General features: G+C 37.9%; 59 protein-coding genes and 5 pseudogenes (2 of these 64 only partly in view). 11 read left to right on the top strand and 53 right to left on the bottom strand.

Features of this window, described 5'->3' with window-relative positions:
• The 8 genes and pseudogenes from HNQ85_RS04010 to HNQ85_RS03975 all read right to left on the bottom strand — a co-directional run.
• On the bottom strand, window positions 1-498 hold the 5' portion of the coding sequence (locus HNQ85_RS04010) for an NAD(P)H oxidoreductase (protein WP_181536395.1). The gene continues 111 nt to the left of window position 1, outside the view; the window shows 498 of its 609 coding nt (coding positions 1-498); its start codon is at window positions 496-498; its stop codon lies off the left edge, out of view.
• 245 nt (window positions 499-743) lie between these two features.
• Window positions 744-1,628, bottom strand: coding sequence for a sulfite exporter TauE/SafE family protein (locus tag HNQ85_RS04005; protein ID WP_181536393.1), 885 nt, complete (start codon window positions 1,626-1,628; stop codon window positions 744-746).
• A gap of 521 nt (window positions 1,629-2,149) precedes the next feature.
• Window positions 2,150-2,350: a cold-shock protein gene (locus tag HNQ85_RS04000; protein WP_181536391.1), complete on the bottom strand. Its 201-nt coding sequence runs from the start codon at window positions 2,348-2,350 to the stop codon at window positions 2,150-2,152.
• 210 nt (window positions 2,351-2,560) lie between these two features.
• Window positions 2,561-3,286 carry an ABC transporter permease gene (locus HNQ85_RS03995; RefSeq protein ID WP_181536389.1) on the bottom strand — a complete coding sequence of 242 codons (726 nt, stop codon included), beginning with the start codon at window positions 3,284-3,286 and terminating at the stop codon, window positions 2,561-2,563.
• A gap of 179 nt (window positions 3,287-3,465) precedes the next feature.
• Window positions 3,466-3,981 carry a YjdJ family protein gene (locus HNQ85_RS03990; RefSeq protein ID WP_220129078.1) on the bottom strand — a complete coding sequence of 172 codons (516 nt, stop codon included), beginning with the start codon at window positions 3,979-3,981 and terminating at the stop codon, window positions 3,466-3,468.
• Between the two features lie 321 nt (window positions 3,982-4,302).
• Window positions 4,303-4,809 (bottom strand): GNAT family N-acetyltransferase, encoded by a 507-nt coding sequence (locus tag HNQ85_RS03985; RefSeq protein ID WP_181536387.1) that lies wholly within the window; start codon window positions 4,807-4,809, stop codon window positions 4,303-4,305.
• Between the two features lie 531 nt (window positions 4,810-5,340).
• On the bottom strand, window positions 5,341-5,502 hold the full coding sequence (locus HNQ85_RS03980; protein WP_181536385.1) for a hypothetical protein: 162 nt from the start codon (window positions 5,500-5,502) through the stop codon (window positions 5,341-5,343).
• A gap of 213 nt (window positions 5,503-5,715) precedes the next feature.
• Window positions 5,716-6,219: pseudogene (locus HNQ85_RS03975) on the bottom strand (DUF1572 family protein).
• 189 nt (window positions 6,220-6,408) lie between these two features.
• Here HNQ85_RS03975 and HNQ85_RS03970 point away from each other — a divergent pair.
• The gene (locus HNQ85_RS03970; RefSeq protein WP_181536383.1) at window positions 6,409-6,501 is read left to right on the top strand and encodes a YjcZ family sporulation protein; all 93 of its coding nucleotides are present in this window, start codon (window positions 6,409-6,411) and stop codon (window positions 6,499-6,501) included.
• A 106-nt stretch (window positions 6,502-6,607) separates the two neighbouring features.
• Here HNQ85_RS03970 and HNQ85_RS03965 read toward each other — a convergent pair whose 3' ends face one another.
• From HNQ85_RS03965 to HNQ85_RS03955, 3 genes are all read right to left on the bottom strand, one after another.
• Complete coding sequence (locus tag HNQ85_RS03965; protein ID WP_181536381.1) at window positions 6,608-7,159, bottom strand: hypothetical protein; 552 nt, start codon at window positions 7,157-7,159, stop codon at window positions 6,608-6,610.
• A 163-nt stretch (window positions 7,160-7,322) separates the two neighbouring features.
• Window positions 7,323-7,532, bottom strand: coding sequence for a hypothetical protein (locus tag HNQ85_RS03960; RefSeq protein ID WP_181536379.1), 210 nt, complete (start codon window positions 7,530-7,532; stop codon window positions 7,323-7,325).
• Between the two features lie 38 nt (window positions 7,533-7,570).
• The gene (locus HNQ85_RS03955) at window positions 7,571-7,759 is read right to left on the bottom strand and encodes a hypothetical protein (protein WP_181536377.1); all 189 of its coding nucleotides are present in this window, start codon (window positions 7,757-7,759) and stop codon (window positions 7,571-7,573) included.
• Between the two features lie 77 nt (window positions 7,760-7,836).
• Here HNQ85_RS03955 and HNQ85_RS03950 point away from each other — a divergent pair.
• Window positions 7,837-8,071: pseudogene (locus tag HNQ85_RS03950) on the top strand (tyrosine-type recombinase/integrase); the annotation flags it as partial.
• 12 nt (window positions 8,072-8,083) lie between these two features.
• Here HNQ85_RS03950 and HNQ85_RS03945 read toward each other — a convergent pair.
• The 13 genes from HNQ85_RS03945 to HNQ85_RS03885 form a co-directional block, all read right to left on the bottom strand.
• The gene (locus HNQ85_RS03945; protein WP_409994111.1) at window positions 8,084-8,521 is read right to left on the bottom strand and encodes a GNAT family N-acetyltransferase; all 438 of its coding nucleotides are present in this window, start codon (window positions 8,519-8,521) and stop codon (window positions 8,084-8,086) included.
• A gap of 95 nt (window positions 8,522-8,616) precedes the next feature.
• Window positions 8,617-8,946, bottom strand: coding sequence for a hypothetical protein (locus HNQ85_RS03940; protein WP_220129077.1), 330 nt, complete (start codon window positions 8,944-8,946; stop codon window positions 8,617-8,619).
• A 131-nt stretch (window positions 8,947-9,077) separates the two neighbouring features.
• Window positions 9,078-9,941, bottom strand: coding sequence for an MBL fold metallo-hydrolase (locus tag HNQ85_RS03935; protein ID WP_343046477.1), 864 nt, complete (start codon window positions 9,939-9,941; stop codon window positions 9,078-9,080).
• 121 nt (window positions 9,942-10,062) lie between these two features.
• Window positions 10,063-10,320 carry a YiaA/YiaB family inner membrane protein gene (locus HNQ85_RS03930; RefSeq protein WP_181536369.1) on the bottom strand — a complete coding sequence of 86 codons (258 nt, stop codon included), beginning with the start codon at window positions 10,318-10,320 and terminating at the stop codon, window positions 10,063-10,065.
• A 784-nt stretch (window positions 10,321-11,104) separates the two neighbouring features.
• Window positions 11,105-11,479 (bottom strand): metallophosphoesterase family protein, encoded by a 375-nt coding sequence (locus HNQ85_RS03925; protein WP_181536367.1) that lies wholly within the window; start codon window positions 11,477-11,479, stop codon window positions 11,105-11,107.
• Window positions 11,472-12,305 carry a pirin family protein gene (locus HNQ85_RS03920; RefSeq protein WP_181536365.1) on the bottom strand — a complete coding sequence of 278 codons (834 nt, stop codon included), beginning with the start codon at window positions 12,303-12,305 and terminating at the stop codon, window positions 11,472-11,474. Before HNQ85_RS03920 ends, HNQ85_RS03925 begins: the two co-directional genes overlap by 8 nt.
• Window positions 12,306-12,415: 110 nt before the next feature.
• A complete protein-coding gene (locus tag HNQ85_RS03915) occupies window positions 12,416-13,036 on the bottom strand; it encodes an NUDIX hydrolase (RefSeq protein ID WP_181536362.1) in 621 nt (206 codons plus the stop codon).
• 268 nt (window positions 13,037-13,304) lie between these two features.
• Window positions 13,305-15,092: an ABC transporter ATP-binding protein gene (locus HNQ85_RS03910; protein ID WP_181536360.1), complete on the bottom strand. Its 1,788-nt coding sequence runs from the start codon at window positions 15,090-15,092 to the stop codon at window positions 13,305-13,307.
• On the bottom strand, window positions 15,086-16,816 hold the full coding sequence (locus HNQ85_RS03905; RefSeq protein ID WP_181536358.1) for an ABC transporter ATP-binding protein: 1,731 nt from the start codon (window positions 16,814-16,816) through the stop codon (window positions 15,086-15,088). Before HNQ85_RS03905 ends, HNQ85_RS03910 begins: the two co-directional genes overlap by 7 nt.
• Window positions 16,817-16,964: 148 nt before the next feature.
• The gene (locus HNQ85_RS03900; protein ID WP_181536356.1) at window positions 16,965-17,918 is read right to left on the bottom strand and encodes an MBL fold metallo-hydrolase; all 954 of its coding nucleotides are present in this window, start codon (window positions 17,916-17,918) and stop codon (window positions 16,965-16,967) included.
• Between the two features lie 537 nt (window positions 17,919-18,455).
• Complete coding sequence (locus HNQ85_RS03895; protein WP_181536354.1) at window positions 18,456-19,436, bottom strand: ABC transporter permease; 981 nt, start codon at window positions 19,434-19,436, stop codon at window positions 18,456-18,458.
• Window positions 19,429-20,346 (bottom strand): ABC transporter ATP-binding protein, encoded by a 918-nt coding sequence (locus HNQ85_RS03890; protein WP_181536352.1) that lies wholly within the window; start codon window positions 20,344-20,346, stop codon window positions 19,429-19,431. The genes HNQ85_RS03895 and HNQ85_RS03890 overlap by 8 nt, the downstream gene beginning before the upstream one ends.
• Window positions 20,339-21,142, bottom strand: coding sequence for a GDSL-type esterase/lipase family protein (locus HNQ85_RS03885; protein ID WP_181536350.1), 804 nt, complete (start codon window positions 21,140-21,142; stop codon window positions 20,339-20,341). Before HNQ85_RS03885 ends, HNQ85_RS03890 begins: the two co-directional genes overlap by 8 nt.
• A 393-nt stretch (window positions 21,143-21,535) precedes the next feature.
• Here HNQ85_RS03885 and HNQ85_RS03880 point away from each other — a divergent pair, with 393 nt between their 5' ends.
• Window positions 21,536-22,558 (top strand): DUF2332 domain-containing protein, encoded by a 1,023-nt coding sequence (locus HNQ85_RS03880; protein WP_181536347.1) that lies wholly within the window; start codon window positions 21,536-21,538, stop codon window positions 22,556-22,558.
• Between the two features lie 58 nt (window positions 22,559-22,616).
• Here the strand turns inward: HNQ85_RS03880 and glnA are convergent, their stop codons facing one another.
• The 3 genes and pseudogenes from glnA to HNQ85_RS03865 form a co-directional block, all read right to left on the bottom strand.
• Window positions 22,617-23,981 carry a type I glutamate--ammonia ligase gene (gene glnA, locus HNQ85_RS03875; protein ID WP_181536345.1) on the bottom strand — a complete coding sequence of 455 codons (1,365 nt, stop codon included), beginning with the start codon at window positions 23,979-23,981 and terminating at the stop codon, window positions 22,617-22,619.
• Window positions 23,982-24,357: 376 nt separating this feature from the next.
• Window positions 24,358-24,806: pseudogene (locus HNQ85_RS03870) on the bottom strand (arsinothricin resistance N-acetyltransferase ArsN1 family A).
• A 141-nt stretch (window positions 24,807-24,947) separates the two neighbouring features.
• Window positions 24,948-25,433: an 8-oxo-dGTP diphosphatase gene (locus tag HNQ85_RS03865; protein ID WP_181536343.1), complete on the bottom strand. Its 486-nt coding sequence runs from the start codon at window positions 25,431-25,433 to the stop codon at window positions 24,948-24,950.
• Window positions 25,434-25,928: 495 nt separating this feature from the next.
• Here HNQ85_RS03865 and HNQ85_RS17770 point away from each other — a divergent pair, with 495 nt between their 5' ends.
• A complete protein-coding gene (locus HNQ85_RS17770) occupies window positions 25,929-26,057 on the top strand; it encodes a hypothetical protein (protein ID WP_281363418.1) in 129 nt (42 codons plus the stop codon).
• A 90-nt stretch (window positions 26,058-26,147) separates the two neighbouring features.
• On the opposite strand, the gene fumC is transcribed toward HNQ85_RS17770, so the two are convergent.
• A complete protein-coding gene (gene fumC, locus HNQ85_RS03860; RefSeq protein WP_181536341.1) occupies window positions 26,148-27,548 on the bottom strand; it encodes a class II fumarate hydratase in 1,401 nt (466 codons plus the stop codon).
• Between the two features lie 319 nt (window positions 27,549-27,867).
• Between fumC and HNQ85_RS03855 the strand changes: the two genes are divergently transcribed.
• Complete coding sequence (locus HNQ85_RS03855) at window positions 27,868-28,629, top strand: hypothetical protein (protein WP_181536339.1); 762 nt, start codon at window positions 27,868-27,870, stop codon at window positions 28,627-28,629.
• A gap of 299 nt (window positions 28,630-28,928) precedes the next feature.
• Here HNQ85_RS03855 and HNQ85_RS03850 read toward each other — a convergent pair whose 3' ends face one another.
• The 12 genes from HNQ85_RS03850 to HNQ85_RS03795 all read right to left on the bottom strand — a co-directional run bounded on the left by HNQ85_RS03850 (window position 28,929) and on the right by HNQ85_RS03795 (window position 43,206).
• Window positions 28,929-29,129: a cold-shock protein gene (locus HNQ85_RS03850; protein ID WP_181536337.1), complete on the bottom strand. Its 201-nt coding sequence runs from the start codon at window positions 29,127-29,129 to the stop codon at window positions 28,929-28,931.
• 294 nt (window positions 29,130-29,423) lie between these two features.
• A complete protein-coding gene (locus HNQ85_RS03845; protein ID WP_181536334.1) occupies window positions 29,424-30,014 on the bottom strand; it encodes a YitT family protein in 591 nt (196 codons plus the stop codon).
• Between the two features lie 311 nt (window positions 30,015-30,325).
• Window positions 30,326-31,444: a CapA family protein gene (locus tag HNQ85_RS03840; RefSeq protein ID WP_181536332.1), complete on the bottom strand. Its 1,119-nt coding sequence runs from the start codon at window positions 31,442-31,444 to the stop codon at window positions 30,326-30,328.
• 195 nt (window positions 31,445-31,639) lie between these two features.
• Complete coding sequence (locus HNQ85_RS03835) at window positions 31,640-33,754, bottom strand: heavy metal translocating P-type ATPase (protein WP_181536330.1); 2,115 nt, start codon at window positions 33,752-33,754, stop codon at window positions 31,640-31,642.
• A 2-nt stretch (window positions 33,755-33,756) separates the two neighbouring features.
• Window positions 33,757-34,137, bottom strand: coding sequence for an ArsR/SmtB family transcription factor (locus HNQ85_RS03830; protein ID WP_181536328.1), 381 nt, complete (start codon window positions 34,135-34,137; stop codon window positions 33,757-33,759).
• A gap of 498 nt (window positions 34,138-34,635) precedes the next feature.
• The gene (locus HNQ85_RS03825) at window positions 34,636-35,562 is read right to left on the bottom strand and encodes a spore coat protein CotH (RefSeq protein WP_181536326.1); all 927 of its coding nucleotides are present in this window, start codon (window positions 35,560-35,562) and stop codon (window positions 34,636-34,638) included.
• A gap of 283 nt (window positions 35,563-35,845) precedes the next feature.
• Window positions 35,846-37,816, bottom strand: coding sequence for a DUF6449 domain-containing protein (locus tag HNQ85_RS03820; RefSeq protein WP_181536324.1), 1,971 nt, complete (start codon window positions 37,814-37,816; stop codon window positions 35,846-35,848).
• On the bottom strand, window positions 37,791-38,690 hold the full coding sequence (locus HNQ85_RS03815; RefSeq protein WP_181536322.1) for an ABC transporter ATP-binding protein: 900 nt from the start codon (window positions 38,688-38,690) through the stop codon (window positions 37,791-37,793). Before HNQ85_RS03815 ends, HNQ85_RS03820 begins: the two co-directional genes overlap by 26 nt.
• Window positions 38,674-39,072: a GntR family transcriptional regulator gene (locus tag HNQ85_RS03810; RefSeq protein WP_181536320.1), complete on the bottom strand. Its 399-nt coding sequence runs from the start codon at window positions 39,070-39,072 to the stop codon at window positions 38,674-38,676. Before HNQ85_RS03810 ends, HNQ85_RS03815 begins: the two co-directional genes overlap by 17 nt.
• Window positions 39,073-39,305: 233 nt before the next feature.
• Entirely contained in the window at window positions 39,306-40,247 is a 942-nt protein-coding gene (locus tag HNQ85_RS03805; protein ID WP_246326764.1) for a DMT family transporter, read from the bottom strand.
• A gap of 151 nt (window positions 40,248-40,398) precedes the next feature.
• A complete protein-coding gene (locus tag HNQ85_RS03800; RefSeq protein ID WP_181536318.1) occupies window positions 40,399-41,289 on the bottom strand; it encodes a DMT family transporter in 891 nt (296 codons plus the stop codon).
• 348 nt (window positions 41,290-41,637) lie between these two features.
• Window positions 41,638-43,206: an IS200/IS605 family accessory protein TnpB-related protein gene (locus HNQ85_RS03795; protein ID WP_181536316.1), complete on the bottom strand. Its 1,569-nt coding sequence runs from the start codon at window positions 43,204-43,206 to the stop codon at window positions 41,638-41,640.
• Window positions 43,207-43,592: 386 nt separating this feature from the next.
• On the opposite strand from HNQ85_RS03795, the gene HNQ85_RS03790 reads away from it, so the two are divergent.
• The 4 genes from HNQ85_RS03790 (at window position 43,593) to HNQ85_RS03775 (ending at window position 48,702) form a co-directional block, all read left to right on the top strand.
• Complete coding sequence (locus HNQ85_RS03790) at window positions 43,593-44,678, top strand: endospore germination permease (protein WP_181536314.1); 1,086 nt, start codon at window positions 43,593-43,595, stop codon at window positions 44,676-44,678.
• Between the two features lie 2 nt (window positions 44,679-44,680).
• Window positions 44,681-46,207: a spore germination protein gene (locus HNQ85_RS03785; RefSeq protein ID WP_181536312.1), complete on the top strand. Its 1,527-nt coding sequence runs from the start codon at window positions 44,681-44,683 to the stop codon at window positions 46,205-46,207.
• Window positions 46,204-47,343, top strand: a complete 1,140-nt coding sequence (locus tag HNQ85_RS03780; RefSeq protein ID WP_181536310.1) for a Ger(x)C family spore germination protein — start codon at window positions 46,204-46,206, stop codon at window positions 47,341-47,343. The genes HNQ85_RS03785 and HNQ85_RS03780 overlap by 4 nt, the downstream gene beginning before the upstream one ends.
• 159 nt (window positions 47,344-47,502) lie before the next feature.
• A complete protein-coding gene (locus HNQ85_RS03775; RefSeq protein WP_181536308.1) occupies window positions 47,503-48,702 on the top strand; it encodes an MFS transporter in 1,200 nt (399 codons plus the stop codon).
• Between the two features lie 42 nt (window positions 48,703-48,744).
• Here HNQ85_RS03775 and HNQ85_RS03770 read toward each other — a convergent pair whose 3' ends face one another.
• The 6 genes and pseudogenes from HNQ85_RS03770 to HNQ85_RS03750 form a co-directional block, all read right to left on the bottom strand.
• Window positions 48,745-48,963 carry a hypothetical protein gene (locus tag HNQ85_RS03770; RefSeq protein ID WP_181536306.1) on the bottom strand — a complete coding sequence of 73 codons (219 nt, stop codon included), beginning with the start codon at window positions 48,961-48,963 and terminating at the stop codon, window positions 48,745-48,747.
• Window positions 48,964-48,980: 17 nt separating this feature from the next.
• Entirely contained in the window at window positions 48,981-49,241 is a 261-nt protein-coding gene (locus HNQ85_RS03765; RefSeq protein WP_181536304.1) for a DUF3931 domain-containing protein, read from the bottom strand.
• A 174-nt stretch (window positions 49,242-49,415) separates the two neighbouring features.
• Window positions 49,416-50,339 (bottom strand): glutaminase A, encoded by a 924-nt coding sequence (gene glsA, locus HNQ85_RS03760; RefSeq protein WP_181536302.1) that lies wholly within the window; start codon window positions 50,337-50,339, stop codon window positions 49,416-49,418.
• 201 nt (window positions 50,340-50,540) lie between these two features.
• The gene (locus HNQ85_RS03755; RefSeq protein WP_220129076.1) at window positions 50,541-50,768 is read right to left on the bottom strand and encodes a hypothetical protein; all 228 of its coding nucleotides are present in this window, start codon (window positions 50,766-50,768) and stop codon (window positions 50,541-50,543) included.
• Window positions 50,769-51,137: 369 nt separating this feature from the next.
• Window positions 51,138-51,254, bottom strand: a pseudogene (locus HNQ85_RS17510) (glutaminase A); the annotation flags it as partial.
• A gap of 74 nt (window positions 51,255-51,328) precedes the next feature.
• Complete coding sequence (locus HNQ85_RS03750; RefSeq protein ID WP_181536298.1) at window positions 51,329-51,541, bottom strand: DUF6501 family protein; 213 nt, start codon at window positions 51,539-51,541, stop codon at window positions 51,329-51,331.
• A 158-nt stretch (window positions 51,542-51,699) separates the two neighbouring features.
• On the opposite strand from HNQ85_RS03750, the gene HNQ85_RS03745 reads away from it, so the two are divergent.
• Window positions 51,700-52,086, top strand: a complete 387-nt coding sequence (locus HNQ85_RS03745; RefSeq protein ID WP_181536296.1) for a kinase-associated lipoprotein B — start codon at window positions 51,700-51,702, stop codon at window positions 52,084-52,086.
• A 351-nt stretch (window positions 52,087-52,437) separates the two neighbouring features.
• Here the strand turns inward: HNQ85_RS03745 and HNQ85_RS03740 are convergent, their stop codons facing one another.
• The 4 genes and pseudogenes from HNQ85_RS03740 to HNQ85_RS03725 form a co-directional block, all read right to left on the bottom strand.
• Entirely contained in the window at window positions 52,438-52,797 is a 360-nt protein-coding gene (locus tag HNQ85_RS03740; RefSeq protein WP_181536294.1) for a DUF1033 family protein, read from the bottom strand.
• Between the two features lie 295 nt (window positions 52,798-53,092).
• A complete protein-coding gene (locus tag HNQ85_RS03735) occupies window positions 53,093-53,293 on the bottom strand; it encodes an NETI motif-containing protein (protein WP_181536292.1) in 201 nt (66 codons plus the stop codon).
• 450 nt (window positions 53,294-53,743) lie between these two features.
• Window positions 53,744-54,301: pseudogene (locus HNQ85_RS03730) on the bottom strand (Ger(x)C family spore germination protein); the annotation flags it as partial.
• Window positions 54,298-55,923 carry a spore germination protein gene (locus tag HNQ85_RS03725; RefSeq protein WP_181536290.1) on the bottom strand — a complete coding sequence of 542 codons (1,626 nt, stop codon included), beginning with the start codon at window positions 55,921-55,923 and terminating at the stop codon, window positions 54,298-54,300. The pseudogene HNQ85_RS03730 and the gene HNQ85_RS03725, both read right to left, overlap by 4 nt.
• Before the next feature lie 128 nt (window positions 55,924-56,051).
• Here HNQ85_RS03725 and HNQ85_RS03720 point away from each other — a divergent pair, with 128 nt between their 5' ends.
• The gene (locus HNQ85_RS03720; RefSeq protein ID WP_181536288.1) at window positions 56,052-56,276 is read left to right on the top strand and encodes a hypothetical protein; all 225 of its coding nucleotides are present in this window, start codon (window positions 56,052-56,054) and stop codon (window positions 56,274-56,276) included.
• An 86-nt stretch (window positions 56,277-56,362) separates the two neighbouring features.
• Here the strand turns inward: HNQ85_RS03720 and HNQ85_RS03715 are convergent, their stop codons facing one another.
• From HNQ85_RS03715 to HNQ85_RS03705, 3 genes are all read right to left on the bottom strand, one after another.
• Complete coding sequence (locus HNQ85_RS03715; RefSeq protein WP_181536285.1) at window positions 56,363-56,872, bottom strand: RHS repeat-associated core domain-containing protein; 510 nt, start codon at window positions 56,870-56,872, stop codon at window positions 56,363-56,365.
• Between the two features lie 168 nt (window positions 56,873-57,040).
• Window positions 57,041-57,247 carry an ankyrin repeat domain-containing protein gene (locus HNQ85_RS17995; protein ID WP_409994115.1) on the bottom strand — a complete coding sequence of 69 codons (207 nt, stop codon included), beginning with the start codon at window positions 57,245-57,247 and terminating at the stop codon, window positions 57,041-57,043.
• 69 nt (window positions 57,248-57,316) lie between these two features.
• On the bottom strand, window positions 57,317-57,671 hold the final stretch of the coding sequence (locus HNQ85_RS03705; RefSeq protein WP_181536281.1) for an IS110 family RNA-guided transposase. It continues 878 nt past the right edge of the window; 355 of the gene's 1,233 nt are visible here — the last part of the coding sequence; its start codon lies beyond the right edge, outside the window; it ends in the stop codon at window positions 57,317-57,319.

Below are 57,671 nucleotides of genomic sequence, written 5' to 3'. Positions count from 1 at the left end.
CGTATTATACAGAAATGCCACTTCAGATTGTGGAATACCTGTATAGCCCGCTAAACCAACGTTTAAATAATGGGAAATCATCGTATCGAAATTTCTTTTTTTCAAACTTGCTTCTGTCTCCCCGACAAGCGGAATCCACAATACCTTTTTATGTGGAAGACGCGCTCCCCCATAAGCAAAACCATAATTCCATACCCGGTCTATATATCCTTTTGTAATGGCTGGTAACGAATACCACCATAATGGAAAGATGAACGCTAATCCATTGTTTCTTTTTAACCTTTCCATTTCTGCATGAACACGTAGAGAATATGTTTTATTCGGGTCGTCCCAATCAGGTTCATCTTGTTCGTAAAGAAGCGGATTAAATTCCTCACCGTACAAATCCAAAATTTCCACTTCATGTCCAGCATCTTTTAGCCCTTGAACAAAGCGTTCGGTAATCGCAAAAGTAAGGGATTCTCTTCTAGGATGTGAGACAATCGTTAGTACTTTCATATAACCAACTCCTAAGCAGATTTTAAACAACTTTTTACCTTGAAATTTACCATTATCTTCATTCACAATCAAACAATAAGATTCTTGTTTATGTTGCGTATCAAAGGTTTTAAATATTCTTCCTTCCTCTTGCTTTAACTTCAAACATGTTTTTTAGGTTTTGCTTTCATCAATAGAAAAGCCGCTCATCATAACGAGCGGCTTTTCTATTGATTCAAACCCCAAAATCATGCGGACTCTTATTCTTATGAAGCTAAATCATTTTGTAATTGCGTTTTTCGGTGATTTCGAATCGCCCACCATAAAGAGACTCCCCATCCGAATAGGATCGCTACATACACGGATGTATGCAAATCTTCGGAAATTCCCCAGGAATGTAACAATGTGCGTACATTTGTTAAAATAATGAGTCCCCCTACGAGAACGCCAAGTAAATGAGATGGCATGATTTTAACGAGCCATGCGGCAATCGGTGCAGCTATTAGTCCTCCTAGCATCAGCGTTCCGACCCAAAACCAATTAACCTCTTCCCAACCTAACGAAATAAAGAATCCAAGTGTCGCAGAAACAGCAACAGCGAACTCAGAAGTATCCACTGTACCAATCACCTTACGTGTTTCAATTCCTCTTTTTGTAAGAAGAATCGGAGTGGCGATAGGTCCCCATCCTCCTCCACCTGTAGAATCAAGGAAACCGGCAATCAGACCTAATGGAATCAGTTGAATGTTCGATAGTTTTTTACTATTTGCCTGTTCTTGTGGTGAACGAAGAAAGAGAAACCGATAGATAATATAAAAACCGAGTGACAATAGAAAAAGTGAGACATATGGCTTAATAAGGTCGCCGGGAAGATTGCTTAAAAAACAAGCCCCGACAAACGCCCCGATGGAACCAGGAAGGATGAGTCTTAACACCATCTGACGATCAACGTTACCAAATTTTAAATGAGAAACACCAGAAGCAGCTGTTGTCACGACTTCCGCTAAATGCACGGAGGCCGAAGCTACCGCTGGAGCAATACCAAAGGTGAGCAACAACGTGGTGGAAGTCACCCCATAAGCCATCCCAAGCGAACCATCAATCAGTTGAGCAATAAATCCAATCATCACAAAAACAATAAGTTTTTTCATATTTTTCTAGAACCTCCAACATCGTTTCATTTTTTAACAAGAATTAAAAGGATCTCACTTCTAAATGTCCAAAACTTTTTACCAATCGAAAACGAAAGCTTAGCGTGTTAAGCCACACGAAAGCCCTCACTTTTCAAAAGCGATATAGTTCACGCTTCCCCCTTTCATCAAAAAGGGCACTAAACCGCTACGTTTACGTGTAACGATTTTAGTGCCTTCAGTTTGTCTGATCAGCATCTAGATATTCGAATTTTTTAATAATTTTATTAATTTCTACATTAATATCAACTAATCCTATTTGTCAAGTGGGTTTTAAAAATAAAAAAGCAACCCACTAGCTATGATTTGAAAAAAGTATTGAAAAACTTAAAACAATGAAGTTCCTTCCTCTTTTCTATCCTTGCAATTCCTAGACCGTGACCGTGTAATTTCAGTTTTTCAATACTTCCTGTTCAACAGAAAAAGTGATGCCGCTTTGGAGGCATCACTTTTTCTGTTCAATAATCACTCTGTTTTAGGTTTTAGCTTATTCGTACGTTGATTGCTTGAGGTCCGCGGGTGCCCTCGACGATATCTAAAGTCACTGTTTGGCCCTCTTCTAACGTTTTAAACCCTTCCCCTTGTATCGCCGAAAAATGTACAAATACATCATTGCCGCCATCAACTTCAATAAATCCAAATCCTTTTTCTGCATTAAACCATTTTACTTTACCAGTATTCATGTTGGTTCCTCCTGAAACTAAAAAAGATTTACCATTGTTCCATTACTTCATTACAAAAATAAAAAGCCGCACCCTCATGAACTGAAGGCCTTATAAGATCGCCTACAGTTCAAATGAGGTACGACTTATAGCAGATCCACGATATAACGAAATAAATGGTATTTAAATTATTATAACCCCTACAAACCTAAAAGTCAAGAATGAATATGATTAAATTGATAGTTTGTTTGGATAAGCTTGCTTAATAAAATCCGATTTATAAAAGGTTCGATAGTTCAATATACAAACAATCATCGATGATATTGACGCGACGACAAGGAGTGTAAAAACAATAAATATTTGATATTTGACAGCTGCTACGGGTTCTGCACCAGCTAATATCATTCCCGTCATTGTACCAGGAATTTGAACAAGTCCCATTGTTTTTAATGTATCAATAGTTGGAATCATGGCGATTTTGATCGCATTTCTTTTTATTTCTTTTTCATCCTTGTTTTCTTCTTTTTTCATCGACTCTAATACCACGCCAGAAGCGACCATTGCCGTTCCTGAAAACATCCCCGCAACTGGTATAATGTACTGAGCTTGAAACGGGATAACATGAAACATGAGCCACAAGCATATTGAGGAGCTTACAGACACCGTTATCCCTAAAAACACGAACCAAAATGTTCGTTTGAACTCTATTCCTCTTTTAGAGACGCTCATAGAAGCTGTTATGATCATGATAAACACATAACCTAAAATGACGTACCACCGCTCAAAAGAAAAAATATATGAAATAAAATAACCTAACAATAATAACTGGACAAACCCTCTTAATGACGACCAAAGGATGTCTTTTTCTAATTGTAATGTTTGTTTATACGAAACGAAAATGGGCACAAAAATGAACAACAATATGGCCAAGAGTGCAGTATTATGAATTTCCTGCAAATGAAACACCCTTCCTATTTGGGACTTTATTTATCTAAAGGAAAAATCCAGCATTGACTAGAAACCTATCTCTTTACATTTTAAATCGAAAACATTCCATGCATCACTTGTTTTCATCACGATGAACGACTATAAATTAACTTTTCTATCATGATCTTATCGAATTTCCTTAGTAAATCCTACACTTCTTTCTTTGTATTACGATTGAATCCTTGAAAATAAATGATTACAGCAGTTACAGTACATAAAATACCACTCACTATCCAAATATAGAAAAATACTTGTCCCCCTGTTATGGGAGAATGAATAAAAAAATAACTAAGTAAAAATAATACTCCCGCTAAAATAGATAGAAAATAAGCAAATCGTTTATAGTGTTGGTTTAGGAAATAGTATCCAATAAGCACCAATAAGTATAAACTGCTTATTACCATGATAACAGGAAAAGTGGGCTGGAATTTAGCTGCGTATACAAAGTAGTCAAGTTGTGAAATATCGCTATTACTATGTACTTCACCATGCAGCATATGAGAAAATGATGTTGAATACTTCCATTCCCAAGGATGATCTAATATCGCACTACCTTCATACCAAGCAACTGCAGTAGAAAATAAAAGTAAAATAATGGTTAGTCCAAATTGAATGATAAACGAGAAAATAACAATCCCTCCCTCTATAAAGTTAAAATCTGTCAAATTGAATATAGGAATACTATTAAAATTTGAAAAAACATACTTTGAGATGAGAGAAACAGCTTTTCAAATCAAATCGCTTTTCTCCATACGTCTAAACCTTGAAGTTAAGCATAAATGAGGAAAATCCTTGTTCTTGAAACCATGTACTGGCGCGTAGGATGTAAAACCTCATTGAGTCCACAAATACAGCGGAAGTAACGAAATCGAGCGAGCATTTCAACTAACTGACGTAAAGAATCGATGGAAAAATAGGTTTTAAAAAATATTTTAACAACCATCTTTCATCGTTGGTTTGGCTTCCTTAATAAATACGGTTTTGATTCATCTAGAAAGTGAGTAATGTAAAATAAGTTGCATGCCTATTTTACCAAGTCTCCTGAGCCCTTTATCTTCAAATCCTGATTTTTTATATAATTGTCTCGCAGCAACGTTCTTTTCATTGACTGCTAGAACAATCTCATTGATATTCGGGAAATGTTTCATGATAAATTCAGGAAGAAGATGAAGCGCTTTTTTTGCGTACCCCTTTCCTTGATGAATATAATTGATTGAAAATGACCCGAATAACATCGCATTTGGGTTATTTGTGATGGCTTGAATGTCTTTGCTATCATGCAATACAAAAAAACCGACTGGTGTATCTCTTGATAGAATAACAACAGGATAACACCTTTCATCTTGTATGGACAAATCAATGACTTCGGTCGGGAGTGTAGTAAACTTCTCTTGCTCTTTTGGAAGATAAAAAGCTTGCAGAACAGCATCGTGTTCAAAGCGGTAGAAACAAAGCTGTACCTGTTCCCTTTCCTCTAATCGACTCGTGAGCATCTAGTCATTCCTCCTCTCTTTCATTCATATCAACAACATTTTATCAAATAACGGATAATTTAGTAGTAATTACCTTTATTGTTGAACATGCTTCTATATCTTTTTGAATCTTACTTGTTATTTCCGCAGATTAGCTACCATTTAGGAGTGAAAAGATTCTGTTGTGTTACATTTTAGTTAACATAAAAATTTTATGATACACTTTTTTCCGAGTCGAATAAGACAGTGTTTGGAGTAAATTCAATCATCTATCTAACTTGTTCTAAGTCACTTGCAAAATTCCTTTATCTGCTTTCCATACTTTTTACATCTCTCCCTGTTTCTATATACATATCTGTTTTAATTAATTATTTAGAACATAGTTTATTTAAAATAACTATACAACTTTTTTGCTGGGGGTACCTTGTTCGTTTATGAAGTATGGAATAAACCAGAAGGAAGCAGTAACACAACTCAAACAAGAGCAGCACCAAGCTCTTGTTTGCTGACTTATAGACATTCGAATCTTTCCTTCAATGCTTTACTTCGTTTCTAGATTTCATTTCGTATCCTTTCGAAATCTTCTCTTCTTTGATCATGCATCGTTTCATTAAGCACTTCATCTTTTTTCTGTTGCAATTCTTCCAGAACCTTTAACGCTTTATTCGCTTCTTTCCCTAATGCTTTAAGTGCATCGGATACATCAACATCCACTGTCAAAGTTCCCGAACTTCTTTGTTCGACTCACGCATCTCTCCCACGTTGCAACACTCCTTTACATTTGGAAAATATTGTGTTATCTTTTGGTTAGTCTCGTTTCTTCCAAAACAACTATCCCTTGGGGCATATCCCAAGGGGGCTTTTTTGCATAGAAAAACGCCTGTCATCTAGACAGACGTTCCCGGGTATATGTTGTGTATGTCTTATTCAACTAAAGCACCTGTTACCTGAAGAAGGAAAAGCAGTCCATTGTTCTAGCAAAGGTACTCTTTCATTAGTTGAAATAATATTTTTTGAATTTTTTTCTGCAACCATCTTATTAAACTCTTTTGAACCATTTTTAGGGATGCTTAAAATCGTCCATTCCTTATCTTTTATTTGTTTTCCAATATATATGATCTGGCCTAAGTGATAACTGATATGGGCTACTTCAATTTGAATAGCTTGAAGAACACTTATAGGCTGCTGTCTTAGAGTTACAGTTTTATGTAAATCATTTTCTTTCAAATTTTCAATGGTATCAAAAAGTAATTTCCATCCATCTTCTCACTTTTGCATGAGTTGTTCTTTTGTTTGGAAATCATCAATAAATTCACTATCTCTATCTCGATAAGGCTTTTCTCCATCAGTCGTCAAAAAATCAACCCATCTGGAATGCATATTGCCACTTAAATGTTTAATTATGATTGCAATATTATTCGATTCCTGTATGAGGTGTATGAAACAGAACTAAATGTGTTCTTCAGCTTCTTCTGCTCCTGATTCACACCATGTCACCACCCGTGTCAAAAAAATGCTAAACTGATTTATCATTTTTTCATCACCTATACTATTTGTCCTATACAGGCTGTCTATGTTTTACATAGGATGTACTATCCTTTTAAAACGGAGGTGTGCAAAATGTCAGATGGCTTCTTTAGATCAAGCTTTGCTTTAATTGTTGTACTGTTTATCCTTTTAATTATTGTTGGATGTAGTTGTTTCTTTTGGTAGTTACTAATCTAGAATCCGTTTGATTGAAAACATCATGTGATTAGTATTGATGATATAAATGTTTTAATAGGATGGATCATATACATCCATCCTTTTTTGTATTCAATTAATTTTCTTTACTTAAACTAAGGGAACACGATAGTATATTTAAGAAAGAAAGACCATCGGTATAAAATACTCCTTCCGCCTTAACCGGAATAAAGGCTACACCCCCCATAAATAGATGACTTATAGCTAATACTATCCACAGTAAATGCCCAGTAATGAAATACATTATCACAGCCAACAGAAAAATTACAGCATTAGAACCACTACCGGCAGCTAGATAAAACATATACTCTTTTCTGCTGGTTTCATAATCTTTGAAAGTAGGGGACATTGCACATTGTCCCCAAATAGATTTGTTACTATTGAAATGTATAGTTATTTTTTCCTTATTTATTATGATTAAAGGACCTATTATTAAATATTGAAATTTATACTTTAGAAAAAAACCTGCAATCATATGTCCGATTTCATGAGTAAGTAAAGCAGAGTACATAATCAAAAAGATCGAAAAAAGGATGAGTAAATAACTCCACCAATCAAATATCATAGAAGCTACTAAAATAAAGAAGAGAATACCCTTCAAAAGATAAAATTTTAGGTGTGAATTCATTTTCTACCTCTTTTAAGCTATTTATTTGAAACAGATTGACGTGCTTTTAAAATTTCGTTTACATAATTTTCTCCCATTTGCAGCAAGAAAAATCCCTTTCCGACACAATCGCTGAATGAATACGTGCTTCAACAGCAAGGACAAAGCCTCTTCCCCTCTCCTATCAGTTTTCTAGTTTTGCAAAAATACTATCAAGCTTTGATGACGGATAAGTCTTTCCATTAATCTCAACGGTTACGAGATTGAGTTCCGTAATCTCGTACTGTTCAAGAATGTCTAAAAAATATTCCTCATAGAGAATACTTCCTGTAAATCCCATGACACGACCAACATCATTCTTGGAATCGAGACGAATCCAAAACGAATATCCCATATCAAACACACCTACTCGCGAGGCGTATTACTGTATTTTCATAGCCGCTCTTCAAGTTCGCGTCCGCACTCCTCTACATCGTCATCATTTGACGAAGACGCTGGAACATGACCGTAATTCATGTCTCCCAACCAATCCCGAATCATTTCCGTACGGACCGACTTAAGCTGCTTTGCAACGCTACTAGATCCATTCCGTTTTTTCGCTTGTCGCTCTTTAAATATCATTTGTGCTGCACGAACTTACCCAACCGTTTGATAGCCGTTTGATAGCCTTTCGAAGCCCAATCGCGCAAAAGTGATGAATAAAAATCGCAAAAATTGATAAACATGTGACACCTCATTCTCTTCGTCACACATATACAAGTTTGCTCATTGAAGCAGGAATTGGTATCAAAGAAATTCAGCAACGTCTTGGGCATACAACAACGATGAACATCTATGCTCACATGATGAAAGATTTAGAAAAAAGCTTCTCAAAAGTTCAGCGAACTAATGAGAAGCGAACTACCATCAATGAGTAATATTTTTATAAAGTAAAAGTATCCCTACTTACGATAGTCTTTTTAGAAATACATAGCTCACTTTATCGTATTGCATTTTTTCTTCATAAAAACGATGTGCGTCAACACGTTGTAATCCAGATGATAAGGATACAATCTTATAACCATTTTCTTTAGACCACTGATGGACATACGATAAGAGTTTTTCACCATATCCTTTTGAACGTTCACTTGGTTCTGTCACTAAGTCGCAAACCCAAATAAACCGCCCATTGTACAACGTGATCATTGGCATAAAGCCGACAACGGCAACGATTTTGTTATGATCATAAAGGGCAAATAATCTGTATCCCTCTTTTTCCCGGGCTTCATGAACTAATGAAAGATAGAAGTGTTCATCAAGATGTGTTCTTAAATGCTTCATCACGGGAAATGCCTCTAAAATTTCTTGATTCGTTTGAAGCTCTTTAATTAAAGTGGCTGCCATATGCATCTCTCCTAATATGTATGTGTCGTTATATTGCTATATAAAATCCTTTCATAAAGCTGAAAGATCCTGAATGCTCTCTCCTCATTGTCAACCTACTGTCTGTTTGTAACTTGATAGGAAAGAAGGCATGAAAGACCAATGAATAAACAGGCTACACTAATGAACCATAAAACACCGGAAATTCCTATACTCGATGATGCGTTTTCCGATCCCATTGGATGTTGATGTTCAAAGGTATTTATAGCTTCTAAAAGTTTGTATCCCGCCAAAGCAAAGAAAATCACGTGTCCGATGAACCAACTGAAGGCTTTTCTGCTGAATTTGTAATGAAACCAGAGAACGATTAGAACCACGTGTTCAATCCCGATCACGATCGCAAATCCCCAATTCAGCATTTCGTATACTTCCGCTTCTAAATACATTCCCTCACCTCTAATCACAATGGTTTCCGCTGCCTATGAACATTCCTCACTAGAATCCAAACAAATGGTCATAAACTACTTCTCTGCTTCGAGCCGCTGCAGTCTTTTTAAATCCTCCATCAAGGTCTTTCCTATACATCTACCACAAGCGTATCATATGCTATCTCAATATTTAGACCTTCTTCGTTTAATAGTTTTTCTACCTTTTTTAGTTCATCAAAACTTAGCCCATTCATTTCTTCGATATGTGTTAATATCGTTTTCTTAGGATTAAGTTCTTTTATCACTTCTAATGTTTCAATAAAAGTGGCTTCTTCTTTTAGTACAGGATGCCTTGAAGTGATTAATCTTTCACCTGTGAGTGGATGATATTCAAAAATTCCGATAGGTAAAATAGCAAGATCAACACCTTGCAATTGTTGAGCAGGTTTCCAGTTATTCAGTTCATCAAGAGCAATTAAGACTTTTTTATCGTTTGTTTTTAATAAAAATGCATAAACATAATCTTCTGCCAAACGGAATGGCCATATTTCTGTATCATTTATCCAAACTCGATCACCATCTTTTAGTTCATGAAGCCGTATGTACCCTTGTTGCGAAAAGAATTGGAGGTGTTCTCCGCTTCCGAGACGGTGGTTAAAATCAATTGCTACTTGTTCAGGTAAATAGACATCGGTTTGTTTATTTTTTGGAGGGTCATTCACCCAATCTGCATTGAGCGACTCCAAAATTCTTCTCCCCATCACATGGTCTGGATGCCAATGCGAGTAAAACACTGCATTGATCTCGGTAATATTCGAACGATTAATTTGATAATATATATCTTCAGGGGTATCTAATAAAAGATTTGGTCCGTGCACAAACAAACTAGGACCGGAGCGGCTATATGGCACACCTTTGATTCTTGCTTCTTCACATACTCGACAGCGACAAAGAGGACGAGGGATGGTCATCGCTCCTCCTGTTCCAAGAAATTCAATTTTCAACTTTATCACTCCATACATCATATCTAAAAATGTTGGTAAATGTTATATATTACATAAAAGATATACAAATCTTAACAATACAACAAACCGCCCACTAATTGTATATCTTTGAAATTAAAGATCTTTATCCCTATTTCGTATCCTCTTTTTCAAATTTTTTAGGCATATGCTCTTTCTCGTAAGCATCGTCTTCGGCATTATCTCTAATCGTTTTTTGCAGAACAAACGAAGACATGATTAAAAAGCAGGCGCACACGGCATAATATCCTTTTTCCACTAGAGACGCATCCATATTGTACAAACCGATGAACATAAATCCACATGACAGCACAAAAGAAGTCCAAGCCAGAAACGTAAACGCTTGGGTGTTACGGCGGCGATAATTCATAATGAAATCCCCACTCCTTATACAGTCTTTTTTACCATACTTTATTCCACATTATGTATTTTGTTGACAATCACCTTCTTTTCTTAAAGCGAGCTTACCCAATAGCATTATTTCATTCTAATCCTTATTGATACGTACATCTCACTTTACCGTTAAGAAGATTTAGGTTTTTTCCCCGTTCAGATATACATGACAGAATAGTTAGAAGTACCTGTCTTTACATTCCCATCCCCAAAGATATTTTTCACCTCCCCGCAAGTCATTCTTTGTTTCCCTTTAGAAAACGGCTCTACTGTAAACGCCGCTTTATTTTCGCTATCAAGATTTTCTCTGGCCGCGCGACATTGGAATATCCATAAAACAGCCTAAGAACAAGCAAAAGCTGTTCCAATTACAACTAATATGAGCTTCTAAATATGCGCCCTTACTTTTCAGATAAAATCCTTTTATTTCCTATTTTAACATAACAAGACTTAATTTTCATAAAAATCTATTTATTTAAATATTTTTAACGTAGGAGACGTCATGATTATTCGAATAGCTAAGTTTCACTTTATGTAAATGAGGATCAATCTAAGGCACCATTCTGCCTTATGATTGATCCTCATTTTTTCTTGACTAAATCTATGTCCTTATTTTTTTAATTGCAAATGTTGATTGCCATAAAAAACATGAAGAATAAAATCACGGGCTGGGACCTTCAGTTTGTCATAGGCAAGCAAAAATTCCCGATTGTCATACGCCACTTCTTTGAAAGTGACACTAATTCCTTCTGCGCCGATGTTTAGAATCGAGTATGGGGAGCGAGTGGCTTGTGATAACAACCTAAAGCGCCCGGATTAATATAAAGCCTCTCCTTAGATTTGAAATGATGTAATATATGATGATGCCCGAAACAAACGACATCTACGTCAAAAGTTTTATATAACTCATCAAGTTTCTCTATTGTTAGTTGTTGATCAATAGGTACAAACTGATTTTTTTCATTCAAATGATAATGCACAAATAATAACTTTTTCCAATTGTATTCGGCATATAATTTTTTCGGTATGTTTGATAAAGGGAGAATGAATTTTTTGTCCAGCTGTGAAGCAATCCATTGGCTGTATCGTCTTGTGAATGAATCAATTGATTCGTTCAGTTCCAAATGTTCATTCATCAAACTTCCCCGTTTGATAATCAATAATAGCCTGACGAATTTCTTCTTTTGTATTCATGACAAACGGTCCGTATGCGACAACAGGTTCATTTATTGGCTCACCTGCATACAGGAGAACGCGAAGTTTTTCTTTAGCAGTGATTTTGATTTCGCTCTCGGAATCTCCATCCACTGAACTTAAAAATAACACTTGTCCTTTATGTCCTTCTGTTTCATCGATACCAAACGTTCCGCCGCCTTCTAAAATATAAAGAAAGCCGTTATAACTTCCTGGCAAGTCTTGCACTACGCTTGCGTTAGGCTCTAATAAAATTTCTACCATCGTAACGGGCACATGATTAAGGGTCGAGGCATGTACACCTTTTGAGGAGCCGGAAAATACGCGAATGATGGCTCCTTCTTCTTGACGAATAGGCATGTCTTTCCCTTTTAAGTTTTGATAACGAGGCTCAGTCATTTTTTTCGAGCTCGGTAAATTAATCCATAACTGCAGGCTATGTACAGTAGAATCAGGTGCCGGATCTTCTTTATGAATGACACCTCTCCCAGCTGTCATCCATTGCACGTCTCCCGGCTCAAGCTTTCCATAACCTGCTTTATTATCAAAATGTTCAAGTATCCCATCAATCACATATGTCACTGTTTCAATGCCACGATGCGGATGAAGATCGAACGTTCCTCTTTGGAAAAAATCTTCCGCAAGCATTAAAAATGGATCGTATTCTTGCCAATTTCCTGGCTCTAAAACAAAACCATTTCGATGAATCGGGCTGTTTGTTTGGTGCTGCACCGTCTTAATCCGTCGAATACCTCGTTGTTTTTTCATAAAGGTCTCCTCCTGTTCCGTGCATGATGTTTAGTTCCGTTTCTAATTACACCTTATCTTGTTTTCGTAACATATTGAATTTATCACTATATACTTGCAAATGGCTTTGTTCAATCTTTGTTAATCAATTCAATAAAATGGTAAATAATCCTTGCCGTTAACCCCCAAATGACTTTATTTTCATAATAATAAAAGTGCTCATCCATTTTTCGAGGACGCCAATTATAATTTTCTCCGTTCGGAATCTTATCAAACGGAAAATTCGATTCAGGTTCTACTTTGAAGTGGACATGATAAACTTCCGGCGCCGTTTGTTGAAAGAAGGATAGCGGAACAGTAAATATTTCAGCGACTTCCTCTTTATTTGGTTTCATCTTATGAGGATGACTAATCGTAGCAACAAACGGATAAATAATCGTGCCAAAAGGAGACACAATGTAATCTAAAGGAAAAATGTTAGTAATGTTCGCTTTTTCAATCCCTAATTCTTCGACTGTCTCCCGAATGGCTGCTTCTTGTGCGTTTTTGTCATTTGGATCGATTTTTCCACCGGGAAAGCAAATTTCTCCAGGCTGTCTTTTTAAATGGAGCGCTCTAACTTCAAATAAGACGTGAAGCTCATCGTCTTTTTCGATTAACGGTAAAAGTACCGCGAATTGGCTGAACTGTTCATGTCCTAACAAAATCGGTATTCGATTGCTTAATTTGCGAATAATTGTCTTATATTCCATCATTTTCTCCTCATTTCTTGCTTCATCTTCCTACTTAATATATGCTTCCGCATCATTTTGATTGTAATTAGGAATGGGCTCCTTCATTGCCAAATAAAACGATGATCATCACATCATCGCATGCCAACGTTTTATAAATAAGCGAGAAGACTCCCACTTCTAAACGAAGTAAAAGTGGAAGTAGTTCAATATAATCTCATCACGTTTGAAAATGGATAGCAATAGCGAACTCCCTGTTCAAATTTTTTCAGAAAAACATCTATTGTCCCTATGACATGTTATATTGCCCCGTACCAGCATGATATAGTTCATAATAAAACCCTTTTGCTTTTAACAATGAATGATGAGTACCTTTTTCAATAATGCGTCCTTCATTAAGCACAAGGATTTGGTCAGCGTTTCGAATCGTATTTAAGCGATGTGCGATGACAAAACTTGTTCTTCCTTTCATGAGCCGCTGTAACGCTTCTTGTATTTTTAGCTCCGTTACTGTATCAATACTGCTTGTCGCTTCGTCTAAGATTAAGATGGACGGGTTGGCTAAAATCGCTCTTGCAATCGCCAAAAGCTGTTTTTGTCCTTGGCTGATTCCACTTCCTTCTTGGTTTAAAATGGTATCGTACCCGTTGGGAAGCTTCATAATAAACGAATGGGCATTCGCTAATTTTGCAGCTTCTTCCACGTCTTTGTCACTGGCATCTAGTCTGCCGTAACGAATATTTTCTCGAATCGTTCCTTGAAAAAGGAATGTATCTTGTAAAACGAATGCCATATGCTGTCTAAGGCTTGCTCTTTTAATACGTTTTATATCGTAGTCATCAATGAACACCTGTCCGCTATCCGGGTCATAAAAACGGGAAAGAAGGTTAATAATGGTTGTTTTTCCTGCTCCTGTCGGACCGACTAATGCTACCGTTTCACCAGGAGAAACACGAAAATGAATATCTCGAATCGTCTCCTGTCTTTTTTCATATGAAAACGAGACGTGGTGAAATTCTACTTCTCCTTTGATGTTTGGTAAATGAACGGCCTCTTTGTTGTCTTCTTCCTCTTCCATATCAATGATTTCAAAAACTCGTTCCGCCCCAGCAATCGCCGACAGCAGCATATTAAATTGGTTGGCAAGGTCGTTAAGAGGCCGAGTAAACTGTCGTGAATATTCCGCAAAAATAACGATGACCCCAATCGAAATGAGTCCTTTTAACGTAAATACTCCCCCTATCCCGGCAATGATTGCGAAGCTGACATTGTTTAATACATTCATCAGCTTTGGAATAAAACCAGAATACGTCTGCGCCCAAAAACCGGATTGTTTAAGTGTTTCATTTTTTCGTTGAAATTCAGAAATCACCTTTTTTTCTCTTGAAAACATTTTGATGATTTTTTGACCGGAAATGGATTCTTCAATGAATCCGTTGAGCTCTCCTAAATTGCGTTGCTGTTCTTTAAATAACATACTTGTACGGTTCGTAATCCACTTCATACCAAAGTACATCATTGGAACGATCGTTAACGTCAAAACCGTCAGAAGCGGACTAAGCGAAAGCATGACAAAAACCGCACCAACAAGCGTAAGAGTGCTTGAGAAAAATTGAATCATCGAACTATTTAATGTTTGACTCACATTTTCAATATCGTTCGTGATTCGACTCATTAGCTCCCCATGTTGCCGCTCTTCGAAAAAGCGGATTGGGAGTTTATGAAACTTTTCAAAAAGCTGTTTTCGCAATGAGTAAACCGTCTTTTGAGCAATCGCAGCCATCCAATAGTTTTGCAGAAAAAGAGACAGAGAGAGAAAAAGATATACTCCACCTAATATCATTATCGACTGAATAAGCCCGTCTTGCTTTTTTGTGACGATGTGTTCATCAATGATTTTTCCGATGAAGTACGGGCCAAACAGACTTAAAAAAGAGCTGAAAACAACCATTAGAAGTACAAGGGCTAACATTCCTTTTTGCTTTGAAAGAAGCGTTGATACTCTCTTTAATGTCCTAAACCCATTGTTTGCTTTTTGTTCTGATGTTTCTTTCAAACGATACTGCGGCTTCAACATATGTATTTCTCCTCGTTGCCAAGCTGTGATTGCACAATTTTTTGATAAAGAGCACATCTTTCCAATAAACATTCGTGATTCCCTTTTGCTAATAAAGTTCCTTCATCGAGAAGTAAAATCGTATCCGCTTCCATTGCCGTGCTTACCTTTTGAGTTACAATGAACGTTGTACATGTATATGATTTCAAAGCTTTGAATAATCCCGCTTCTGTTTTTAAATCGAGTGCACTTGTACTGTCATCTAGCAGTAAAATTTTTGGTTTCCGTATAAGCGCTCTTGCAATGGAAAGCCGCTGCTTTTGGCCGCCGGAAAGATTGACACCTTTTTGTCCAACCATCGTATCATATGCGTTTGGTAATTTCATAATCGTTTCATGAATTTGCGCATGTTTCGCTGCTTCCATAATTTCTTCCATCGAAGCATCTTCTTTTCCAAATGCGATATTTTCTTTCACCGTTCCGGAAAACAATAAAACTTCTTGCGGAGCAAAACCAATTTCTTTTCGCAACATTTCTTGATTCATGTCGCGAACATCGATGTCATCAATCAAAACCCGGCCTTTATTCACATCATACAGCTGCGGAATTAATTGCAGCAAAGAAGACTTTCCAGACCCAGTTGCTCCTAAAATGGCAATTGTCTCGCCCGGGTGGGCAATAAACGAAATATTTTTTAAAACCGGGGCATGAGTATTGGGATATTGGAAGTAAACATCTTCAAATACGACTTTGCCTTCTTTAATCGTTGTTTCATGATGGATTTCTTCACGATCTGACAAATCGATGTTTACCGTCAGTACTTCTGAAATACGCTGTGCCGATGCTTTTGCCCGGGAAAAAACAATGAGAATAAACGTAAAAATCGATAAAGCTGAGGTAATACGTGTAGCATAGTTGACAATCGCTACCACCTCTCCTGCTTTTGCGCTACCTATTTGGATGTTCATATTACCAAACCAAAGAATGATGATAATCCCTATGTTCATAACAAATAACAAAACAGGCATTGAAAGTTCCATGATTTGTACTGATTGAATGGTACGCTTCATTAAATCTTCATTCGCTTTTATAAAACGTCGCTGTTCATGTTCCCCTCTCATCATTGCTTTAATAAGTTTCATTCCCGCTAAATTCTCCCGCATTACTTCATTGACTTGGTCGAGTTTTTGCTGCACCATTTTAAATAATGACATTCCTTTATTCATCATCCATATAAGAAACAATAATAAAATAGGAATCGTGAAAACTAAAATAAGCGCGAGCTTGAAGTGAACAAAGAGCGCCATCACTGTACCGAACAACACTAACAGCGGGGCCCGCAGCATAATACGCAAACTCATAAATACAGTGTTTTGTATTTGTGTGACATCGTTTGTCATTCGTGTAATTAAAGAAGAAGTCGGGAATTGATTTAAATTAGAAAAAGAAAACGATTGAACTTTTTCGAATAAACGATTTCTCAAAGCAAATCCGAAATTTTGACCGACGTGAGCAGCCGTAAAAGAATTGGCAATTCCAGCCACAAAAGCAATAAAGGAAGTGCCCAACATGATGCCCCCCCACTTCCAGACGACAGAAAAATCGTTTTTCAGTATTCCATCATCAATGATTTTTGCCATCAGCCATGGATGCCATAGCTCAACCGCTAATTCAACGAGCATAAGCCCCCATGCTAGTATCATCCATTTCGCATATGGTTTTAAATACGATAGCACACCGAACATGCAAAACCTCCAAACAAAAGTTACTGTTCATTTTATTCTAACTTTTTCTGGTTGCTTTTTACAAATTTTTGCTTCTGATTCTAAAAATCAAGAAGCGGGAAATCTTTAAAAATACACGTTCCCGCTTCTGTATGGCTTGTTTGCTATATTATCTTTTTTGTAAATAATCGACAATTCCCATCGCACAAACGTTTAAATCTAAGCGAATAATTTCATAAACATCCGCTTCGCGAGGTATATGTTGTTCGTCTAAAAAGGCGCGAACCATTTCAAAAAGACCTCTGGATATAGCATCTGTTTTCTCTTCAAAAGAGGCGTTAAGATTTTCTTTCGTTATTCTTTCACCAACTTCCACAAACTTTGGCAGCCAGTACCTTAATTGTTCAAAGACAGCGCTTGGATTTTCTGACATGCCGAAATGGCCGAAATACACTCGCTCAAGATTGAAATTCTCAAGGCGCTCAGCGGAATCTAACATCGCTGTTGGATTAAATTGATTCGGGGAAGTCGAAGGTAAATAAAATTCTAATCCGTACTCAAGCAATTGCGGATAAAATACTCCAACGGTATCTCCCGTGAAAACGCCATTACTACGCGAATCATAAATAGAGAAATGATGGTTGGCGTGTCCAGGAGTATGAAGGAATGTCAACGTGCGATTTTCGCCAATCTGTAATGTATCGCCATCTTCCATGGCAAATAAACGTTCTTCTGGAACAGGCAAGATCGGATTGAATAATTCATCAAATTTCTCACGGTAAACAGCTTTCGCACCTTGGATTAATCTTGAAGGATCAGCTAAATGCCGTTTCCCTTTTGGATGCACGAAGACATTGGCATTCGGACACTTCTCAAGTAAAAGACCGACCCCGCCCGCATGGTCAAGATGAATGTGGGTGACAATAATGTTTTTAATGTTTTTTGCCTCAATCCCTAACATTTCTAACCCTTTTAGTAAATACGGAATGGACGGACTTGCGCTCGTTTCAATAATCGTTAACTCTTCTTCATGAAGCACGTATGTACCTGTTCTTTGCGCTACTCCTAAATCATAAACATCAATCAATGAAACCCCATGTCCTAAATCAGTTGGATTTTTCATATTTTTCCTCCTATATATTATTTTGGACATAACTTAACAAATATTCTATCAGATGAAAGTTTTATGAAGAATGTTGCCGGAGAGTATAATAACCCCCCTGTAAAACTCAGCACCTTTATGATAAGAGTGGTTTATTATGGTTAAAACATTCTACAAATCCATTCAATTTCCTTGTTTAACTAACTGTTCTGAATCGAAAAAACAAAACCTTAGACATTTAGGGGATTACAAGAATTCTTTGCTCTAGGTAAAAGGGATGTTTAACATATGAATATTAGTAAAACTTGAACTCTAAAGTTTATACATACTGACTTCCAATCGGGTTTTTTGTAATTTTTGTGGTATTATAACATGAATAGAATATGTTAGAATTCATATTCCAATAACTATTTATTTTTAGATGAACCTCCTCGTTTAGAGGGAGAGACTTCTCGAAAAAAATGTTAAATGATAAAGAATTTCTAGTTAGCGGTTATCACTTTCAGTTTCACAAGTTTTTCCCAAAAAAATAGAGGAAGAATTCGTTTCTTCCTCTCATTAGTACACATCGCGTTTCGTAAAGACGAGAAATGAAATCATAAGAGCAACCAATCCCCAAACAGCAAGAACGGTCATAGAAAATCCAAGTGTCATTCCATCAATCGGTGGCGCCATACCACTCACGTAATCGGTAAGTCGTAAGTTAACCATAAAAAGGTATTTGGCTGATTCCCAAGATGATACCATATTGGACAAAATCGTTCCTGAAATGAGTGCTGCTAGCATAATCCCCATAACAGCGGCTGTGCTCTTCATTAGAACCGAAAGCATAAACGTCAATGTTCCGACAATGATAGATACGAACCAAACAAGACCAAATTCCATTAATAAGTATTTCCATTGTGAAAGTATGTGAACGTTCGTTGTATCTAATTCTTCTCCTTGTACAGAGAATCCAGTTAATAAAGGCATTGTCCAACCAGCGAATCCAAATACGACCCCGGAAATAAAATAAGAGATCACCCCTAGCGACAGAAGTATAAATGAAACCGATAAAATCATTGCGATATATTTACTCAACAATATTTTCCATCTCTTTACAGGTCTAGTTAATAATAATTTAATGGTCCCGCCACTTGCCTCCGAAGAAACTAAATCTGCGGCAATGACCATCACCATGAGCGGGATGAAAAGGTCAATCGAATTTTCAGCAAACATTCGCATAAACGTGGGTGCCCCTGGTGCAGATGGATTAATGTCATGATCGAGATAGTATTGTTGTTGTTGCAGGCGAATCTGTAAAAACTTTCGCCATTCTTCCGATAATCCGCTCGAATTCAAACGATTTTGCGTATCAATGATTTGCTGCTGGAGCTGCGAACGCCAATCCGTTGTGCCTAATTGTTCTTGCAATGATTGAACACGTTTCATTTGAGCGTATGTAAAAAGAGCAACGAGAACCACGATAATCGCTGCAATGATCAACAGGCGTCTTTTACGAACAATTTTAATCATTTCATTATAAACTAAATTAATCAATCGTCTCGCCCCCCGTTAGCTCGATAAATAAATCTTCAAGCGTTGGAAGTTTTGTGCGGATTTCACTCACTTTGACTCCTGCTTTCACTAACCTTTCATTCCATGATGAGAGTTTGTCCGCTTCATAATAAGTAACCAACGTGCCGTCTTCTTCTCCTATAATCACCGTTTCTTCCTCTAAAAGAGATTTTGCTTTTTCGATCGGTTCCACTTTCCATATAACGCGTTCCTGTTCTGCAAGGAGATGTTCCACCGTATCAATTCGAATAATTTTCCCTTTTGACATAATCGCGACACGGTCACACATAAGTTGAATTTCGCTTAATAAATGAGAGGAAACGAGTACGGTCAATCCCTCTTTTTCCGCTAAAAAGCGAATAAATTCCCGCATTTCACGAATACCGACAGGGTCTAATCCGTTAGTTGGTTCATCTAAAATAAGGATTTTCGGTTTACCCAATAGCGCCTGCGCAATGCCAAGACGTTGCCGCATCCCTAATGAATAAGTGCTGACGCGATCATGGATTCGGTTTTGAAGTCCGACTAATTCTACGACCTCTGATATACGATTTTCAGGAATATCAGGTACCATTCGCGCAAAATGTTCGAGATTTTCCCAACCAGTCAAATATGGGTATAATTCAGGATTTTCCACGATACAACCAATTTGCCGAATCGCTTTAGAAAATTCTCGGTGCAAATCATAGCCACAAAGCGAGATTTGTCCAGAAGTTGGTTTGATTAGCCCAACAAGCATGCGAATAGTTGTCGTTTTCCCCGCTCCATTCGGGCCTAAAAAGCCGAATACTTCGCCTTTTTTCAATTCAAAGGAAAGACCTTTAATGATTTCTTTTTTTCCTATCTTTTTTCTTAAGTCTTTAACAACAAGAGTCACATTTCCATTAGTCATTTTTCTCATCCTCCTCCGTGAACGTAATTAGTGATGCCACACGTTCACCGATAAGCTTGTAGCCTTCTTTGTTCGGATGGAATTTATCACTATACAAATAGTCATTCACATTCAGTTCAAACAAATCAAAGGTTGGAACAGCGATAATACTTGGATAGTTTGAGGCAACTTCTGCTGAATCAAAATTCCATTCACGCACCACAGCCGATGTCGTTTTGGCATCCTTAAGGTCGTTAAACGGATTATAAAGGCTGATGTAAAACACAACCGCGTTCGGATTTAAACTGCGAATCGTTTTGAAAATGGTATGGAGGTTTTGCAAATAATCCGCTTTTGCTTGATTGATTCGTTCAAGTGAGAAGTTACTTAATGCTTCTCCACTTTGAAACAAGTCATTTCCACCAATCGTCATCAGAATAATGTCCGCTTGCTTAATTTGTCGTTGTACTTCTACTTGTTGAAGCTGAGAAGCTAAACCAGCGGAACGTTGTCCTTTAATGGCTAAGTTTTTCACATGAATGCTTTGTTTTGTTTTTGTTTGCAGTTCATCTACTACATAACCGACATAGCCTTTGCCACTTTCATCTCCTGTACCTCGAGTTAATGAGTCTCCAAGCGCAATGATATGAATTCCGTCCTCTTGTTTGGCAACAACATCCTTTAACGAAATTTCTTTTATCGGTGCTTCACTTTCATAAAAAAATTGATCTTTTATCGTAAGTCCAAGCCCCGCAATCCATAATCCACTTGAAAAGATTGAGAGAGCGGTGATGATTTTCACAACATTCCCTTTCACAGAACCATCCTTTCTATTTGTATATCAATCATGATCTGTCTCCATTTAGTTCCATCATACATCAATCCGCACTGTTAAATCATTTAATAAGCGTTTTTCATCCCAAGTACCAACTTGCTTATATGTGTATCGTATCAAAATAAGGGATCTTAAAAACTATATAAAAATAAAAAACGAGTCGTTGTATAGGTGACTCGTTTTATGTATAAATGCATTTTAAATTAAAAAACGGGACCGTTGGTATTCGCTTCACAATTCAAAGTATATATGCATTAATTTTCTAAAAATTAAATATTTGTTGCGAAATTTATATAAAGAAATCTCCTTTATATCTATTATCACATAATCTAAAAGTAGCCGATAGTCTGTAAAAAGCATTTAGGAGAGGTGAAAATGACAGTAGAAATCATATCTAACCTGTTCAGAAGCTTTGCTTTAAGAGAATGTAGAGGCTCTAGTGATTTATATGAACATTTGGCACTGAAGATGGCTGAGGATGAAGAGCTTCTTGAAATTGCAGCAAATGCTCGTCCCGGTCAGCCCGTTCCGAACTTATTTTTTGGTGCGGTTCAATACTTGTTATTAAAAGGAAAAGACCACGAATTGCGAGAATACTATCATAGTATTGTTGAACATCCAAAAAATGATAAAGATTCCTTCCCTTCTTTCCGTGATTTTTGCTTACAAAACCAAAATGATATCATTACCATTTTGAAAAGTAAGCTCGTGCAAACAAACGAGGTTCGCCGCTGCGCCTACCTATACCCTAGTTTTTGTTATATTTATCACCAAGTGAAAAAGCCGTTATCTTTAATAGAAATAGGAACAAGCGCGGGATTACAGCTATTATGGGATCAGTACCGTTACTCCTACGGTTCGAATGAATCGTATGGGAATCCAGAGTCAAATGTCCACATTCAATCTGAAATAAAAGGAGAAAATACGCCATTTTTACTCCAAGAAAGTCCCCCTGTAGCAGCTAGAATTGGAATAGATCTCCATGTCAATGACTTAACAAATCTTGAAAATTATATATGGCTCAAATCGTTAATATGGCCAGAACATAAGGATCGATTAGAACTTTTTGAGAAAGCCGCAAGCTGCTTAAAAAAGCACCGTGTCAACTTGATTGAAGGAGACGGAGTATCACTACTTCCTGAAATCGCAAAAAACGTTCAAGAAGATACGGCCATCTGTATCTTCCATACCCATGTCGCTAACCAAATACCGAAAGAGGCTAAATTGAGATTATTAGAGCAAGTAAAGCAGCTCGGTCAAACGAGAGATGTATTTCATTTGTACAATAATATGTGGGATACAAAGCTACACCTTGATTATTTCCTTAACGGTCAAGAATACAATGAAATCGTTGCAGAAACAGACGGACATGCACGTTGGTTTCGCTGGATGTTGTAATGTATTTGTGAAGGTATTTTCGTAGAAAAAGCGGGCACAATTTGCCCGCTTTTCTCTATTAAAACTTAGCCTGATAATTTTCAATTTCCCAAGCATGTACAGCTGTACGGTAGCTGTCCCATTCTGCTTTTTTCATTGCTACGTACTCACCAAATACGTGATCACCTAAAGTTTTACGACCAATTGTACCGTTCTCTAATTCTTGAATCGCTGCACCTAAACTGCCAGGAAGATTTTCGATGCCAAGTTCTGCACGACGTTCTTCAGTCATATGGAAAATATCTTCGTCAATTGGTGCTGGTGCCTGTAACTCTTTTTCAATTCCATCAAGACCTGCTTCTGCGATAACAGCAAATGTTAAATATGGGTTGGCAGATGGGTCTGGACAGCGAAGCTCTACGCGAGTAGCTAAACCTTTTTTCGCTGGAATACGAATTAATGCTGAACGGTTTGAAGCGGACCAAGCGATATAGCAAGGAGCTTCATAACCTGGCACAAGCCGCTTGTAAGAGTTGACTAATGGGTTTGTAATCGCTGCAAAGCTTTTTACATGTTTCATTAAACCAGCAATAAATTGGTAAGCTGTTTTCGAAAGCTGGTTTTCATCAGATGGATCAAAGAACGCATTTTCGTTTCCTTTAAAGAAAGACATATTTACGTGCATGCCTGAACCATTAATTCCAAATACTGGTTTCGGCATAAATGTTGCGTGTAAGCCGAATTTGCTTGCAATCGTTTTTACTACCCATTTGTACGTTGTTGCATTGTCTGCAGAGCGTAATGCATCAGCATATTTAAAGTTGATTTCATGTTGTCCCTCTGCTACTTCATGATGAGAAGCTTCAATCGTAAAGCCCATTGCTTTTAACGCACGATAAATTTCAAGACGCACGCGCTCCCCGAAATCTTTTGGAGACGGCTCAAAGTAACCACCGTTATCGTGGAGTTCTGTTGTCGGATTTCCGTTCGCATCTGCTTTAAATAAGAAGAATTCCAACTCTGGGCCTACTGAGATTGTAAACCCTTTTTCTGCTGCGCGCTCCATCGTTTTCTTTAATACATTGCGAGGATCACCTTCAAATAACGTTCCATCAGGATTTATAACAGAGCAAAGGAAACGAGCTTCAGCATATCCATCTTCCACTGTCCAAGGTAATACAGCAAATGTATTTAAATCTGGAAGAAGATAAAGATCGGATTTGTCAATCGGAGAAAATCCTTTAATCGAAGAACCATCGAACATAATTTTCCCTTCGACTACATCTTCTAGTTGCTCAACTGTCACTGTCACATGCTTTAAAATTCCTTCAATATCAACAAATTGTAAATGAAGAAGCTCAACATTTTTTTGTTTGATTGTTTCTTTAATTTGTTCAAGTGTCAATGTATCGTTATTTGTTTGAGAAAGCGTCGTATTCACCATGTTACATAACCTCACATTTGGACGTATGATTTCTTAACATGGTTTCATTATATTGAAAGATTTCTTTTTTGACAACACATTTTCTTTAAATATTTTTGTATTTTTATAATCTATCATCAGAAAGCGTTTTCATTCGTTTTGAGGCCTAGTAAACTCGAATGATTAAATCTATTTCTTCTGAATTTCGAATTCATTGTCACAGAGAGCTCTTTTTATTTACACAAAAACGGATATTTATACAATTATTCTTTAATCACCTTGATTAAAGACTACCTACCAATTTTTTAGTGATGTTCTCCTTTCGTGTAATCGTTTGTATACGTGCTATATAATAAAATTAGGTTCTTCTCTAAACAAGAAGAACCTAAACTTAGAACTATAACAATTTTTCCATAACCATTACATCCACAAATTGACCGTCTAACTTTCCCTGTTTTTCAAAAACACCAACTTCTCGAAATCCCATTTTTCGATATAAACTTTGTCCTAGTGTATTGAAAGCATTTTATAAAATCCATTCGTTTTTGCTGCTTTCTCTAGTTCTTTCAGAAGAACAGTCCCAATCCCTTTTCCTCTAAAGCTGCGTTCAACATATACAGAGAGATCAGCAACACCATCATAAGCACAGCGATGGGAGTAACGATTCAAAGAAGCCCAGCCCACACTTTGACTGTCTATTTCTGCTACAAGAACGGAGTAGCATCCTTGATGTTCCTCAAACCACGATCTAATAAACGACATGTCTTTTAGGTCTTGCTCTAATGTGGAGATACAATCTTCAATCCCTTGATTATAGATTTGTAGTATGCCGCTCAAATCATCCATATGCGCTTTTCAGACCATAACATTTTGCATCATCCTTTTTCCTTCCTGCGTGCTATTTTTTTCATTACAACAAGAGTCTTTATCTTCTTTTAACTCTCCCATTTTATCCTAGCACTCATTGTTTTTCTGGTTGTCCAATTTTTACGTCTTAGTCGTTTTCATAGATACTTGTTTCCCTAAATCTTCATCCCATACACGTTGGATTTCAAAGGTTCCGGGTTCAAAAAATAGGTTGAATCTTTCCTTGAACCATTGTTGCATTGGTAATTTTAGAGCTTCATTAATCGGAACCCAATGCAATTCTCCTTCCGGTGGATTTTCGTGAAGCTCCCCTTCAAACGTGTCCGTCCAATAATTAAATACCATATAACGTACCTTTTCTTTCGGATTGACCCATTCATCTATTCCCTTAAAAATGAGATTAGAAACTGTTAATCCTGTTTCCTCTTTCACTTCTCTAGCGGCACCTTCCACGATGCTCTCCGGAAACTCGACTTTCCCGCCAGGTGCTATATATCCAGGATATCCTAAACGGTCTGGGCGTTTGATTAATAAGACCTTGTCCCCGTTTTGTACCATACACACCGTGTACATTCTATGTTCTATACTTTTCCAATCATAAGACATACGTTTTCATCTCCTTCTCAATCCAATCCCCGTGTTCATTTCGTGAACGATTCATCTACCAACAAAGTTTACATAATATTATTATTGTTTCTTACTCGTTTTAAAAAATTTCGTTATCCTTGAATACATACGGTGCTGATGCTTTAAGTAATCATTCTCTCCCCTTAGATGATAAGGTATTAACTAATTTGCTGTTTATAAATCTACCTAATTTTATCTCTTAATTTACAAAAATATTTCCGAACCAAAATAGTTCCATAGATGATTTTTGCTTAAAACGTTACAAACTAAAAAATGTATAAAACGACATTTACTCTTTCCACCCTTTCTTCACTCTTCTCCTAAGCCAAATATCCACTAGATTCGTTGACTTAGTCGTTTGCTGATTATCAAAACGATACAAAATTTTTTAAGTAGTATAAATTTACCGTTATGTTTTAGGAAAATCAACATATATATGTATACTATCCCAAATTCCTTGAGGAGGGATTTTTTATGAATTGGGTGCGTTTCATACCGATTATCTTCTTTTCTGCCACCGCTCTTTCTCTTTTTTCATTTCAAACCGTGGAGATTATTGGGGCAATTCAGGAGATGATTGAATATTATTTTCATAAGTCTTAATCTTCACATACGCATTAATAAACTTGGAATAAACAACCATCAAGTGAATATGGATGGTCGTTTATTCCTTTTTTAGTGTGAACAATAGGATTAGAACGAATAAAATTCATTCGGCTTAACCATTTTCTCAGTCTGAATATATTGAGCAAATTCTTCTTCTGTTACATATCCTGTTTTGATTGCCGCTTCTTTTAACGTGATTCCTTCTCGATAAGCTAGTTTGGCGATTTCCGCTGCCTTTTCATAGCCGATATATGGATTTAATGCTGTAACAAGCATAAGTGACTCATTCACATACTTGTTAATCATCTCTAGGTTCGGTTTTATACCGACAGCACATTTATCATTAAATGAGTTTATTCCATCTGCTAATAGACGAACAGATTGTAAAAAGTTATAAATAATAACCGGCTTAAATACATTCAACTCAAAATTGCCCTGACTTGCCGCAAAGCCGATTGTTGCATCGTTGCCAAAAATCTGTACTGAAATCATCGTCAACGCTTCACTTTGTGTCGGATTCACTTTTCCAGGCATAATCGAACTTCCTGGTTCGTTAGACGGTATTGAAATTTCCCCGATTCCGCATCTTGGGCCGCTTGCCAGCCAGCGGACATCATTAGCGATTTTCATCAAGTCTGCGGCTAATGCTTTTAAGGCTCCGTGAACATAGACAAACTCATCATGACTCGTCAGCGCATGAAATTTGTTTGATGCTGATTCAAATGTATATCCAGTAAATTGGCTAATAAACTCTGCTACCATTTCTCCGAATTTTGGGTGAGCATTTATTCCCGTTCCAACGGCTGTACCACCAATTGCGAGTTCTCTTAAACAACGACTACTTTCGTTGATCATGAATTCACTTTTTTCAAGCATTCGTACCCATCCGCTTATCTCCTGTCCTAACGTAAGCGGTGTAGCATCTTGGAGATGGGTGCGTCCAATCTTAACAATAGAGTCAAACTCATCTGATTTATGTTGTAATGTATTCTTCAATCTCTCAATCGCAGGCAGTAATGTCTCTTGTATAGCGATAAACGCAGAAATGTGCATCACACTTGGAAATGTATCATTGGAACTTTGACTCATATTCACGTCATCATTGGGATGAACCTTCTCGTTCATGTCCTGCTTATCTAAAAGTTGGTTTGCACGAAAGGAAATTACTTCGTTTACATTCATGTTCGTTTGTGTACCGCTTCCTGTTTGCCAGACAACAAGCGGAAAATGCTCGTCTAATTTCCCCTCTATGATTTCATCAGCTGCTTGTGCAATCGCGGTAGCTTTATTTTGACTTAGTCTTCCTAATTTATGATTTACGAGCGCGGCACATTTTTTTAATAAAGCTAAAGCACGAACGACTTCGATTGGCATTTTCTCTCGTCCAATTTTAAAATTTTCTAGACTACGCTGTGTTTGCGCTCCCCACATTTTATCAATCGGGACTTGTATTTCTCCTAACGTGTCTTTTTCAATTCGGTAATTCATGTTAGACCTCCCTGTTATAATAATGTTTCATATATCCTTATGTAGATTATGTAGATTTTGTCTTACTGTATTGCTATTAATAACATGTCCAATATAAATGAATATTCAATTAATTACAGATTCATAACAGGAAAGCACACACTGGGCGCGGTTCATTTTCTTTAGTGATATAAAATGCAAAAATTATGTTGCTCACTGTTATTTTGTTCAACCATCCACGAATAGATTTGTTCTAACCTAGTTCATTTCTCGCGCCCAAACATTTCTACATCACTTGACATACCATAATAAAAATTTTGCTCCAAAGGAGTGTAGGAAATTGGCTATCTTCCATTCTAGCCAGCACGTAAAGCCTAAAGTGTATTACGGAACCCCGCAATCTGAACATGTAGGTAATCAAGTCGTGTTTCATAGACAAACCATAAAAGAGTATATCAGACAACAGCAAGCGTTAAATGAAGAATTGGTGGCGTATATGAAGCAATTTAATGAAGCGATCAGTGAAACGAAATTAGAACAAGCGATTTGTAATGAATCGTTTTCAATACAATTAAACAAGCAAGAGGATACGTATCGTAGTTTATTAAACAAAATAGAAAAAGAGGAAAGCGTAAAAGAGGCAATTTTAGATTCGTTAGTCATGCAGGAAGCGGCAATGAATAAATTGTCACAGAAGCTCGCAAGTCAAGAACAATTATACAATGGACTTTTGGCTCGATTCGATAACCAAGAAAAACTTTTTACAAAATTAGCTGAAAAATTAGAGCTGCAAGAAGTGTTTCATCAAACATTACTAGATAAATTAGAACAACAAGAAGCCGCAAACTTTAAAGTGGAACGACAATTAGACAGCTTGAAGGAAAATATGTTTGAAAGGTTTGCTAATATAACAGAGAAACTGGAAAATAACTTTAAACAAATGTTTCAGGTACTAGTTAGTTTCTTCAAAAAACAAGACAAATATCATAAGCAGCCACCGAACGATTCGAATGTGATGTTCGAGGTTAACCATTTGTCAGACTCTGTAGAAACAACGAATCATGAAATACGCCCAGAGTCTAAACAAATCGTTAAAGTTTAAGGATATTATGTGGATTGGACAAAAGACGATTCATTCGTCTCATAAGAAAAACGCATTCAAGTATTGAAATCATAAAACAATGGAAGCCCTGCCTCTCATCCATCCTTGCAGTTCCGAGACTGCGCCAGTGTGATTTATTTTTTCATTGCTTGAGAACAAAATAGGGGCTGACCCATAAGTGTCTGACCTCAGGTACATTTCACCTATATAGTCCATTTATCTAATGTCCTATATATTGTGTTGTAGAGGTTCGACATTTTACTTTTGGGTCAGCCTCTTTTGTTTTCTAATTACTTTTCTTATCCTTTTCGTACATTGCTCGCTTGAGGTCCACGGTTTCCTTCGATAATCTCAAAAGTCACTTTTTCGCCCTCTTCTAACGTTTTATACCCTTCACCTTGAATAGCTGAAAAGTGGACAAATACATCATTCCCACCATCTGTTTCAATAAATCCAAACCCTTTTTCAGAATTAAACCATTTTACTTTTCCTGTATTCATGTTTCTTCCTCCTCAAAATATATAGTTACCATCGTTCCATTACTTCATTGACAAAATAAAAAAGCCGCACACTCACGAAATGAAGGCATCATAAGCACGCCTACATTTCATATGAGGTACGACTTACAACGATCCTTGATATAACGAACTGAATGGTATTAAATATATGTTAACTTAATTAAGATAAAAAGTCAACAATATGATTACAAAAAATATGTTTCTCTCATATGAGCCTCTCTCACTTACATTCTGTTTTAAGATCTTGTTATGCTTATTTGATTATAAAGGAACTTCTTAAAGAGTAAATATTCCTCCTTCTTTCTTATTAATAGAAGTAAATAGGGTTGTTACCACTCCAACTACAGTCACTACTACTACCGAATATAGAAAAATATCGAGCCCGACAATCCAGCTTCCACAAAGAATCACGATGCCATCAATGATAAAAATGAGAATCCCGACATTGTAGTTCGTGAGTTTAGAGATGAATTGTGCTAATAAATCCGTTCCTCCTGTGCTCGTTTCATGACGCAACATAAGACCAATCCCCGCACCAACCAGTACCCCGCCGATGATAGAACTAAAAAGAATAGGGAGCTTGAGACTTCCCCTTAACGGAGAGAGGACGTCAATCATAAACGAGGATAATAACATACCGTGCAAACTGTTATAAAAATATGGTCGATAATAAATCCATGCAATGACATAAAGCGGGATACTTAGCAAAATAATCGTCAGCCCAATTTTTACATTCCATATATATTTAATGATTAAACTAATGCCAATCATTCCCCCATCCAACAACTCATACGGAACTAAAAAAACATTAATTCCGAGCCCTAACAAAATACTCCCTACGATAATCGCCATGGCTTTTTCTATCATTTTTTCTCTCCCCAATTTATGCGGCATTGTTTTTAACATATATGTATGTCCTATATAAAAAGAACTTGTCTCTTTACAACAAATAAATAAGATTTTCATAAGAGGAAAGCATATATTCAACTTAAGTTTACATAATGATATTCTTGTAAATAAAATTTTGTTTGAAAGAAAGGAGCAGTTTTATAATTTGTTTAGGAAATAATATCCCAACACAGTGATCACACTCATTTGTGAGCTTGAGCATTTTTGCTACATGATTGAAAAAAACAACAAAAAACAGCCTAACTGAACTGGCTGTCTTCATTTATTTATTAATTTTTCACTTCATAAGTGACCCATGTAGGTTTGTTAATTTTCGCTGACAAATCGAAAATTCTTGTTTTTACTCTTTTCGCGTCTTCTCCTTCTAATGGAGTTGGCTGATAATTGTTTCTTGTTGTAACAGAGGAAATACGAAATGGAATAATATTAATCTCTTTTCGATCGGTTAGTTGACCGTTTTGAACATAAAAAGTTTGTTGGAAAATAAACGTATCTTTATCACTCGGATTTTTATTTCCGCCAAACATAAAATTCCCTAAGCTGTAAACAATAAATTTTCCTTTATATTCTTCAATCCCTTGAATGACATGCGGATGGTGACCGACAACTAAATCCGCTCCGCTATCGATCGTAAAACGGCCTAACGATTTTTGGATTTCATTAGGAACATAACTTCTTTCCTCACCCCAATGGAAGTGAACAAGAATGATGTTCGCTCCTTCCTCTCGCAATGAACGAATATCATTGGAAATTTGTGTGCGAACCGCATCGTCATCGCCCCATCCTTCATAACCGAGCGCGCCGATTTTTACTCCTTTTATCGTCGTCAACAGTTTATGTTCGTAACCGAAATAACCGATATTCTCTCTTTTTAGACTTGTGATAGTGTCTTCATATCCTTTTTGTAAATAGTCATGTGTATGGTTATTAGCCAAATTAACAGCTTCAATCCCTGCTAGTGTTAAAATTTTTGCGTATGATGGATCACCTCGAAAACGAAATTTTTTCACCGCTTTTTGTGTTGATGTTGTTAAAGTCGTTTCTAGGTTAACTGTTGTAAAATCATCATTTTTAAAAATCGGTGCTATATTTTGCGTAAAAAAATGAATACCGTTTTTTTCTGCTTCATGATCAAAGGAGTTGGTGTATTCGTAATTTTCGTCACGCCCTAATGTTACGTCTCCCGCTGCGCTCAACGTGATACTTATTTCTTTAACGACCGGCTCTTCTCGTTCTTGGTTTTTCTGGTGTCCATTTAGTGAGGGTTCTTTTGTTGTTTTGTCAGCTGTTGTTTGGGTGCGATTGTCCTCTGTTTTACTGGCCATTGTGCTGCAAGCACATAAAAACATAAATAAAACAATCATAAACATTACATTAATAAGTCTCATTGTTTCATAATCCCCTCATGAAAAATACTTATTAAAAATGCTATGAATTTCATTTTCGACACCATTTCTGTAAAATCCTTTTTTTTATTCATTTTTTTGTCAATTATTTAGAACATAGTTTAATTTTATAAATCAAAACAATCGTTTTACCTTCCTTGTATATAAAAAAGCTGCTCCTCATGTTGAGGAACAGCTTTATTCTTTTACTTTCATTAATCGTAATGAATTCATAATGACAATGAGCGTTGCCCCCATGTCAGCAAAAATCGCAAGCCATAATGTAAGCCAGCCCGGAACAATTAAGATGAGCGCTAAAATTTTAAGTCCTAAAGCGAATGTAATATTTTCTTTAATGATTCGTAATGTTTTTCGACTTAAGCGAATCGTGTACGGCAATTTTGCTAAATCATCTCCCATTAAAGCTATATCGGCTGTCTCTAAAGCGGTATCCGTCCCTGCTCCTCCCATTGCGATACCGACAGTCGCAGCAGCTAAAGCAGGTGCATCGTTTACTCCATCACCTACCATCGCTACACTGCCAAACTCTTCGCGCACCTTTTTAATCGTTGTTAGTTTATCTTGTGGCAGTAACTCTGCTTTTACTTCTGACAAATGCAGCTCGTTGCCAATGGCAGTTGCTGTCGCATGATTATCTCCTGTCAGCATAATTGTTTTATAAATCCCAAGTTTATACAGTGATTGAATAACTGCTTTGGCGCTTTCACGTACTTGATCAGTAACAGCGAAGAGGCCGAACAATTCCTTATTTGTGCCAAGCAGCATCACGGTTTTCCCTTCAGTCCGTAAACGGGAAATTCGCTCTTGTACATGAGCTGGTAAATCGAGAAGCTCAGCAAATAACGTTGGACTGCCGATATAGTAAACATCGCTGTTTACATTTGCTTTTGCTCCTTTCCCCGTAATAGAGCGGAAATCACCTACTTGCCATTTTTCGATATCAATCGCCTTTCTTTCCGCTTCACGAAGAATCGCTGAAGCAAGCGGATGTTGTGAATGTCTTTCAATCGCGGCTGCAATTCCTAACAGTTCTTCTTCGCTTATATCTTTGATTAATTCCATATTTGTTACTTCCGGCGTTCCCTTCGTTAAAGTCCCCGTTTTATCGAAAGCAATCGCTTTTAAACGCCCTGTTTCCTCTAAATGAATGCCACCCTTAATTAAAACTCCTTTACGTGCGGCATTACCAATGGCTGTTACGATGGCAACCGGAGTGCTAATGACAAGGGCGCATGGACAACCTACCACTAAGACCGCTAATCCACGATAAATCCATTCTGACCAATCGCCGTTCCATAATAGCGGTGGTAATACGGCCAAAAATAAAGCAATGATCATAATAGCTGGGGTATAATATTTGGCGAAACGGTCGACGAATTGTTGTGCCGGAGCACGCTCTGCCTGAGCTTCTTCAACAAGGTGGACGATTTTTGCAATCGTTGTATCCTCGACCCGTTTCGTAACTCGTACTTCTAATGAGCCTTCTTGATTCAATGTTCCTGCAAACACTTCGTCTCCCACTTGTTTATGAACCGGGATGGACTCCCCGGTAATCGCAGCTTGATTCACAGAAGATTGCCCTTTCACAACAATTCCGTCCATAGCGATTTTTTGCCCTGGCTTGATAATCATAATATCATCTATTTGAATATCCTCGACATCAACTTCATACTCTTTATTCGCTTTATGAATAATTGCTTTTTTTGGAGCAATATCCATCAAGCTGCGAATAGATTGACGCGCTTGATCCATTGAATATCGCTCAAGTGCTTCACTTAAGGAGAACAAGAATACAACAACAGCCCCTTCGCTCCATTCACCAATGAAAGCAGCGCCGATAATTGCTATTGTCATTAATGTTTTCATATCAAATTGGAGACGGACAAAGTTTGAAATTCCGACTTTAAATAATTCATAACCACCGATAATGATGGAGAGAGCGAACAAGCCTATCGACAAAACACTATTTTCACCAGCAGTAAATTGTGCACTATAACCTAACAAAACAAACAAAGCAGAGATAGCGGTGGTGATGTTTGTACGTTTCTTCCAAAATGGCGTTCGTTGCTCCTCTGTACGCTGCTTCGCTGGTATTACTTTTATTCCGTCAAATGCTCCCGCTTTCTCAAGTTGCTCTATCGTCGCTTCACCGAAAACAATTAATTTCGAGGCACCGAAATTAATTTGTGCGTCGACAACCGTCTCAATCTCTTTTACATTTCTTTCAAATTTTGCCGCGCAATTCGTGCAAGATAATCCTTGAAGACGGTACACTTGTTTTTTTGTCTCCATTTTTAGTCCCTCTCCCTTACATGCAACAAAGCAGTGGATACTAACTGACGAACATGGTCATCCTTCAAAGAATAAAACACTAATTTTCCTTCTTTGCGATATTTGGCTAATCCCATGTTGCGCAGAAAACGTAAGTGATGGGAAGCAGTGGCGGTTGTCGAGCCAATAATGTTCGCTACATCACAGACGCATAGTTCCTCCTCCAGCGTCAATGCATAAGTAATTTTTAAACGCGTCGCATCGGATAAAGCTTTGAACAATAACTCAACCCCTTGAACTTCCTTAACTCGATGCTTTAAAGCATTGACTTTATTCTCGTCAAAACAAAACGTTTCGCACGTATCTCCTTCTTTTAGCGTATGAGAAATGATATCATTAGACATTGTATCACCTTCGATATTCAAATATTCATTTGAATATTATGATATGCATTGTGCAAAAAAATGTCAATTATATATTCAAATGATTGTTAGAATGATTTCTCCACTTGCTACAAGGTTGTGACCAATATTGTTAAGAAGTATTTCAATTAGAACATTTTTGCGAATTGGCATCATACTTTTCCTTTGTCTATTAATTAATGGTTAACTGTCATATATCGATAAAAGTTGATTTTTAAGAAATCGCGCTAATTACATAGTACAAGTTGTTACTCAGACACGTATAATACAATACTAGAAGCATTTCTGTAATGAGGAAAAATGGAGTTGGAAATAAAAAAAGTCCCCCTTGGTATAATACAGGGTGTTATGCTCGTGACCCCTAACTAAAAAACAAGGAGGACTAAATCATAAAATTTCTCCAATCACTTCTCACACACTCATTATCGGCGTCGACATCGTCAAATACAAGTTTGATGAATAAGATAAGATGTCATTCAATCACTTCTTCTCTTTTTTCTTCTCTTTTTTCTTCTCCTTTTCTTTCTTTTCTTCTTTTTTCTGCTCTTTCTCTTCTGCTTCTCCTTCATCCATTCTTGATTCAGATTTATCTTTATGTGTTTTATTAGCAATATTGTTAGACTGTAGTTCTGTATTTTCTGTATTTTTTACATTAATTTGTTCTTCTTGCTTAGTTGCTTTTAAAGATCCTTTAAGTCCACAACTGATGCTTTTAATATAGTAAGGGTTGACTCTTATTACCTCAGCATTATTCACTAGCATGTAATGTCCGTCAATTCCTTGAACAAGAACTCCTTCTACCGCTTCAGAGCCACCGCAGTTAATAGAAACCCATTTATTTGTCAAGTAACTAAATAAATCTTGAAAATCCTCTGTGTTTACATAACTTACTTGTTCGTCTACGCTCACTTCTAGCGCTTCGTTCGAAGAGCGTGAACTTACACTTTTAATATGATTAATGTTATAAAACATAACCCCATCATCTTCTGTAAATAAGGCGATATAATTATCTATAACATCTAACAATTTTCCCTGTTTCGCTTCCGGCCCGCCTTGGTTCACTTTTATATTACTGTTAATGAGCCCTTGCAATAATCCTTGAAAACTATCCGATTGAACAAACTTAATTTTCGCTTCGTTTTTAGCCACCGACGATTTTTGTATGGAATTTGTTTTTGCGTTTTCGCTAATACTTTGTACATGCTGTAAACAATAATAAATAACTGGAGTATCCTGTTGGTTCTCCGGCAAAAGTACAATATAGTCTGACTGAACATTGAGTAATTTTCCTGTCTTGGACTCCGGCATTCCTATATAAACTGTAACTGTTTTTCCTATTAGCGGCTGCAAAAATCGGTGATAAAAATTTGAATCTGCAGAGCTTTCGTACGTGTCGCTTCTTGACATAGCTAGGTTCCTCCTTGTTCATTATCCATAAGTGTTATTCATACTGCATATATACGTATCCCGTATAAATAATGCGTGAGTAAATTACCTAACCTAAAAAAATTAAATGTAAACCTATGACTATTAAAGATTTCCCCATAAAATGGAGATAACTTATTTTTAACATATGTTTCTTTTATCACAATAAAGTATTTTTTGAACAACAGGTCCGTCTTAGAGAAATTTCATTAGAGAATAAAACAAAAGGCAGCACAAGGCTACCTTTTAACCACTAATAAAAGTCCTATTCAAAATGCTTTCGGATAAACTCAGGAACATAGTGTTCATCGAAAGTTTCAATTTGCGCCGTAGGATTGTCTGCATCATAAAATCCAATCACGTACGTTGGAATTTCATCGTTCGTGCCAGCTTGCCACAAACATTCCTCAAGTTGTTGTTTATCCGTGATTTTAATGGCGTCTTTGTGATTCTTTAATTCTTCATCTATAAACTCATGAAACGGTTTCCCTTCCTTATTTGGAATGACAATAGCATAGTCTATATCATCTGCTGTTGTACGGGCTTTTTCAAATCCCTTTAGCTTCAGCCATTCATCAAGGCGGGTGTACGATTTGTTCCAAGTAACTGCCATTCGTTCGTTACCGTCCCAAACTAATTCGATATGTCCCCATGGATTGCGGCCATCAAATATTTGCTCAGCTGTTTCATGTTCCAATTCTGATTTCAATACAGCGACGAATTCTGCCATTTGTTTTTTATCTGTTATAAATGTCGTTTCCGCCCATTCGTTGTTTGGCTGAATTGTAATTTTATCGAGGCCGGATACGTCTTGTTTCTTTAGCAGTGGATAGTGAATTTGCTTATATTCTTTTGATTCGACAATCGGTTTATAGAAAGATTTATATTTTTCAAACGGAATGACATATGAGCGGACAATTTTGCTTCCGTCCTTTAACTCGTAGCCAAAGACAACCGAACGGCTATTCAATGTTGTCTGCTTCACCAACTCTTTATCTTTTATTATTTGCTGATGAAGCAAATAAATGTTTTTCATATTTTCCTTTGTCGCAAAAAACGGCTTAGGAGAAACGTACTCAGAATCATCGATGTGTATATCCTCATCAAAATAATAAATATCTTCACTAAAATAAACTCGTTCAATTTCAGCTAACGAAGGAAGGCGCTTTTCATATCCTATAATGTCAATCTTTAAAAGAATACCAATGACCAACATACTAATCACAAAATATAGATAGCCTTTCCATTTACGAAAGACGCGCCATGTTTTTTCTAAAATCATTTCTGCTATAAAATAGCCAAGCGCAGAGGCTGTTACATAACCAAACACAATCCAAGCAAAATCGCTTTGGGTTTCGCCAAAATGTAACCCGCCGACAAGCATGAAGCAAAACGCCACTCCGTATTTAAAAATCGGGCGAAGCGAGCGAAAGGAAATTGCTTGGCCGGCTGTTTCGATATCACGCTTTTTATATATCCATAAAGATAACGCAAAAAATACGACAATAAGTACGAGATAAGCTGCAATTTCTGTCCACGTTAACGGCCGATGCGCCAGCTCGAACGAACGAAACAGCGGGACAATTCTTTCAATATTATGATTTAAATAATATTCGGCGGAAAAGCCGTATAAGAAATATTGGATATTCATCGCTACTAATACGGTAATGCCTGCGGGAAATACGAGCATAATATAAAACAAAACTCCCTGCAGAACAGACATTCCTGTAACCATTCCTATAAACACGCTGGCAAAGAAAACAAGCAATTCGATTAAAAATGTCGTCCCTATCCAGCATGCGATTCCGTAAGCAGATAAAAAGAAATCAAGCTCTAAAGCGCTCTGCAAAAACAAAAGAATTATTGCAGTTATAACAATTGGGAGTAGTAATACCAAGATGGAAAAAAGCAAATGATTAAAAAACAGCGTTTCACGGCGAAACGGCAGGCTGTGGATGTAATCTGCCGAGAGTTTTACATGCAAATAGCGGAAAATAAAAATCGCTAATAAAACAGGAATCGTAAACATAATCAGTACTTGAAACTCATGCGAAACGGAAAAGACATTTTTCCAATAAGTCTCATAATATGGCCGGCGCTCACTTGTGTAAACCATCAAAATTTGCAAAGGCAAGGCAAAACATAAAACAAGAAGATGCACAAGTCCAACCCAGCCGACACTTCTTACATTTTGTGTGAAGATTGCTCGATTAAACGATAATGTTTTCGATGGCATAACCGACATCCCCCATTTCGTAAATAAAGATTTCTTCCAATGTAAGCGGCAGCATATCAAAGATGGCAGGTTCGAATCTTTTCACATGCGATACAATGTGCTCTTCCTTTCCGCGGACGATGCTTAACAGAACGCTTCCCCGTTGTTCTTTGTATAGAACGTTTAATCCTTCCAAAAAGCGCGAAGGCACCTTTCCTTTAAACGCAACTTGAATTTTATGAACATCAGATTTCAAATCATCCAATGCTTTTTCAATGATGAGTTCGCCTCTATGCATAATCCCAATCGAATCGCAAAGGTCTTCGACTTCCCTTAGATTATGAGAAGAAATAACGACCGTCATTTCCCTTTCCGCCACATCTTGCACAAGCAAGTTTTTCACCTTTTGCCTCATGACCGCATCTAACCCATCAAGCGGCTCGTCTAGAACAAACACGTCAGGCATTGCCGAAAATGCAAGCCAAAACGCTACCTGTCTCTGCATCCCTTTCGATAGACGATGGATTTTTTTATGAACGTCGATTTGGAATACTTCTTTTAGCTTTTGAAAACGTTCTTCATTCCAGGACGGATATATATGTTTATAAAAGTGTGCCATTTGTTGGATTGAAGTGTGCGGAAAAAAATATAAGGCATCCGGCATAAAAATTAGTTTTTTCTTCACGTTGACATTTTCAAAAACCGGCTCATCGTTGATGAGAATATCGCCGGCATCTTGTCTATAAATTCCGGCAATCAGTTTTAAAAGCGTCGTTTTTCCAGCACCATTTGAACCAAGTAATCCGTAAATGGAACCTTTTTGGATATGAAGGGTGAGCCCTTTTATCACCTCTAAATCTTCAAACTCTTTGCAGACATTACTGATTTTGATCATCACTTGTCCCCCTTTTAACAGACTGTTCCGCGATCTCAATCAATGACAAAATGTCCTCTTTTTTTATTCCTAAATAGAGCGCCTCGGAAATGAGTTTAATTAAGTCATTTTTCATTTTTTCCACCTTCTCATTGTTCATCGTTATCGCCTGTGGGGCAACAAAGCTCCCCTTTCCCGGAACAGAGTAAATATAGCCCTGATGCTCAAGTTCGCGATATGCCTTTTGAATCGTGTTTGGATTAATGGTTAATTCTTTTGCGAGCGAGCGAACAGATGGAAGTTGTTCATCCGCTTTCAATACTTCATGAATAATTAACTCTTTCAGCTTTTCAACCAACTGCTCATAAATCGGTTTACGGCTGCGAACGTCTAAATCAAACATCATTTCCCTCCTTTTTGGAATATTCATTGTATGATGTGTATTAACTGTATTATATAATATAATACAGTTATAATTATATGAATTTTTCCAAAAAACAAAACTTTATTTGGTAAAATTATCAAAAATAAAAAAGAAACAGCCTAATTTGGCTGTCTCTCTCTATGATGGTATCTAATAATGAGCAGTTTACTATTGTGAGGATACAGATTCTGTTTAGTTAGATGATTACTTGTTCAGCTTGATTTTTCCATCATATGCTCATCTTTCATTCTCTCTTTTTTGATGGATAAGATCAACACGGTAAAAATAATACAAATACCTCCGATTGCTTGAAACACGCCGAACGAAACGTTCAAAAAGGCAATCGATGCGATTACGGCTGAAAGTGGTTCAACGCTTGAAAGTAAGCTTGATTCTGTTGGTGATAAGTGACGAATGCTTTCAACGAACAACAAAAAGGCAAAAAGCGTGCCAAAAAGGATTACAAACAAGATTAAAAGCAACGTATCGAGCCCCCAGACAAATTGGGAATGTTCGAATGGAAAAGTAAAGAAAGTCATGCAAGTACCGCCGATTAACATTCCCCAACCAACAACGATGATAGAATGCCATCTTTTTAACAATCGGGCAGATGATAATGTATAAAACGCTAAGGCAATGCCAGAAAGTACGCCCCAAATGATAGAAATGAAAGATACTTTTAACCCATTCGTTGATCCGTTTGTGATTAAAAGAAACGTTCCAGCAAGAGCGAAAAGAACAGCTAACCATATTTCTTTGGATGGATTCGTTCTTTCCTTCGCGCTTGAATACAACACAATGTAAATCGGTGCTAGATATTGTAATAATGTCGCTGTTGCCGCGTTTCCTGTTTCAATCGCTGCAAAATATGTATATTGGACTCCCAGCATGCCAATGATTCCGAATATCAGTAAATCCATACAGCCTTTTTTATCCTTCCAAATAGCAAACGGTGTCATCCCTTTAATAATGCTTACTAGAAGCAAGGAAATGCCCGTAACCATCATACGTAATACAACAAGCCATTCAGCGGTAATGTGTTTTTCTTGAAAGAGTACTTGAGCAGCTGTACCTGATAATCCCCAAAATGCAGCCCCACTTATGACCATCATGAGCCCTTTGACCCGGTTGGGCATTTTATGCGCTAACTCCATTTCTGCCTCCCTCTCTACTTCTTATGGTCGTTATTTTGTTCTGGAATCATGTGAATGTTCATTCAAATGCGGCTCGATTAACCGAAACATCTCTTTATAAAAAGCGAAGGCAAGGTCGGCAGATTTCTCTTGCCTTCGTTTTTAGGCGATATTATTGTTCCTTATTTTTTGTTACAACGACCAACGCTCCAATTAAAATAAGAAGTCCACCCATAAAAAAGTTTTCATTTAAACGTTCATTTAATAATAGCCATCCTAAAAAGGAGCCAACAAGCGGCTGAAAAAAGAAAAATAAGGAACCAATTCCGGCATCGATCATTTCCATTCCTTTATTCCAAAGGAAAAACGCACCGGCAGTGGAAACAATACCGAGATAAAGAATTCCTAGGATGACGTAAGTGTTATGAAGAATCATTTCAGTTGATTGAAGTTCCCAAATCATAAATGGTGTAGTGAACAAGATTGCGAAAAGAATGGCGTACGTTGTAATGGTCAATATCGAAAAGCGAGAGGAGGCAACTTTCACATACACGGACAATAGCGCCCATGTAACCGCTGCACCTAATAAAACAATATTCCCCCAAAAAGATTTTCCTGTATTTCCATCAAAGCCGATGACAATGACAACCCCAATGGTTGCTAGGAAGAGAGCGATTATTTTTCTTATTGTCAAAGTTTCTTTTAACACTAGTTTTGCGAATAAAACAATAAATGCCGGTGTAGCTGATGTAATCAATGCTCCTGTATGGGCATCGGACAATTTTGTTCCGATAAATTGTAATGATATCGAGACAAAATAACCGATAAAACCAATCCATCCTAACAAAAACCAATCTTGTTTTCGAATAAATATACTCATTTTTGTTTTAGATTGATGGAGTTTTAATATCACGAACAAAACAACAAACGCGATAACATAACGAAACCATACTAATGTAATTGGCGGCACAAAATCGAGGACATATTTGCTGACCACGTACATTCCGCCCCATATACTTGCGGCTAATGACAAGTAAAATGCCCCTAAAAATGTATTTTTCATGAAAACCAACCTCCGTCTTTATGGGAAATGATAAATCGTCCTCCCTAAGACGAGGTTTGCTGCTCACCCTCGCCTTAGAAGCGAACAGCAGGCTGATCGTTTTCAAACAAATCAAAATAAATTCTCATCATGATCCTGGTTACTAAAATCTATAAACATCTACAAAACGCGACGGAACCAGGAAACATCGCTTGCCGCTCAGGAAACACCTGAGTTCCATCAGGAAGGGAATCCCCTTGTCATTCACCTGCTGTGAAAGACACCCCGTGGTTCGCTGTTAGCGACGGCACCTGTCGTGCACCATTCCTTCCATCGGTCAGTACACGACAACGATTTTAGTAACCAGGTCTACACCTCCTTTAGTTGAATTTGATACTGGTTCAGCCAACAACATTTGTGCAACATGTTCCATAACGACCACTCATGCTCTTGTTTGAAATTCTCGATTTTGTGTAACATCATGGCTACGCATTGCCGCTGCTTCTTCCCGCTGTCTGATTGCTTGTAGGATTCTTCCATCGACCCTAACATGGCAATCAAATGGCGTTTCACTTTCGTTTTTATGGTGTCAATGAGTTCTTTTGGCAACCGTTCATGATACCCTAATCCACGTCTGCCAATGACCAAAGCAGCACTTTCATGGACGGATAACCCGTATTTTTTCATATACTTGAAACGACCGATGACGCTTGTATACGCCGGATTCACCTTTTTGATGCGAAAGCCAAGCCGTAAGCCCCGACGAAGGATCGTTTCCGTCAGCTTTTTCTTTTTGAAGTTGTGCGTAAAGCGATTGAATCGTTTGTCCGTATCGTGCTGTTGTCTCAGTTGAATGTTTTCGATGACCACTGCTCCCACGTTTTCTTGAAGCAACCAATCATACACATCGCGAACCGTTTCACCGATGAGGTTGTTTCGTTTATTCGCTTTCACATATTCGAGTTCATGACAGTAAAACACTTTTGATTGGAGAAAGTTTCCCTGTTTCGAAACGATACTTACGGCGATGCGGTCGATATTGATGTCAATTCCTGCTATTCGTTCCCCTTGAATCGGTTCATCGTGGGTAAGTTCCCTGCCATATACCTCTTCTTCATAGATGAGATGGACATAATATTCCCCGTTCTTTCGTTTGATTTCCACGGTGTACGGTCGATATTCAATGATGGGCTTCCCTTTTGAATTCACGCCTACCTGCTCGCCCATGATGACATCGATGATTTCCGCTTCGTATTTTTCAGGGACATATACTTGAAATGTCAAGCGGGGAGCGTGTTTCCCTTTTGGTTGTCCAAGTGGATTCGCGATTTCCACACAACATTCATAGGTGTTATCGTCATACATGAGGCGAATATTTAAATTTCCTTTTTTGCTTTTGTCGCCTCTGGCGTACAACTGATTCGAACGCACATCTTTCCATTCTTCGTTCGTGATTTTTCCTTTCAAGCGCTTATAAAAGTTTTGTTTTCCTCCAAAAATCACCGTTGGAATCGTCCCATGTTCCAGATGGTGCTTTAGTTCGGCTTCTTTTGCTTTGAGCTTTTCTAGCCGTTGGCGCAATCCGTCTAAACACGTTTGAAGATCGACGTTCTTTGGTGTTTTTCGACCATGTTGGTATTCATCCATTTTCTTCGCTGTTTTTTCGATTTTCGCCTGCACATCCTCTAGCCGCATTGGAAGTAGCTCACGTTGAGAAGAAATCAGCGATTGAGCCAGCAAAACTGCATCTTCGGCATACCGTTTGTTGAGCGGGAATTGGTGCGGAAGGTGTTTGATGATGTCTTTTGCCTTCCTTCCCTCTAGCAAACGGTTGAATGCATATCGCTTCGCCGAACAAAAGACACGCATCAACTCGTCTAATGAGTGAAGTTGTGATTCATCATGAGAAACGATTTTCATCACCCGAACCGTTTTCATCCCCTTGCCGTCCCCCTATGTTTGGATCTTTTAGAACATATATTCGCTACATCTTCTTCATTTCCTTCTTTACATGAGGAAAGGGAGTTATCATTTTCTCAGCATGACCTAGGGGGAAGGTTAAGAAGATAGTCGAAATCCATAAATTCAGGTAAAAAACAAGAGATATTTACATCATTTCGCACATTTTTGTAGATTTGAAATAAACAGGTTATACCTCCTTTTATCTTTAAATAGACTTTTGTTTCATTGTATCAAATTACCGAAAAATAAACATTCATATTTTTCATATTCTTCCATACATTTTTTCGGAATAGAATATGTATTTCCGTTTTTGGAAAAAATAGTAGCATAGTTAGCAATTCACCCAAAGAAAGGTGTCCACTGTGAATCATAATTCGTTAAGTACCGTACAACTGGCTTGTGTATTTATGTTATCAATCGGGCTAATGAATCATGTCATTGTGATCCCGTTGCTGTTAGATGCAGCCAGTCGTGATGCGTGGATTTCGGCAATCTTGCCCCTTGTTGCATTGCCATTATGGCTTCCGCTTTTGTATTTTGTCATGAGGCAATCCAAGCAAATGAATTTATTCTTATGGTTAAAAACGGAGTTTAAAAGTACCGTTGCATATTTTGTGGCTATTGTTGGAAGTCTATTATTACTTGTTATAGGCTATATTACGCTCAGTGACACGGTTACATTTACTACCACAACCTACTTAACGCGCACACCCGATTGGGCCGTTTTGTTAACCATTATCGCGATGTGCTTTTATAACGCCTATTATGGTATACCATCCATCGCAAAGACGGCGGTCATTATTTTACCGTTTGTCGTTATTTTTGGGATTTTAGTTATGATCGCAACTACGCCACACAAAGATTATTCATTGTTAAAGCCAATCATGGAGAATGGCTTTACTCCTGTATTAAAAGGAATGATCTATGCCGGTGCCGGATATGTAGAAATTTTTATTATTCTATTCATGCAACATCATCTTCCAGCACGCTTTTCTTTTACAGCACTTTTAATCCTTAGTTTTCTCGCTGCAAGCTTAACCATTGGTCCAACGATTGGTGCGATTATTGAATTTGGACCGAAAGAAGCAGCGAATTTACGTTACCCGGCCTTTGAACAATGGCGATTAATCAAACTAGGTGCGTACATTGAATATCTTGATTTTCTTTCTGTTTATCAGTGGATGTCTGGAGCATTTATCCGCATTTCCTTGGTTACTGCGCTCATACCTGAGCTGTTTAACGTAACTGATAAAAAAGCACGATTATGGATTTTGATCGTGATTTATATCACCATTTTTTTATTATCAATGATTCCAATCAGCGACGACCAATTTTTAGATTTGCTATATCAATTTGTTCTACCGCTTTCGCTACTATTCATTCTATCTCTCTCTTTGTTCATCGGGATATTGTCACTCATTTCATATTTAAAAAAGAGGAGAGCTTAATCATGCCAATTCCTTCAAGAGCACCACAAATCAGAAATAACCCAAATGATCATAGCGGACAGGAAACTCTCATCGTTTCCGAGCAAACTTTGCGCGATCATTTTTCTAATTGTAAAGATGTCGCCATTGTTACTTCGACGATTCAACCGGCAAAAACCGCAAGCGGCACGCTTACCCTATTGTTTGTCTATTGTGAGGAGCTGTGTGACACCCAGATTATGAAACAGGTCATATTTCCGATGTTTCGCGAAATGTGCCGCGAATATCCTTGCCAATCAGTTGAGGAAATTGAAACGAACAAACTGATGCCAATGGAGTTGCTTGGAAAAGAAGTGCTGATTGATAATCTGAACTATCATCTCTTTAGCGGTGATTTATTAGTCTACTTTCAAGAAGCAGATATTTTATATTCCCTTACGCTTGCTAATCCGCCGAACCGCAATCCGGAAGAACCGAACACGGAAGTGTCCATCCGCGGTCCGAAAGACGGCTTTATTGAGGAAATTTCGAAAAACGTCGCGCTCATCCGCAAGCGAATTAAATCTCATAAGCTCTTTTATGAACAATTTATCGTCGGAACGAGAAGTCAAACAAAAGTGGGATTAATGTACATTGGTGACATCGCGAATCGTGAGATGATTAATGAGGTTAAAAAAAGACTTTTGAATTTAAATATTGATTCCATTACGAGTACCAATCAGATAGAAGAGCTGATTGGCGACAGACGGTTCTCGTTATTTCCATTATTTTCATACACAGGACGACCAGATTTTGCAGCGAATTGTTTATTAAATGGAAGATTTATCATCTTAGTAGACGGTGCTCCTACCGTCATTATCGGTCCAGGAAACTTATTGTTTTTACTGAATACATCCGAAGATACCGTTACATCACCTGTCTTCGTCATTTTTCAGAGACTCCTTCGCTTAATGGGAATTTCCGCAGCTATTTATTTACCCGGATTTTGGGTCTCTTTATTAGCATTTCATCAAGACCAAATACCATTCACTCTCTTAGCAACCGTTGTGCTTTCAAGGCAGGGGGTGCCGTTGCCTGCTCCACTTGAAATGTTTATCATGGTGGGGTTGTTCGAAATCTTTAAAGAAGCGGGCATGCGCCTGCCGTTAGCGATCGGACAAACGTTATCGGTTGTCGGCGGATTGATTATTGGGCAATCGGCTGTCAACGCTGGCTTATCCACACCAGGAAGCCTTGTTGTTGCGGCTATTTCCGTTATCACCACGTTTACATTAGTGAATCAAAACTTGTCGGGAGTCGTGACGTTGTTGCGTTTTATTGTCTTAGCCTCTTCTTCTATATTGGGATTATTTGGGTTCATCGCTTCTCTATTTTTACTTTTAACATATACGGCGAATTTAACCATATTTGGAATTCCATATCTTACGCCGCTCTCTCCTCCAACCATGGATATTTTGAAACCGTTAATCCCGAATGGTTGGAAACAATTCAAAAAGAGAGCAGGTTTGTTAAAACCTCATGACGATACGCCAAAGGGGGAAGCGAATTGAAATTCAAAACCGCCTTTCCCTTTATAATCTCTATATTCCTGTTGACAGGATGCTGGGGAGCAAACAATATTGATCATCTCGTTTATGTTGATGCAATAGGTGTTGATTATAAGGATAATCATTTTATCGTTTATGTGCAGTTCTTTAGCTTCACCGGATTAGCGAAAGTAGAGACGGGAGGTACCCAAGAAAAAACAGCCATTGCCGTTGGAAGAGCAACCGGCGAAACGTTTAATATTGCAACCGATCAGTTGTATCATTCTATTCAACGAATGGTATCATGGGGACATATGAAAAGTATCGTGTTTACGAAAAGAGCGCTTAAGAAAGCGATACTAGAAGACGTCTTAGACGTTATAGCCCGTTATAACGAAATTAAGCCTACCGTATGGGTTTATGCGACAGATGAGCCATTAAAAAAAATTTTTGAGGCAACACCATTTTTGAATACAACTCCATACTATTCTTTATTATCCAATCCTGAAGAGATTTTTCAACAAAATTCATTTATTCGGCCGATTCGCTTAAATCGCTTTATATCTGATAGCAATGAAGCTTCAAAAACGGCACGGCTCCCTTATCTCAACATTACTACGCGTAATTGGTCGGAAGATAAAAAAGAAAAACCGATGTTAAACTTAAAAGGAATTTGCTTTGTTGAACGTTATGAACTTCAAAAATGTATCAATCGCTCAAAGTTGCTGGGAATCAGGTGGCTTGAAAAAGAAATAAGCAGAACTCCTATTTATCTAAAAAAAGGAAACAAAGTAGTTGCATCTATCTCCGTTCTTAATCCAAAGTCAAAAATTTCCTACCAAATTAAAGGAAATACTCCTGTATTTAACATAGAAGTATCCACCAAAGGAAGTGTGATTGAGTTACAGGAAAAATTAACAGAAAAAGAATTAATTCGCCTGGCACAAAAAACGGTGGAAGATGAAATAAGAAGCCTCTACAAATTAGGGCTAAAATACAATATAGATATCTTAAACCTCTCTGAAGTGATGTATCGCAAAAAACCAGAAGACTGGAAGAAGTTTTCCGAAAACGGAAAGATTCCATTAACAGACGAAAATTTAAAAAATATTAAAGTAAAAATTTCAATTGGTACATCTGGGAAACAGAAACTTAGATAATATAAAATATAAATAAATGGATAAGAACGTAAAACATATACTGTTTGTAAAAAACCTTTTGATTGCAACTATCACCAAATGGTTTATAATGGAAATAAAACGACTCCCTTCGCTTTAAACGAAGGGGATTTTTTTGAAAACGATAAAGGGGATGGAGAAATGCAAGTGAACGTCCAACGTGTCGCAGGGGTGCAAACAACCGTATATCACATTTTAATCGCCATTAGTGTAGGTCATCTATTGAATGACTCGATGCAAGCAGTCATTCCTGCTCTGTTTCCGATTTTGGAGAAATCAATGAATTTATCATATACGGAAATTGGATGGATTGCCTTTGCGTTGAACATGACGTCCTCAGTGATGCAGCCGATTGTCGGTTACTTTACAGATAAAACGCCGTCTCCTTATTTTCTTCCGCTAGGGATGGCGGCGAGTTTACTCGGTATGTGTGGACTTGCTTTTGCATCAAGCTTTTTGCTTGTCCTTTTGTCTGTTTTGCTAGTCGGATTAGGATCTGCCATTTTCCATCCGGAAGGGTCTCGCGTCGCCTATCTTGCTGCGGGAGCAAAACGCGGTTTTGCCCAGTCGATTTATCAAGTAGGCGGCAATACAGGCAATGCGCTTGCTCCCGTATTTACCGCACTCGTTTTCGTCCCGTTCGGCCAGTTCGGTGCGATTTGGTTTACCGGCGTTGCCGCAATCGGAATCGTTCTTCTTAGCGTTGTCTCGCGCTGGTACTCCCTTCGTTTAACCGGAGCAAAAGCGTTGGCCAAGAAAAAGCGCAATCAAAAAATGCATCAGAAAACCCTGTTTGCTCTTCTTTTATTAATCTTTTTAGTTTTCGCACGTTCATGGTATTCGGCAGGAATCGCTAACTATTACCAGTTTTATCTTATCGAAACATATCATTTATCCATTAAAGAAGCGCAATCGTACTTGTTCACTTTTATGCTGGCAGGAGTGATTGGCACGTTTTTTGGCGGACCGCTTTCGGATCGCATCGGAAAAAGAAATGTTATTCTTTTGTCGATGCTCGGCGCGTCTCCTTTCGCTCTAGTTCTTCCTCATCTTTCGTTACCGTGGGTATTGCCTATCATCTTTCTCGCTGGATTTATTTTGTCATTAAGTTTTTCAACGCTTGTCATTTATGCTCAAGAGCTTTTACCCGGCAAAATTGGCACGGCATCGGGCTTAATTGTAGGTCTTGCTTTTGGAATGGGAGCAATAGGTTCTGTCGTGTTAGGAAAAGTAGCCGACTTATATAGTCTAACGTTTCTCATGTCTGCTTGCAGCTTCCTCCCTTTGCTTGGTTTGTTTACATGGATGCTGCCGAAAGACGGGGAGTTAAAACAACAGTAGCACAAAAAACGCTCGGCAACCATCTTGATTGCCGAGCATTTTTCATAGATATTTTGGATTGGATGATTCTTCTTTTGTCTTCTCGTCATAAAACTCAATCACACTTGCTTTCTGAATTGGATCGTTAAGTAGTAGCTCCATTTCATACGCCTGATATGTCTTTTGCACCTTGCGCAAAGCTGGATGTATCGTAGATAGATGGATATTAATTCCTCTATGAAGCTTGATAAAAATAAAAAAGAGCGTATGGTTCCGCTCCAAAACATGAAAACTCTTTATTATGATTCAAGTACTTCTTTTACTTTCTCACATACGACGACATCAAGGATTTTTGTATAATTAATCAAATCATCAATCGAAGTATTCCATGTTAAAATGATTCTCTTTCCTTCGTGGTCTTCTCCTGACAAAACGAAACTGGATAAGTATACTTCATCGTCTCCGAGTTGTAAGTGAATCATATCGGTTAATTGATTGGATTCTTTCTGCTTTTTGCCACCATCAATAGAGATAATTTTTTTATCATCATGATTTTTCATCCCATTCCCCCTCACTAATCCATCACAAAATGGTTTTATAATTGATTATATTTCTCTACTTTCCTATTCATGAAACTTAATCAAAGGACTATTAAAATGGATCAATTTTACTCTTGCCAAACTGAACCTCCTCTAGTTACACTCCATAAAAAGTGTGAGATGTCTCAATAAAGGTTAAAACATACTTAGTGAATATTTTTTTGACAACAACTCTAGAAGTTTGATACCTGTAATGCTATTCCCTTTTTCATCTAAAGCCGGACCAAAAATGCCAATACCAAACCGCCCAGGAACCGCTCCTAAAATTCCACCAGAAATACCACTTTTGGCCGGTATACCAATCTTGATGGCAAACTCTCCAGATGCATTATACATTCCGCAAGTGACCATAAATGTTTTGCAAATACGGGCAATGTGAAGCGGCATAATTCGGTTGCTTGTGATCGGGTCTAACCCATCCATCGCGAAAACCAGCCCGATTCTTGCTAAATCTAAACATGTCATTTCAATTGCACATTGTTTTGTATATACATCAAGCAAATCTTCAACGTCTTCCGTAATAATTCCATGCTGCTTTAAAAAATAACAGAGCGAACGATTTAAATACGCAGTGTCAAATTCAGATTTTGCCACTTCCTCTGAGTATGTAATAGCTGGATTCCCTGTCAAAGACTTTACAAACGTCAACAGTTTATCAATCCGTTCAGTTGTCGAATTCCCTCTAATCATATGCGTTACAGCTAATGCACCAGCATTAATCATCGGATTCAACGGTTTTACCGGTGCTGTTTCCTCGAGCTTAGCAATTGAGTTAAACGGGTCTCCTGTTGGTTCCATCCCTACTTTTTCAAACACTGCTTTTTCACCATGTTCCATTAATACGAGTGCAAGCGCGATAATTTTGGAAATGCTTTGTAGCGTGGCTTTATGCGTAACATCTCCCGCATCAATGACCGTACCGTCCGGATGGTAAATGGCAATTGATAAATCGTTCGGGTCGGCTTTGCCAAGGGCAGGAATATAATCCGCTACTTTCCCATAACGTGCATATTGTTTTGCTTCCTCGACAAAATGTTGCAAATCGTTTTTTGTGTACATCGATCATCACCTTATGTTAGTATGACCAATTTCATCACGCCTATGTAATTAGATGCGTTTACCGGGCACTCCTCTTTTAGCATTGGTGGATAATAAATTCATCGTCAACATTCGATCTTCAACAATCGAACCCGATAGTTGAACAAAATGTAATTATGCTCCTTACTTGTTAATATTGGATGAAGTTCCTGAATGCTATCTTTAACAGATGAACGTGAGGTTATTCTTAAGAATGATAAATGAATGAATCTTTCCGTTTGTTAAAGTAAATGAAATGGTTCCATTGTCATGAAAGCCTGTATGTAAAATTTTCTTTTCATCCATTATGATTTGCTTTACTTCAGTGTTGGCAATAGAAAAGTTATGTTTTTTCTGTAACAGGTCAGATGCTTGATTGTTATTCATCTTTGTATCATATTCAACTTCCATTTTGACTTGTTTCCATTCCATTTTTTAAACCAAAATAAAAATACCAGAAAGCTGTTTTTCGTATGCATAACGATTATGGAATTGCCCACCAATTCTAATAAAATAAAAAGTGGTATTCGTAACGTAAACTTTATAATAAATGTCAGGTTTAGTTATCCTCTTCCATGGGAGTTGAAGAATAAAATCAATAACATTCTTTAACAGAGCTAATTTAAAATAAAGAGGCCCATTACTTTTTAATATGTAAACGAAGTAATGAGCCTTATTTTACATAACAAAGGAATCACTCCTTTACTTACATAATTGTAAAAGTTTTCTATCACCTTCACAAACGGCCATGCCATCTGGATAATAAATAGCAACAGATTAATCATTGGGATTTGCTTTTCCGAGCGCCGGGATATAATCAGTCACTTTTCCAAATTCCGCATCTGTCTTCGCTTCATCTATAAATCGTTGCAATTCTTCTGCCGATTTACACATCATGTATGTTCATCACCCTATAGTAGGATTCCTAAGCTATCTCCTGCTATCACATCAAAAAAGAAAAAAGGCGGATATTACTCCGCCTCCACTACTTCGAAATAATCTTTGTAAAATCCGCCTACTTTTCCTGTATTATCGATGATGAAATAAAAATCTTCTGTTTCGTTTTTCACTTCATATGTTTTCCCTGGTGTTAAAACATTATTCACTATGTACTTTTCAGCATTTGTATGAACACATTTTACTTTTTTAATCGTTGGACGTTCTAGCCAAGTATGATGAATCATGTTCCTCTCTCCTTTTTTAAAATGTTAAACTATGCTACTATTTTACCTTAAAACTTGAAAAAATCCTCTGATGAATTTAAAAAAATAACGAAAATGAGTCGATTAGTGTTATGATATTTTCAAAAACAATTACCGAAACGGAGAAGGAGCGAGAAAAAATGACACGCGAACCATTAAACATTGGCGACATTGTCACAGGCATATATAAAACAGGCAAATATATCGGAGAGATTACAGATGTACGCCCACAACATTATTTAGTGAAAATAAAAAGCGTTCTAAAGCATCCTCTTCAAGGAGACTTACATCACCCAAAACAAGTAGATGTGCCACTGTTCCACGAACGACGCGCACTTGCTTTTAACGAACAAGCTAATATTCCAAAACAGATGGTTACACTGTACGATGGCGAGATACTAGATTATCATGAATCGCTACGTAAAGCACTCGATGAGATGATTGAAGAATTAACAAAAGATAACAGCGAATGGGCAATAAAAAGCCTTGAAAACTTAAGAACCTTAGAAAAGGAATATTTCCGTTAATTCTTAGCTGAATTTTAGTTTTCTATCAAAAATAATAGCCTTCCGACAAATCGCCGTCTGGAAGGCTCATCCATGCTTTTTATCTTGATTTGCTGCTAGAAGCCGTTTTTAATGATTTCACACTATAACCATATAGATATTCATCCTGCTTTTTTTCAAGATCATAAATCATTTTATAAATATAATCATTGATCATCATATTCTTCACGCTCCGCTGTTTAATATCTTTACATTTTCATTGTAAAGAATGAGATCGCCTCATACATCGGAGCGCAGATGGAACTTTTATTCTAAAAAAGTATGAACATGATCCCCATCAAAAGTCGTAATCATTTACGTTTCTTACCTTCACTACAAATTATACTCATTCATTGCACTAAGCAATTCTCTTTTAGACTCCTCATCTTTATCAAAGTCGTAAATCAAGCCGTTTTCCAAAAAGAGCAGACCGTGAAAAACTTGCAGAAATTCATCACAAGCCTCACAATATACTTCTTCTCCTTCATTCCAGAAACCGAAAATAGATAACCCTCTCTTTTCAGAATGTTGATAACGGGTCTTATACAGCTTTAAAAGCTCTGAATATTTTTGGACCGCATCTTTTTTATATTCAAATACCATTCTTTCTTTAATATTCTCTTCCCAGCCATCCAAAAAAACCCATGGTTCATAATCTCCTTCAGTAATCAGGATTGTCCAGTAATTTTTCATTGTCTCACCCTTGTTTCTTATAGCCTATTTTCTCTTGAAGCTCGTTACTATCCTCTGATTTACTTCACCTTATTTTTGAGTATAGCAAACAATGGACGGAAATAAAGTGTAAAATTTTCCTTTAAACACACGAGTAGATCATTTCAAAATGAGTGATTGGAACCGCGTGTTGTGAACGCTACAAAAAACGATGTATATCATGCTGGCTATGAATCATCAATAGGAAATCCCAACGGAGAGAATCATGCAGCTAAAATAAGCAGTTGTAATGGAAACAAGGTTCCTCACTATGCCTTTATTGAAGTTTACCTTCAAAAATAATTTTTCTGCCGCATGGTTCGATGACAAGTTTCCCATCTTTTTTAATTTCCTGGAAAATAGGTTCTTCGATACGGCGAATCGGAGTATATCCTTCCCGCTTCATCCGTTCTAAACATTGTTCAATTGTCTCATTATCCGCTACTTCAAACTTTTTCTTCTTTGCCCGTTTCTCCATATAGCTATCTTTCCTTCCTCTGTCAGCTATTTTAGATGGATTAATAGATGTAAGTCCCAATTCCTTTTGGAAGTCTTCATGTAATACATCATCGGCAATCGCACGTAGTCTTTCTCGTCGTTGGAGTTGATCATGTAAAAATAATAACAAGTAGGCTTTAGGGGTTAATTTTTTTATACTTATCTTGCTTCATCTCCTCGATTCTTTGAGCAAATTGGACAGAATAAAGAGGAGCTGCCCATTGATCAAAGGATGAATGCTTGTCCATAGGGTTTCACCCTTTATTTTGATTTGGACAGGGACCACCTGTACAATCCATTATAAAGGCTTTTTTATGGACTTACCACGTTCTGAATTTGCTGATTATATTTATATTAACGCAACGCTAGCGATACAATGATAGATTGACAAAAGGGGGCATTCTTTTTCTTAAGAGAAAAGTTTTTACTATATCACTTCTCCTATGTTCACCCTAACTGTTTGTCCCCATATTTTTTCGGAGAATTTGAGCGTTTTAATAATTTCATTCGCAGGAATTTTATCAATCGGTGTCAATACTTTGAGTACATCCTCTGCCGTATGGTGCTGGGCAATAACAACCATTGTAGTTGTACGGAACTGGTTACTCCGTTCCATCACATCTAAAACGCCCCCAATTCCTTCTTTCGCCAGTTCTTCGCCAATGACAAGCAAGTTTGTATGAGCATAGTAAATGAGACGCGATACTTTTTTTGATCCTTTCCGGCTTGCCTCGAGTAAAGTATCTCCCGTCGCCTTACATAGAGAAATAGGTACTCCACCGCTTCCGCCACCGCGCTGTGTTGTTCCCGCTACGTTTCCCGGGTTGACTATTTGAAAAATAACGGCATACTTCCCATCTTCTGTTTTATCAAGCCCTACCGCAATAACAAATGCCAAATCGGTCAATTCTTTTTTGCTCCAGCACCCTGACAGCATTGTGATGCATAAAAAAAGAAGAGCAACGTAAACGATTCCGTTACGTTTCATTGCTGTTCCTCCTCGTTTTTCTTCTTATCTTGGTCCGGCGGCTGCGGGCGCTGGTTTTCCCCTTCACGGATAATATTCGTCTGATTCATTAAACGTGGCCGATCCTTGAATGCCCATGTCGGAACGCGGAAAATCGTATCGCCGAAGTTCGACGGAATAAACGGAGCAAGCGGCGACATATACGGCACGCCGAACGAACGGAGGCTGCATAAATGAATGGTCATCCAAAGAATCCCCATAATAATGCCGTAAAAACCGAACAACGCAGCAAGAAACATAAGCAAAAAGCGAATAAGGCGCGCCGAAATCGCGATTGCAAACGACGGTGTCGCAAAGCTGGCGATCGCGGTAATGGAAACAACGATAACCATCGCTGATGAAACAAATCCCGCCTCGACAGCTGCCTGACCGATAACAAGAGCGCCGACAATCGAAACCGCTTGCCCAATAGCACGTGGAAGTCGCACCCCTGCTTCCCGCAAAATTTCAAAGGTGACTTCCATGATGACCGCTTCGACAAACGCCGGAAACGGGACAGCCTCGCGCTGAGCGGCAATCGCAATAACAAGCTGCGTCGGAATCATTTCTTGGTGAAACGTCGTTACCGCAACGTAGATCGATGGCGCCACGATCGAAATAAAGAAAACTAAGACACGCAAAAATCGCAGCGCCGTCGCAATATCAAAACGGGCATAGTAATCTTCAACGGCCTGGAAAAACTGGATAAAAACAGATGGCGCCAGCAATACAAAGGGCGTTCCATCGACAAGAACAGCCACCCGTCCTTCCAGAAGATTCGCCGCGACAACATCAGGCCGCTCCGTATGATATGTCGTCGGAAACGTCGTGAACGTTTGATCCTCGATTAGTTGTTCAATATATCCCGATTCTAGGATGCTATCAATATGAATGCGGCGAAGGCGTTTTTTTACTTCCTCGACAATTTCGTCATTCGCAATTCCTTTTATATACATAATGGCGACATCCGTTTGTGTCACTTCGCCAATTTTCATCGTTTCCAGCCAAAGGTTCGGATTTTTAATGCGGCGGCGGATCATTGCCGTATTCGTGCGAATCGATTCGGTAAATCCTTCGCGCGGGCCGCGAATCGCCAGCTGTGTCGCCGGTTCTTGAATCGATCGGTGCTCTCCTCCTTTTGTGCTCGCGCTTAAAGCAATCGGCACCCCGTCCATAAGAATAATGGTTGCGCCAGACATTAACGATAAAAATAAGTCAAACCATTGCGTGACGCGCTGAACCCCGCCGACTGCCGCCAGCTTTTGTTCGACAAATGTGAAAATATCGTTCGGTGGCAGCGAAAAAGGAATATTCGCCGCCAGCAGCGGTTCAAGCAAAAATTCGTATACGTTCTTTTCATCAGCAAGACCGTCCGTAAAAATAAGAACGGCGGAAATCGTCCGCTCTTGGCCAAGCGTAAAGCGGCGGATGACGACATCCGAACTGTTGCCGGTCGTCTTTTGAATAATCCTAATATTGACATCGAGCGCCGTATCGAGCGGCTCTTTTGGAACGTCCTGCGCCTGTCCGCTTTTATCCTCGCCCATTGCGAGCTGTATGGTTCCTTCCTGTTGTTTTTTTCGCAATCCCCATTGAAACAACATCGCTTTTCCCTCGTTCTCGATCGTTTATTCGTCATTATTGACAAAGAACAAATGCGTTATACGATCGTGAATGAGATGGCGGCATAAAACAAACACTAGAAAAAAGAACGGTAGCGGGGTGGGCTGATGTGAAATTATTCGGAATTTCCTTGTTGATTGCTAGTATCTTGATGGGGGTAGCTATTGGAATGGACATGCTGATGGGGTTTCAATGGCGTCAATCGATTCAAAACGTCCTTAACCCGTTTCGGGTGATGGAGACACCAGAATTGTTTATTTTATTTTTGCTTCTCATACTGTGGGCGCTTGACACATTAGTTGCTCTATTTCGTCAAAAGCAAAGAGAAACATAAGAGGCTTCTCTAGCATGAGAAACCCCTTTTCACAACTGGGAGAGAGAAAGGTTCAGTCCTGTTTTCTCCCGAAATGATTCGTATGGTTATCTTAAGCGTATAAACCGCAATGAATTCAACAGAACAAGCAACGTTGCTCCCACATCGGCAAAATCGCCATCCATAATGCAAGCCATCCAGGGATGATTTGTATTTCGATTTTCCGTAGCTGTAACTGCTTCGGTAATTCGATTTTTTTCGCGTGACGGTATGTTTTTGGAATCTGCTTCAATTTTCCTCGTCTTCTTAATCGATGCCGAAGCGAATTTCCTCGACTTCTTCATCTTTTTGCCATATTTTACGGCTTTTACGCCCCATTTGACGGCTCCCGCACCTGGGAAGAAGTTGCTGGCAATGCTCGCGGCTGCTCCAGCTTTATGGTACCACTTCGATTTCGGGCTTTTCAATGTCCGAATATCGTCGCCAATCGCGAAGTTATATCCTTTCTTCGCCCATTTTTTCGTTGCTTTCCATCCGCGCTGCAGCCATTTCGGCAAGTGGCCGTCCGGATCGATGTTATTAACTGCGTCTCCATCGGCGTACAAGTAACGATTCAATGAAGTTGGTTTATTTTTTTGGATTATTTACATGGTGTTTCTTAATGTGGCTTTGTACCACGTAATTATGTTTGTCCACCCATCATCTTTCCTTCTTAATTGCATGGAGGGTATATAAAAAAGAAACCTTGAAAGGCTTATAGCCAATCAAGGTACGATTATACGATACTATTTTTTCAACAATATATTTATCAATTTCTCATCCCCTACTTGCTTTGCAAAGTCCAAAGGAGACCTTCCAGCATTATTCTTAGTTGAAATATCAGGATTATATTTCATTAATAGTTCAACCATTTCGTAATTTCTACCTTTGCAATTGAATACAGCCGTCCACATAGCATTATTACCATATTTATCTCTTAAGTTTATATCTATACCTATTAGGAAATTCTAAACATGTACTTTATAAAAAGAGTGGCAGTTGAGTAACTACCACTCATTATATCAACTTACTTTGCTGTTAGGTATGTCAGGCACGATATACGCAGTTTTATTCTTCATCATGCCATAGATAATATTGACAAGTCTTCTCATAATGCAAATAAGTGCTTGTTGTTTGGTTTTACCTTCTGCTAGCTTTTTCTGATAATACTCGTAAAACACAGGATTTCGAGGAGTTTTACTACCTTTACAAATATGTATTTGTTGAACAACCAAGTTATAAAAGATAGTGTATAATTTCCTGTTTCCTTGTTTGCTTTTCTGAATGGTTTCCTTGCCACCCGAACCCATTCGGACAGGGGCTATACCTGCATACCTTGCGAGTTTGTCAGAATGAGAGAAACGATGAATATCCCCG

Source organism: [Anoxybacillus] calidus (genome assembly GCF_013760845.1).
GTDB classification, from domain to species: Bacteria; Bacillota; Bacilli; order Bacillales; family Anoxybacillaceae; genus Paranoxybacillus; species Paranoxybacillus calidus.
Note: the sequence above shows the minus strand (reverse complement) of the source record. Positions and strands in the feature narration are given on the sequence as shown.

Bases quoted from the DNA above. Each gene is read 5' to 3' on its own strand.
- HNQ85_RS04005 (WP_181536393.1), bottom strand. From the start codon at position 1,628: ATGAAAAAACTTATTGTTTTTGTGATGATTGGATTTATTGCTCAACTG.
- HNQ85_RS04000 (WP_181536391.1), bottom strand. From the start codon at position 2,350: ATGAATACTGGTAAAGTAAAATGGTTTAATGCAGAAAAAGGATTTGGA.
- HNQ85_RS03985 (WP_181536387.1), bottom strand. From the start codon at position 4,809: ATGCTCACGAGTCGATTAGAGGAAAGGGAACAGGTACAGCTTTGTTTC.
- HNQ85_RS03970 (WP_181536383.1), top strand. From the start codon at position 6,409: ATGTCAGATGGCTTCTTTAGATCAAGCTTTGCTTTAATTGTTGTACTG.
- HNQ85_RS03965 (WP_181536381.1), bottom strand. From the start codon at position 7,159: ATGAATTCACACCTAAAATTTTATCTTTTGAAGGGTATTCTCTTCTTT.
- HNQ85_RS03960 (WP_181536379.1), bottom strand. From the start codon at position 7,532: ATGGGATATTCGTTTTGGATTCGTCTCGATTCCAAGAATGATGTTGGT.
- HNQ85_RS03955 (WP_181536377.1), bottom strand. From the start codon at position 7,759: ATGATATTTAAAGAGCGACAAGCGAAAAAACGGAATGGATCTAGTAGC.
- HNQ85_RS03945 (WP_409994111.1), bottom strand. From the start codon at position 8,521: ATGGCAGCCACTTTAATTAAAGAGCTTCAAACGAATCAAGAAATTTTA.
- HNQ85_RS03940 (WP_220129077.1), bottom strand. From the start codon at position 8,946: ATGTATTTAGAAGCGGAAGTATACGAAATGCTGAATTGGGGATTTGCG.
- HNQ85_RS03930 (WP_181536369.1), bottom strand. From the start codon at position 10,320: ATGAATTATCGCCGCCGTAACACCCAAGCGTTTACGTTTCTGGCTTGG.
- HNQ85_RS03925 (WP_181536367.1), bottom strand. From the start codon at position 11,479: ATGAATGAACATTTGGAACTGAACGAATCAATTGATTCATTCACAAGA.
- HNQ85_RS03920 (WP_181536365.1), bottom strand. From the start codon at position 12,305: ATGAAAAAACAACGAGGTATTCGACGGATTAAGACGGTGCAGCACCAA.
- HNQ85_RS03915 (WP_181536362.1), bottom strand. From the start codon at position 13,036: ATGGAATATAAGACAATTATTCGCAAATTAAGCAATCGAATACCGATT.
- HNQ85_RS03910 (WP_181536360.1), bottom strand. From the start codon at position 15,092: ATGTTGAAGCCGCAGTATCGTTTGAAAGAAACATCAGAACAAAAAGCA.
- HNQ85_RS03905 (WP_181536358.1), bottom strand. From the start codon at position 16,816: ATGTTCGGTGTGCTATCGTATTTAAAACCATATGCGAAATGGATGATA.
- HNQ85_RS03900 (WP_181536356.1), bottom strand. From the start codon at position 17,918: ATGAAAAATCCAACTGATTTAGGACATGGGGTTTCATTGATTGATGTT.
- HNQ85_RS03890 (WP_181536352.1), bottom strand. From the start codon at position 20,346: ATGACTAATGGAAATGTGACTCTTGTTGTTAAAGACTTAAGAAAAAAG.
- HNQ85_RS03880 (WP_181536347.1), top strand. From the start codon at position 21,536: ATGACAGTAGAAATCATATCTAACCTGTTCAGAAGCTTTGCTTTAAGA.
- glnA (WP_181536345.1), bottom strand. From the start codon at position 23,981: ATGGTGAATACGACGCTTTCTCAAACAAATAACGATACATTGACACTT.
- HNQ85_RS03865 (WP_181536343.1), bottom strand. From the start codon at position 25,433: ATGTCTTATGATTGGAAAAGTATAGAACATAGAATGTACACGGTGTGT.
- HNQ85_RS17770 (WP_281363418.1), top strand. From the start codon at position 25,929: ATGAATTGGGTGCGTTTCATACCGATTATCTTCTTTTCTGCCACCGCT.
- fumC (WP_181536341.1), bottom strand. From the start codon at position 27,548: ATGAATTACCGAATTGAAAAAGACACGTTAGGAGAAATACAAGTCCCG.
- HNQ85_RS03850 (WP_181536337.1), bottom strand. From the start codon at position 29,129: ATGAATACAGGAAAAGTAAAATGGTTTAATTCTGAAAAAGGGTTTGGA.
- HNQ85_RS03845 (WP_181536334.1), bottom strand. From the start codon at position 30,014: ATGATAGAAAAAGCCATGGCGATTATCGTAGGGAGTATTTTGTTAGGG.
- HNQ85_RS03840 (WP_181536332.1), bottom strand. From the start codon at position 31,444: ATGAGACTTATTAATGTAATGTTTATGATTGTTTTATTTATGTTTTTA.
- HNQ85_RS03835 (WP_181536330.1), bottom strand. From the start codon at position 33,754: ATGGAGACAAAAAAACAAGTGTACCGTCTTCAAGGATTATCTTGCACG.
- HNQ85_RS03830 (WP_181536328.1), bottom strand. From the start codon at position 34,137: ATGTCTAATGATATCATTTCTCATACGCTAAAAGAAGGAGATACGTGC.
- HNQ85_RS03825 (WP_181536326.1), bottom strand. From the start codon at position 35,562: ATGTCAAGAAGCGACACGTACGAAAGCTCTGCAGATTCAAATTTTTAT.
- HNQ85_RS03820 (WP_181536324.1), bottom strand. From the start codon at position 37,816: ATGCCATCGAAAACATTATCGTTTAATCGAGCAATCTTCACACAAAAT.
- HNQ85_RS03815 (WP_181536322.1), bottom strand. From the start codon at position 38,690: ATGATCAAAATCAGTAATGTCTGCAAAGAGTTTGAAGATTTAGAGGTG.
- HNQ85_RS03810 (WP_181536320.1), bottom strand. From the start codon at position 39,072: ATGTTTGATTTAGACGTTCGCAGCCGTAAACCGATTTATGAGCAGTTG.
- HNQ85_RS03805 (WP_246326764.1), bottom strand. From the start codon at position 40,247: ATGGAGTTAGCGCATAAAATGCCCAACCGGGTCAAAGGGCTCATGATG.
- HNQ85_RS03800 (WP_181536318.1), bottom strand. From the start codon at position 41,289: ATGAAAAATACATTTTTAGGGGCATTTTACTTGTCATTAGCCGCAAGT.
- HNQ85_RS03795 (WP_181536316.1), bottom strand. From the start codon at position 43,206: ATGAAAACGGTTCGGGTGATGAAAATCGTTTCTCATGATGAATCACAA.
- HNQ85_RS03785 (WP_181536312.1), top strand. From the start codon at position 44,681: ATGCCAATTCCTTCAAGAGCACCACAAATCAGAAATAACCCAAATGAT.
- HNQ85_RS03775 (WP_181536308.1), top strand. From the start codon at position 47,503: ATGCAAGTGAACGTCCAACGTGTCGCAGGGGTGCAAACAACCGTATAT.
- HNQ85_RS03765 (WP_181536304.1), bottom strand. From the start codon at position 49,241: ATGAAAAATCATGATGATAAAAAAATTATCTCTATTGATGGTGGCAAA.
- glsA (WP_181536302.1), bottom strand. From the start codon at position 50,339: ATGTACACAAAAAACGATTTGCAACATTTTGTCGAGGAAGCAAAACAA.
- HNQ85_RS03755 (WP_220129076.1), bottom strand. From the start codon at position 50,768: ATGGAAGTTGAATATGATACAAAGATGAATAACAATCAAGCATCTGAC.
- HNQ85_RS03750 (WP_181536298.1), bottom strand. From the start codon at position 51,541: ATGATTCATCATACTTGGCTAGAACGTCCAACGATTAAAAAAGTAAAA.
- HNQ85_RS03745 (WP_181536296.1), top strand. From the start codon at position 51,700: ATGACACGCGAACCATTAAACATTGGCGACATTGTCACAGGCATATAT.
- HNQ85_RS03740 (WP_181536294.1), bottom strand. From the start codon at position 52,797: ATGAAAAATTACTGGACAATCCTGATTACTGAAGGAGATTATGAACCA.
- HNQ85_RS03735 (WP_181536292.1), bottom strand. From the start codon at position 53,293: ATGGAGAAACGGGCAAAGAAGAAAAAGTTTGAAGTAGCGGATAATGAG.
- HNQ85_RS03725 (WP_181536290.1), bottom strand. From the start codon at position 55,923: ATGTTGTTTCAATGGGGATTGCGAAAAAAACAACAGGAAGGAACCATA.